Here is a 56,989-nt window from a genome sequence, read left to right on the forward strand (position 1 = left end):
ACTCGGGCCCATCATGGCCAACCTGGTGCTCGCGGACGAGATCAACCGGGCCCCGGCCAAGGTGCAGTCCGCGCTGCTGGAGGCGATGGCCGAACTTCCGCCCGGCGCCCCTGTCGTTGCGGAGGTCAGCTCTGGCTGCGCACGTAGAAGTAGTAGTAGTCCTCGCCGGACGTGATGCCCGACGCGGTCCTGCTCGACACGAACAGGTAGTTGCCGCCGTCGTACTGCGGGGTCAGCGTGATCGTCGCCGTGCCGTCGGCTCCCGCAGCGACCGTCCGCTCCTCCCCGTTGTACCGGTAGACGAACTCGGTGCTGCCCGGCATCTGCGCGGCCAGCGTGAACTGACCTGGCACGTTCGGGGCACCGCCGCCGGTGGGCGGATAGTCCGCGCTGGTGACCGTCGGCGTCAACGGGTTGAGGACGAAGGCGTACTCGACCTGGTCCGAGACCAGCGATCCCGACGTGGCGCGTACGGTCAGCCGCACCCAGCCGGAACGATCGGCGGGGTAGGACTGCGGCGTCCAGTTGACCTTGGCTACTCCGTCGGCGCCCGCCGTGACCGTCCGCTCCTCCTCGCCCTCGAAGGTATAGACGTATCCGGTCACCCCTTCACGGGCCGGGCGGAAGGTGAACTCACCGGTGACCCCCGGCCCGCCGCTTGACTGGTATTCGGGATAGCTCGCCGACTCGAGCGTCGGTGCCCAGGACGTCGCTCGGAAGTACGCCGAGGCGGTCTCGGAGACGGTGCCGTCGGCGGTCCGACTGTAGACCTCCATCCAGTGGAACCCGCCGAAGGTGGAGGTGAAGGTCACGCTCGCCGTGCCGTCCGCCTCGGCCGTGACCGTCCGTTCCGGCCCGCCGGCCACCGACCAGACGTACTCGGTCACACCGGGCATGCCGGGGCGGAAGACGAACGTGCCGGTGGTGCCGACGAGGGCGCCCTCGTCGCCGCCGATCGGGTACTGCTCGGACGAGACGGTGGGCTCGGTCGCCAGACGGAACTGGAAATCTGCCTCGCCGCTGGGCAGCCCACCTGAGGTTCGACTGGTCACGGTGACCCGGTTCATGCCGGACTTGCGAGGGGTGATCGTCACCGTGGCGGTGCCGTTCGCGCCGGCGGGCACGGTGGCCGGCTCGCCGTCGTTGAGCCGGTAGGTGTACTCGACCACGTCATCCATGCCGGGCGTGAACGTCAGCTCACGGGGCTGGCCGATCGCGCCGCCCGGATTTCCGTCGCTGATCCGAGGTGCGGTGTCGCGCACCGTGAACTCGTACAGGGTCTGCGCCGAGCGGTTGCCGGTCTGGTCCGCAGCCTGCACGTACAGCCGGTTGGAGTGGCTGCGCGTCGGCGTGTGGCTGATGGTGGCCGTCCCCGACCCGCCGGCGGCCACGTAGGAGGTCGGGCCGCTCTCGCCGTAGTAGAAGCCGGCGATGTCGTCCGCGCCCGGCGCGGAGAAGTGGAAGGCGCCGGGGATGCCGGGGCCGCCGTGACCTGGCTGGGTCCGGCCGGACGGGTAGTCGGTGGAGGTGACCGTCGGGGCCGGTGGGCGCACCGTGTCGACGGTGAACCGGCACTCCGGTGACCAGTCGGAACTGGCGTGTTGGTCGGTGGCGCGCACCGAGAAGGCGTACGTGCCACCGTGGACCATCCCACCCGCCTGCACCGTGTAGCTGAAACGGTTTGGCGCCGAGGTGCGGTAGGACGTCCACTCAATGCGTTCGGTGGGCTGGTCGACGGGCCACCAGGCGAAGGTCGCGGTCACCTGATCTCCGGCGAACCCGTCGACCGTGTCCGGGTCGGTGACCTGGGCGCCGAGTACCGGCTGGGTGGTGCCGATCCGGCGGCCGTCCGCGCAGGTCAGACCGGCGACGGTCCGCGCGCTGGGCACGTCGGGTGCGGCGTTGGCCTCGATCGAGATGCCCAGCGGCGTGATCCACCGGCTGAGGCGCTTGTTCTTCTCGTGGTTCCCGGCGATCCGGGCCATCAGGGTGAGGCTGTCCTGACCGCGGGTCACCGCTTGGCGCAGCGTCTCGGTGAGATCGAATTCGAGGCGACTGGCCGGGCAGGCGGGGGAGTTGAAGACGTCACCACCCCGCTCGTGCACCTGCGGCGCGGTCTGCCAGGTGGGCGGTTGCGACGGCGTGTCGGTACGCCAGACCTCGATCTTGCGGGGCTGGCCGCAGTCGGTCACCGACGACTCGCCGACGACTCCGTACGCGTTGATGATCTCCTTGCCCTGATAGCGCGTGAGATCGAAGGTGAAATACGCCCGCGAGGTGTGCTTGCCTCCGTCGGACGTCCAGGTGCCGACCGGCACCTTGTCGGTGGTGCCCACCGGAAATGCGACGGACGGCTGCTTGAGGTCGGTGTGACTGATGCTCGTCGGGCGTTCGAACCTGGTCACCCCGGCGGCCGCCGGCGCGCTGGTGACGAGCACGGCGATCGGTGCGGTCAGCAGGGCGGCCGCGCCCGTGATGAGGAACCGGCGCGGTATACGCCGTCGGCGCGCGGTACGCACGCCGGTGTTGCCCCCGTTGTCCTGCAAGGTGTGAACCCTTCGATGAGAGTGGAAGACCTCGAAGATCTTAAAAGAATCGTTGTCTTGGCCGCGCCGCACTTTCGGGTGGAACGGTGCCTCCCGGCCGGTTGTTGTTCGATCTCGGGTCGAGCGGCTGCCGCGATCATCTGCACGCGCCCGCCGACCGGGGCAGGATGGAACGCGTGACGACTCCAGAGACGACGGGCTACCGGATCGAACGCGACTCGATGGGCGAGGTGGAGGTGCCCGCCGAGGCGCTCTGGCGGGCCCAGACGCAGCGGGCGGTGCAGAACTTCCCGATCTCGGGCCGGGGGATCGAGCCGGCGCAGATCCGGGCACTCGCGCAGATCAAGGGCGCGGCGGCCGAGGTCAACGGGGATCTGGGCGTGATCGACGCGAACGTGGCGGCAGCGATCGCCGCCGCCGCCGCGCACGTGGCCGACGGCGGGTACGACGACCAGTTCCCGGTCGACGTGTTCCAGACCGGCTCCGGCACGTCGTCCAACATGAACACCAACGAGGTGATCGCCACGCTCGCCGGGCGGGAGTTGGGCGGCAGCGTCCATCCCAACGACGACGTGAACGCCTCGCAGTCCAGCAACGACGTCTTCCCCTCCTCGATCCACCTGGCGGCCACCGAGGCCGTCGTCCGGGATCTGCTGCCGGCGCTGGACCACCTGGCCACCGCGCTGGAGGCGAAGGCGTCGGAGTTCGAGACCGTGGTGAAGGCCGGGCGTACCCACCTGATGGACGCCACGCCGGTGACCCTCGGGCAGGAGTTCGGCGGGTACGCCGCCCAGATCCGCTACGGCCTGGAACGGGTGGAGGGTGTGCTGCCCCGGCTGGCCGAGCTGCCGTTGGGCGGTACGGCGGTGGGCACCGGCATCAACACGCCGCTCGGATTCGCCGCCCGCGTGATCGAGAAGCTGCGTGACTCGACCGGGCTGCCGGTGAGCGAGGCGCGCAACCACTTCGAGGCGCAGGGCGCCCGCGACGCGCTGGTGGAGACCTCGGGCCAGTTGCGTACCGTCGCGGTGGGGCTTTACAAGATTGCCAACGACATTCGCTGGATGGGTTCCGGCCCGCGCGCCGGCCTGCGCGAACTGCGCATCCCCGACCTCCAGCCGGGCTCGTCGATCATGCCCGGCAAGGTCAACCCGGTGGTCTGCGAGGCGGTCCGGCAGGTCTGCGCGCAGGTGATCGGCAACGACGCCACGGTGGCCTTCGCCGGCTCGCAGGGCGACTTCGAACTGAACGTCATGCTGCCGGTGATGGGCCGCAACATCCTGGAGTCGATCCGGCTGATCGCCGCGTCGAGCCGCCTGCTCGCCGACCGCTGCGTGGTCGGCCTGGTCGCGGACGCCGAGGTCTGTCTGTCGTACGCCGAGGGCTCGCCGTCGATCGTCACCCCGCTCAACCGCCACCTCGGGTACGACGAGGCCGCCTCGATCGCCAAGGAGGCGCTGGAGAAGCAGATCTCCATCCGGGAGGTGGTGGTGTCGCGTGGCCACGTCGAGTCCGGCAAACTCAGCGAGACCCAGTTGGACGAGGCGCTCGACCTGCTCCGGATGACCCACCCCTGAGCGTGGACCCCTGCGGGTGCGCCGGTCACGGGTCGGGGTGTCACGGGTCGGGGTGTGTCACGGGTCAGGCTTGTCACCAGTGGCCGCCGTTGGCCTGCCAGGACTGTGCCGGCGTGAGCCAGCCGGTCCTGCCGACCTGCGGGTTCGCCACGGTGGCCCGGGCCCACGAGGGACGGTTCGGAGGCGACGCGGCGGTCGGCTCGGTCGGCACCGGGGCGTGCCGGTCCGGGCAGGTGCGCCAGCGCAGGCCACAGGAGCAGTAGCGGCGGAAGCCGCGCCAGACCCGACGGTGCCGAGGTGCGAGGGGGATCGGGCGCTGATTGCGGCGGGTGCTGCGGAACCAGGTCGGTCGGGCGGGTCGGGACATGGCACGGGTGTCCTTTCGAGCTGAGTCGGATATGCCATCGCCCCCGGCAGTGGGACCGCCCGGCCGGGGGAGCGAGCGGTCCCACCTCGACGTTTCGTGCTCGGGGGATGAGCGGCGAACGTCGGTCTTCACAGTCTGCTGACGACCCCACTACGGTCGGAAGGGTTCGGCCGTGTTGTCCGAGGCCCGCTGCGGTGGCTGGGCTCGCCGGTGGCGGAGCGCTGGAGTCGATCGACCGGTTCCTGGAGGGTGGCTGGAGATGGCGGGCGGGCAGATGACAGCGGCGACGTTCCTGGTCGCGGAGCTGCGTCGGGCGCGGATGCGACGCGGCTGGAGCCAGGAGGACCTGGCCAAGGCGGTCAACTACTCGGCGTCGATGGTCAGTGCGGTGGAGTTGGGGCAACAGCCGCCCACCCCGAAGTATCTGGAACAGTTCGACAAGGCCCTCGACACCGGCGGCCTCTACGGCCGGATGCTCACCGACCTCGTCGCCCTCGACAAAGCCCAGGTCTGGCTACGCGGCTGGCGTGTGATTCTGAGGCAGTCGTGGGCACTGCGCTGGTTCGATCCACTGCACGTCCCAGGTCTGTTGCAGACCGAGGCATACGCGCGGGCGGTGTTCGAATCCGATCCGCTGCTGGACCCTGAGGAGATCGAGCGTCGGTTGGCCGACCGGATGGACGGTCAGACAGTGCTATACGCCGAACCCTCACCCCGGCTCGTCGGGGTGCTGGACGAGTCGGTGCTCCGACGGCAGGTAGGTGGTCGGAAAGTGATGCGTGACCAGGTGCTGCACCTCGCCCGGCTCGCCGTCGAACACCCGCACGTCCGAGTTCAGGTCGTGCCGCTCTCGGCAGCGGAGTACCCAGGTCTGAATGGTCCGTTCATCCTCGCGAGCATGGCGGGTGGCGTGGAACTCGCATTCCTGGGCGGCCAGATTGGCGGGCAGGAGTTGGACCGGCCAACGGATCTCATGCGATTGCAGCGGACCTGGGAAGCTACCCTCGCCGTGGCACTGCCCCCGCAGGAGTCGATCGAGCGGCTGAGGGAACTGGCGGAATCATGGAGTTGACCGGCGCGCAGTGGCGTAAGTCCCGTCGGAGTGGTTCCAACGACCAATGTGTCGAGGTGGCGTTGAACGTTCGCGGGGTGGTCGGGGTGCGGGACAGCAAGGATCCGGCGGGACCGGTGTTGGCCTTCGACCCGTACTCCTGGCGGGTCTTCGTCGCCGCGCCGCCGCGCTGATGTGATCGCCTGACCCGGAGGTGGGTAGGTTTCTTGTCGCCCCAGCGACAAGAAACCTACCCACCTCCCTGTGCTTCCACCGACGGTGTTCGACCTGGGGGGACGACCGGTCGTCGCGGAGGGCGAGGCATGCTGTCCCGTCGGCTCCGTGTGCCTCGGGACGCCATGAACATGCTCGATCCAGGATCGAGTGGCATCGGCCGTCCGCGATGACCACTCGATCCTGGATCGAGCGTGACCTTGGGCAAGACCTTGACCCTGGGCGGGCCCTGAGCGTGGCATTGGGGCAAGACCTTGACCTCGAGCGTGGCCTTGGGGCAGGACCCTGATCCTGAGTGTGGCAGGGCGGGGCGCTGGGCGGCTCGGGGTCGGGTCGGGTCAGGAGCGGGCGGCGGCTTTGCGGGCACGGTAGGCGCTGACGGCGGCCCGGTTGCCGCAGCCCGCCTCGCAGAACCGGCGGGACCGGTTCTTCGACAGGTCGACAAGTACGTTGTCGCAGTCGGGGTGGTCGCAGGTCCGCAGCCGGCGCAGCTCGCCACCGCGTACCACGTCGGCGATCGCCATCGCCGCCTCGACCGCCATCCGGGTGGCCAGCGGGGCGTCGCGGGGAACGGCGTGCAGGTGGTACGGCTCGTCGTCGTGCGTGATGAGCTGCGGCAGGGCGCGATGCTCGCGGAGCAGCCCGTTGACGATCTCGACGATCTCGTCGACGTCGGCGGACCAGAATCGCCGCAGCCGGGGACGCAGGGCGCGTACCGCGCGGAGTTCGGCCTCGCTGTGCTCGTGCCGGCCGCTGTAGGAGTGGGTGACGTAGAACGCGTCCAGCGCGGCGACGTCGGGCAGCTTGTCGCCGTCCCGGCCATCGGTGTTGACCAGCGCGGCGGCGGCGGTGAGCGAACATTCGGTGTCATGGGCGAAAAGCAACTTGACTCCTGTCGTGGCCCCGCTTTAGCGTCATCGGTGTAAGCCTAGTTTGCCCATGGCGGGCGACCGTGCCAAGGAGAGTCGATGCGTCATTCCCCCGTCGCAGGGGCCGGGCTCGCCCTGGCCCTGCTCTCCGCCGTCACGTTCGCCACCTCGGGCACCTTCGCCCGTTCGTTGATCAACGACGGCTGGTCCGCCGAGGCGGTCGTCGTCGCCCGGGTCGGCATCGCGGCCCTGGTGCTGGCCGGGCCGGCGTTGCTCGTGCTGCGGGGCCGGTGGGCGGTGCTGCGCCGCAACATCACCTCGATCGGTGTCTTCGGGCTGCTCGGGGTGGCACTCGCCCAGGTGTGCTTCTTCAACGCGGTCCGTTACCTGCCGGTCGGCGTCGCGCTGCTGCTGGAGTACCTCGGCATCATTCTCGTCGTCGGGTGGACCTGGTTGATCCAGGGGCAGCGCCCCCGCCGGCTGACCGTGGCCGGCTCGGCGGCGGCCCTCGCGGGCCTCTTCTTCGTGCTCGACCTCACCGGAGCCGGGCGACTCGACCCGATCGGGGTGCTCTGGGGGTTGGGCGCGGCGGTCGGTCTGGCCGGCTACTTCGTGCTGGCCGGCCGGGTCGACGCCGCGTTGCCGTCGGTGGTCATGGCCAGCGGCGGAATGGCCGTCGGTGCCGGTGCGCTGCTGCTGCTCGGCCTGCTCGGCGCGCTACCGCTGCGGGCCAGCTTCGGCACGGTCGAGTTCGCCGGGCAGGAGACGAGCTGGCTGGTGCCGATCGTCGGCCTCGCGCTGGTGGCGGCGGTGGTCGCGTACCTGGCCGGGATCGCCGCGGCCCGCGTCCTGGGTGCCCGGATGGCCTCCTTCGTCGGGCTCACCGAGGTGATGTTCGCGGTGCTGATCGCCTGGCTGGTGCTGGGTGAACTGCCGACGGTCGTGCAACTGATGGGCGGCGCGTTGATCGTCGCCGGGGTGGCCCTGGTCCGCCTCGACGAGCTGCGCGCACCCGTCACCCCCGACCAGGCGAAGGCGGCGGAGCCGGCCCTCACGTGACACCCTGATCGGCATGCTGAGCACGGTGGTGTTCGACGCCGACGAGACTCTGCTGGATCTGCGCCCGGCTGTCACCGGTGGGTTGGTCGCCGTACTCGACGAGATGCGGCGGCTGACCCCGGCGGCGGCCGAGGTGTCACTGGCCGACCTGGAGTCGGACTGGGACGCCGTCTTCGGTGACCTGGCCTCGGCGCCGGTGATGGAGATCCGTCGGGCGGCGCTGGCCCGTTCGCTGGCGCGAGCGGGTCTGGGCGATCACCTGGACGAGCTGGCCGAGGTCTTCTTCGCCCGGAGGTTCGCGCTCACCCGACCCTTCCCCGACGTGCGGCCCGCGCTCACCGCACTGCGGGCGCGGTGGAGAATCGGCTTCGCCACCAACGGCAACAGCCGTGCGGAACGCTGCGGCCTGGCCGGCGAGTTCGCCTTCGAGGTGTACGCACACGAGAACGGCGTGCCCAAGAAGCCCGCGCCCGAGTTCTACGCCGCGGTGTGCGCGGCTGCCGGGGTGCCGTCGTCGCAGGTGGTGCACGTCGGTGACAACCCGGCGTTCGACGTGGTCGGGGCGCAGCGGGCCGGTCTGCGGGCGGTCTGGCTGAACCGGCGGGGTGACTCGCTCCCGGCCGGTGTGCTGCCGGACGCGACAGTGTCCTCGCTTGCCGGGTTGCCTGCCGTCCTGGTCGGCCTTTCCGGCGAAGCGGAACTTCCGCCGCGTTACCGACGCCGGTCTGGCGAAACGTCATGTGTTGATGTCTGATGACGCCACGTCCCTCAAAGAGAGGATTCGATGTGGTGAGCAAGCGCTTCACCGTCGGCGTCGTCGCGACCGCGGCGGCTCTGGCACTCACGGTGACGGGTCTGGGCGTGCCGGCCAGCGCCGAGCCGACGACCGTCCGGACGTTCACCGTGGTCGCGGAGGACGGGTACTCCGCCGACGCGGCCCTCGCCGCGATCCGGTCGGCCGGCGGGACCGTGGTGTCCCGCACCGACGAGGTCGGCGTGTTCCAGGTGACCAGTGACCGGGCCGACTTCGCGACGAAGGCGACTGCTGCCGCCGCGCTGATCGGGGCCGCCGAGCAGAAGGCGATCGGCCGCAAGCCCAAGCTGGACCGGGTCGAGCAGGAGCACCTGCTGGCCGTGGCTGCCGCGAAGGGCGCCGGCAAGCAGCGGGGCAAGAAGCTGGACCCGCTCGACGACAAGCTCTGGGGCCTGGAGATGATCCGGGCCGACAAGGCGCGCAAGATCGAGCCCGGCGACCGTCGGGTGACCGTCGGCGTGCTGGACACCGGCGTGGACGCCGCCCATCCGGACATCGCGCCGAACTTCAACTGGGCCCTGTCGCGCAACTTCGCTCCGGACATCCCCGAGATCGACGGGGAGTGCGAGGTGCCGAGCTGCCTCGACCCGGCCGGCACCGACGACGGCGGGCACGGTACGCACGTCGCCGGCACCATCGGCGCCGCCGCCAACGGCTTCGGCCTCTCCGGCGTCGCTCCGAAGGTCTCCCTGGTCAACCTCAAGGGCGGCCAGGACTCCGGGTACTTCTTCCTGAACCCGGTGGTCAACGCGTTGCTGCACGCCGGCCGCTCGGGCCTGGACGTGGTGAACATGTCGTTCTATGTCGACCCGTGGCTCTATAACTGCACGGCCAACCCGGCCGACTCCCCGGAGGCGCAGGCGGCGCAGCGGGCCACCATCCGCGCCATGAAGCGGGCCCTGACCTTCGCCCACAACCGGGGCGTCACGCTGGTCGGTGCGCTCGGCAACAACCACGAGGACCTGGGCGACCCGCGTACCGACGTGTCCAGCCCGAACTACGGTGACGTGGCGCCGTACCCCCGGGAGATCGACAACGACAGCTGCTGGGACCTGCCCGCCGAGGGGCCGCACGTGATCAGCGTGTCCTCGGTCGGCCCGTCCGGCAAGAAGGCCGACTACTCCAACTACGGCACCGAGCAGACGGCGGTGGCCGCTCCGGGTGGTTGGTTCCGCGACGGCTTCGGGACCGACACGTTCCGCACCGACGCCAACATGATCCTCTCCACCTATCCCAAGAAGGTGCTCCAGGAGGAGGGGACGGTCGACGAGGCCGGCAACATCGTGCCGGGCGCCGAGACCTTCGTGTTCAAGGAGTGCAAGGCCAACGGGCAGTGCGGCTACTACACGTACCTCCAGGGCACCTCGATGGCCGCACCGCACGCCTCCGGCGTGGCCGCGCTCATCGTGAGCAGGTACGGCAAGCCGCAGGGCCGGGGCGACTTCGGCCTGGCTCCGAAGCTGGTCGAGAAGCACCTGCTCCGCACCGCCACCGAGCGGGCCTGCCCCGAGCCCCGGTTGCAGACCTACACCAACGAGGGGCGGCCGGCCGAGTTCGACGCCTACTGCGACGGTTCGGTCGACTTCAACGGCTTCTACGGGCACGGCATCATCGACGCGTACGCGGCGGTGACCGCGCCGCTGCGCCGATGACCGGTTAGGACACCGGCCCTCGACGGGCGAACAGACGGCCCGGCCGGGTTGCCCCCGGCCGGGCCGTCCCCCGTTCTGCCCCCTCACCGAGGGCGTCCGCCGTCCAGAAGTGCGGCGCGGATCTCGCGGGCGATCCCGGGGAGGTCCTGGTGCAGGCGTCGGCCGGTGACGTGCCGTATCAGCCAGCCCGTTCCGGCCAGCGGATAGAGCCGCTGACCGTCGAACTCCACCGCCACGCGCTGCTCCGGCCAGGCCAGGCCGGGTCGCAGCACCACGCCGCCGGGCAGGCTTACCGGATGGTGGGCCACCGGACGCGGTAGCCCGGCCAGCACCAGTCCGACCCGCAGCCGCGACTCGTCCGGGGACTGCGCGGCCGGGTCGGCCAGGTCGAACACCCAGCGCGCCCGGCGCCCGCCGGGGCGGTCGTCGTTCGCCGCCGCCACCTCGGCCAACGCCGCCGGGGTGGTCAGCCCCCGGCCCAGCAGTGCGTCCACGATGCCGACCGAGCGGCTCGGCTCCAGCCACACGGCGCTCTCCCAGGCGGCCCGGGCGGTGTCGGTGTGCGGCGGGGTGCCCTTGATCGTCAACCCGGCCAGCGACTGCGGGGACTCGGTGTGCACCTGGAGCCCGCGCTGGCTGCGCAGCCCGGCCCGGGCCGGCACCAGGACGTGGACGGCCTGGTCGAAGTCGGCGGCGTGCCCGATGCCGTGCAGATAGGCCGCAGACGGGCCGGCGACGGCCGCCCCGGCGGGCAGTTGCAGTGCCGCCGCGCGGCAGGCCAGGGTGTGGTCCCGGTCGAGTCGGGCGTCGGCGTAGACGTCGTGCCGCAGTCGGACCCAGGCGGAGTTGCGGAGTTGGTGGGCGGTGAGCAGACCTCGGCGGACGACGTCCGAGCCGCGGAAGACCTGCCACGCCAGGGCGTCCGGTGGCTGTGTGCGAACTGGCATGAGTGCAGCCTGCGACCCGTGTCACCGGCCCGGCGACCCCTGTGGACAACCGCGACGACGACCGGAAGGGCCGCCTGTGGACAACCCCCGCCGAGGGCGCGCGTTGTGGTATGTCGCCGGGTCAGCTCAGCGCGGTGGCGATCGCGGTGGCGGCGGCGAGCACCTGCGCGCCGACCGCCTCGGCGTCCAGCGGGGCCAGGGCGACGACTCCCACGCTGGCCTCCAGGCCCGGCACCCCGAGCACCGGCGCGGCCACCCCGTACGCGCCGGGTTGCAGCTCACCGGCGGTGCTCACCGGGCCGGCGGCGCCGGTCCGCCCGGCGAGGATGGCCTGCCCGGCGGCACCCCGCTCCAACGGGTGCCGGGCACCGGTCCGGTACGCCACGTGGAAGGACGTCCAACTCGGCTCCACCACCGCCAGCGCCACGCCCTCGCCGCCCTCCACCACGGTCAGGTGGGCGGTGGCCCCGGCCTGCTCGGCCAGCCGACGCAGCGCGGGCAGCGCCCCCTCGGCGAGCAGCGGTTGGGCCCGCCGGGCCAGGTGCAGCACCCCGGCACCGAGGCGGAGTCGACCGGCCGTGTCCCGGCGCAGCATGCCGTGCCCGGCCAGCGGACCGACGAGTCGATAGACGGCCGCCCGCCCGATGCCCAGCCGGGTCGCCGCCTCGGTGACCGTCAGTCCGCCCGATGCCTCCGCGACCAGGTGCAGCAGCCGCAGGCCCCGGTCCAGCGTCTGCGACGTCTCGCCACCGGGCACGGCGGGTGACGGCGGATCGATGTCGGGCGTCGCTGCGGAGTCCACGACCAGCAGCGTACGACCCGGCTCCGGCGGACCCGGAAAACGACGGACGGCTACCCTTGTACGGTGACGCTACGCCTGTATGACACCGCCACCCGATCGGTGCGGGACTTCGTCCCGCGGGAAGCCGGCAAGGTGGGGGTCTACCTGTGTGGTCTCACTCTCCAGGCAGCGCCGCACATCGGCCATCTCCGTTCCGGCGTCAACTACGACGTGTTACGGCGCTGGCTGCTGGCCGCCGGCTTCGAGGTCACCTTCGTCCGCAACCTGACCGACATCGACGACAAGATCCTGGTCAAGGCGCAGGAGCAGGCGCAGCCGTTCTGGTCGATCGCGTACGCCAACGAGTTGAAGCTCGGCGAGGCGTACCGGGCGTTGAACGTGCTTCCGCCGACCTACGAGCCGCGCGCCACCGGGCACATTCCGGAGATGCACCAGCTCATCGCGCAGTTGATCGAGCGGGGGCACGCGTACCCGGCCACCGACGACTCCGGGGACGTCTATTTCGACGTGCGGTCCTGGTCGGCGTACGGCGCGTTGTCCAACCAGTCGCCGGACGACATGCTCTCCGCCTGCGAGGGGCCGGAACGCGGCAAGCGGGACCCGCGTGACTTCGCGCTCTGGAAGGGCGTGAAACCGGACGAGCCGACCGATGCCTACTGGCCCTCGCCGTGGGGGCGGGGTCGGCCCGGCTGGCACATCGAGTGCTCGGCGATGTGCTGGCGTTACCTCGGCGCCGAGTTCGACATCCACGGCGGCGGGCTGGACCTGATCTTCCCCCACCACGAGAACGAGCTGGCCCAGTCGCAGGCCGCCGACCTGCCGTTCGCCCGGTACTGGGTGCACCACGGCCTGCTCGGCATCGGCGGCACCAAGATGGGCAAGTCGCTGGGCAACACCCTCGACCTGGCCTACGTCGCCTCGCTCGGGGTACGCCCGGTCGAGCTGCGCTACTACTACGTGGCCGCGCACTACCGTTCCCGGATCGACTACTCCGAGGACGCGTTGCGGGAGGCGGCCGTCGCGTACCGGCGGATCGAGGGCTTCGTCCAGCGGGCCGTCGAACGGGTCGGGGTCGGCCACGTCGGCGAGGTGCCGGCGGCGTTCGCCGCGGCGATGGACGACGACCTCAACACCTCGGCCGCGCTGGCCGTGCTGCACGACGTGCTGCGCGACGGCAACACCGCGTTGGCCGACGCGGACGATGTGACCGTCCGCACGACGCTCGCCGACGTCCGGGCCATGCTGGATATCCTCGGCGTCGACCCGCTCGACCCGGTGTGGACGGGTGGCGCCCGGGCGAGCGACCTCCGTGGTGTGGTGGACTCCCTGGTCGCCCTGGCCCTCGAACAGCGCGCACAGGCCCGGGTCCGCAAGGACTGGGCCGCCGCCGACGCGCTGCGGGATCAACTCAAGCGAGCCGGTGTGGTGGTCGAGGACACCCCGCAGGGCCCGCGTTGGACAATTGGAGAACATGACTGATGGCCGGCAATTCGCAACGCCGTGGCCGGCGGATGACGTCGAAGGCGGGGGCCCCGAAGGGCTCCGGCGGCAAGAACCGGGACTCCCTCGCCGGGCGTGGCCGGACCCTGCCGGCCGACGAACGTCCCTGGCACAAGGGTTACTCGGGCACCGAGAAGCTGCCCCAGCGCACCGCCTGGAAGCAGGAGAAGGAGCGACGGGCGGCGGCCGAGGAGGGGCGTGCCCCCAAGATCGGCCAGCCCGGCAGCAAGGACACCACCTGGGGTCGGGGCGGCGGTCGGGGCGCCCCGGCGGCCAAACCGGCGCGGGGTAAGCAGCCCGCCGGGCGCGGCGGCCCCCGGGTCGCGCCGGGCCGCAAGTCGAACCCGGCGAAGGACACGCCGGAGCTGCTGGTCGGGCGCAACCCGGTGCTGGAGGCGCTGCGCGCCCAGGTGCCGGCCACCGCGCTCTACACCGCGCAGGGCATCGACGTCGACGACCGGATGAAGGAGATCGTCCGGACGGCGGCCGATCGGGGCATCGCGATCCTGGAGGTCAGCCGGGCCGAGTTGGACCGGATGACCGGGGGAGTGCTGCACCAGGGCGTCGGCCTCCAGGTGCCGCCGTTCGCGTACCAGCCGTTCGAGGACCTGGTCGCGGCGTCGGTCGAGCAGGCGGCACCGCTGCTGGTGGCGCTGGACGGCGTCACCGATCCGCGTAATCTCGGCGCGGTGATCCGCTCGGCCGCCGCGTTCGGCGCGCAGGGTGTCTTCGTACCCGAGCGGCGGGCCGCCGGGATCACCGCGACGGCCTGGCGGACCAGTGCCGGTGCGGCGGCCCGGGTGCCGGTGGCGCAGGTCACCAACCTGACCCGCTCGTTGAAGGCGTGCCAGGACGCCGGTTTCCTGGTGGTCGGCCTGGACGCCGACGGTGAGACGGACCTCTACGACCTGGAAGCCGCCGTCGGCCCGCTGGTCGTGGTGGTCGGTTCGGAGGGGCGCGGGCTGTCCCGGCTGGTCGGACAGACCTGCGACCTGACCGTGAGCATCCCGATGATCTCCGAGGTGGAGTCGCTCAACGCGAGCGTCGCCGCCGCGGTGACGCTCGCCGAGGTGGCGCGCCGCCGCGCCGTCGAGCTCTGACCCCCCGCCACGAGCCACCGGGAGTACGCGGAAGGGGCGGCCCGCCATCGGCGGACCGCCCCTTCGCGGTTGCTACGTCAGATCCGCTTGCCGTTGGTGGCGTGGAAGACGTGGCTGCGGCCGGTACGCGGCTTCACGAAGATCGTGTCGCCCATGTTCGGGCTGTGCTGCCGGTCGGTCCGCACCACGAAGCGCTCGGAGGAGCCGTCCAGGGCGGCGTGCCCGTAGACGTTGGCGTCCGAACCGAGGTCCTCGACCAGCTCAACGACGACCGGCATGCCGCCCTCGGTCGGGCTGACGATGTCGCAGTCCTCGGGGCGGAAGCCCACGGTGACCTTGCCGTCGCCACCCTCGGCGCGGGCCGCCTCGGTCTGCTCGCGGGTCAGCGGGACGAACAGCTCGGCGAACGCCGCGCCCTGCTCGGTGAGCGGCACGGTCTTGATGTTCATCGCGGGCGAGCCCATGAAGCCGGCGACGAAGACGTTGGCCGGGGTGTCGTAGAGCGCACGCGGGGTGTCCACCTGCTGGAGCACACCGTCGAGCATGACCGCCACCCGGTGACCCATGGTCATGGCCTCGACCTGGTCGTGGGTCACGTAGACGGTGGTGACGCCGAGCTTGGCCTGCAGCGAGGCGATCTGGGTACGGGTCTGCACCCGGAGCTTGGCGTCGAGGTTGGACAGCGGCTCGTCCATGAGGAAGACCTGGGGCTCCCGGACGATGGCGCGGCCCATCGCGACACGCTGACGCTGACCACCGGAGAGCGCCTTGGGCTTGCGGCTGAGGTACTCCTCCAGCTGGAGCAGCGCCGCCGCCTCCTTGACCCGACGGTCGATCTCGGCCTTGGAGGTCTTGCGCAGCTTGAGCGCGAACGCCATGTTCTCGTACACCGTCATGTGCGGGTACAGAGCGTAGTTCTGGAAGACCATCGCGATGTCGCGGGCCTTCGGCGGGAGGTGCGTGACGTCCCGGTCGTCGATGTAGATCGCGCCGTCGTCGACGTCCTCCAGGCCGGCGAGCATGCGCAGGCTGGTGGACTTACCGCAACCGGAGGGGCCGACCAGGACGAGGAACTCTCCGTCGCCGATCTGGAGGTCGAGCTGGTTGACCGCGGGGCGTTCGGTGCCCGGGTAGATCCGGGACGCCTTCGCGTACGTGACCGTAGCCATGAGGGGGGACGCTTCCTTTCACCGGCAGGAACGTGCCGGACGATCCGAGTGAAGGAGCAACCGGCACGGGAGCCCCGTACCGGCGCCACGGACGACGTGAGGAAAACCCCGGTGTCGTCCGTGTCACTGCACGGTAAACGGCTTTCGCCGCAATGCCAAGGTTCGGGACGGTGGATGGGACTGAGAGCATTCGCATTCCGGTCACTCGGGCACGGTCGGACACGAATCGACGCCCGCGGGTCGGGATGTTGACGTTTCCCGTGCTCGGGACCCCTGCCGAGCGGGAAAAGCAGACGTCGGTCGCTATGCTGACCGGGAAACAACGCCCCTGTAGCTCAGCTGGCCAGAGCACCCGCCTTGTAAGCGGGATGTCGCCGGTTCGATCCCGGCCGGGGGCTCCATCCGTATCGCGCACGGAACACTGGGCGACACCTCGTCGTGGCCGGGCGTTCAGGCGGGCTGTCTACCGTCCGCCTGAACGCTGCCGCCACCCCCAGGGACACCCACACCGTGCACCACGCCAACCACTACTACGGGCACTCCCACCTGCTGGCCCGCTACTGCGGACTCGATGACGGGCAGCCGCCCCGGGTGCCCGGCTACCTGCAACACGGCTGGAACATCGGCGACGGGATGGCCCCCGACCACGAGTTCGTACCCGGGGTCCCGCTGTTCCTCTGGTCCGAGCGGACGCGCCGCCGCGCCTGGTCCCTCGGGCACCGGCGGACGTACGTCCTCGGCGCGCCCTTCGCGTACCTGACCGCCACGACGCCCGACGGGCCGTCCCGGCGGGAGGGCACCCTCTGGTACCCCTTCCACGGCTGGGAGGGGCAACGGATCCTGGGCGACCACGGTCGGCTGGTCGACGAGATCCGGGCCGTGGAGCCGGGCCCGGTGACGGTCTGCCTCTATTGGCAGGAGTACCGGTCGACGCGGGTCCGCCGGTACTACGAGCGGGCCGGCTTCCGGGTCGTCTGCCACGGCTATCGGGGTGGCCGGTGGACCGACCTCGACCCGCAGTTCCTCGTCCGGCAGCTCGCCGAACTGCGCCGGCACCGGCGGGTCGCCTCCAACCGGCTGTGCAGCGCGATCTTCTACGGCGTCCTGGCCGGTTGTGAGCCCGCCGTGTACGGCGACCCGATGCACCTGGCCGGTGAGACCCCCGTCTGGGGCGGCCAGCCACGCATCCGCCGTCAGTGGGCCGACCTGCACGGCCCCCGGGTCGACGTGACCGTGGCCCGGGCCCTGGCCGACGCCGAGCTGGGCGCCGACCGCCTGCTCACGCCCGCCGAGCTGCGCCACCTGTTCCGCTGGCCGACCCCGGCCGCCGTACCGGCCCCACCGGGTGCCCCTGCGGTCGTACCGGCACCGCTGCCTGCCCCGGGCTCGCGGCGGGGTGCGCGGGCGGCGTCCGCCGATCGGACGCCGGCATGACCTCGGGAAGCCCCCGTCTGCTCGGCGGCGAGATGCTCGCCTGGTCCGACCTCGACGGGTCCCGTGGCCCCGGCCCGGTGGGCGGGCCGACGCTGGCCGCGCTGCTGACCGCCGTCGGTGGACGCACCCTGGTCGTCGGCCCGCACCACCCCGACCTGCTCGACGTGCTGCCCTCGCCCGACCTGACGATCCTGGTACGCGGACTGGCGGACGCCGAGACACTGGCCGCCCGGTACGCCGACCGGCCGGAAGTCCAGGTGTACTGCGGCAGCCCCGAGAGACTGCCCGCCTCGCCGCAGTACGACAGCCTGGTCGCACTGGACGGGCTGGGGCGGCTCGCCTCGGTGGAGGGGCCGGAGCTGAGGTGGACGGACCGGTTCGACCTGCTGACGTCGATGCTGCGCCCCACCGGCCGACTGCTGCTCGGCGCGGAGAACCCCCTCGGGCTGCACCGGTTGCCGTTCCCACCGCCGCCACGCACCGATTCCGACTGGACCGCACCGGACGAGTACGACCACACCCGCCCCGCCGGCCTGCCCCGACTGCGGGACCGGCTGGCCGCGTCCGGCCTGTGGACCGTCGGCACCTGGGCCACCTTCCCATCGCCGCGGACGCCGACCGCTCTGCTCGGTACCGAGCTGCTGGCCGACTCCGACCTGACCGGCTTCCTCCAGGCCACCCTGAGCACCACCCAGCCGACCAGAGCCGCCGATCCGGACCGGCCGGTCCCGGTGCCGCCGTTCGCGGTGCCGCCGTTCGCCGATCCGGCTCGGCTGACGATGCTGGCGCTCCGGCACGGCGGTGTCCCGGAGTCGGCTCCCGGTTGGGTGCTGCTGGCCGAGCGCCTGGCCGCCGCCGGCTCCACTCCGGACGTGTCCGGCGAGGCCACCGATCAGGTCGCGGGTCGGCCTCCGGCGGGGGTGCTGATGCGGGACGGTCGGCGTCGGGAGGTCCGCCGTGGTCCGGCCGGTGGATGGCGGTTCGCCGACGGGACGGTGGTGCCGTCGGGGCGTACCGTCGAGGACCTGGCCCTGGCCGCGACGGCGCGGCGGGAGCTGCCCGGGTTGCGTGCGCTGCTCACCGCCTGGCAGGCCGGTCCGCTGGCGGACGTGCCGGCGGACCAGGTGGTGGTCACACCTGACGGCGCCTGGCACGCCGTCGCGGCGACCGAGCCGGCGCAGGTCGAGCCGGCGGAGGTTGAGCCGGTGCAGGCCGGGTCGGTGCAGGTGCTGCGCCGGTTGGCGGCCCGGACGGCCGATGCCGGGCTGGCGCACCTCCTGCCGCCCGGCGAACTGGCAGCGACCCTGGCCGCCCTGTCCGGGCGGGAACCGGAGTCGTTCGCCGACGACCGGACGCAGACCACCGCACGAGGGTGGCGGGAGCTGCTGATCGACCGGGACGAACTGGCGCGGGAGCTGGCTGAGGCCCGTGCCCTGGCGCAGTGGTACGAACGGACGCTGGCCGAGCGCGACCGCGAGCTGACGCGGCTACGGAGGATCGTCTCGCTGCTCAGCGGCACCCCGACCGCCCGCGCCGCCCGAGCCCTGCTGGCCGGTGCCAGGTCCGCCCGCCGCTCCGCCCGCACCGCCCTCCACCACCTACGCCGCCCCACCTGACCCCCTCGCGGCCCCCTCACCCACCCTCACCCCTCCATCCCGGCCGTCCCGTCCCGTCCCGCCCTCTCGGCGCGTCGATCATGGAGTTGTGGTGGGTGCGAAACGGGCTCAAAGGTGCGTACCACTCGCCACAACTCCATGATCGCCGGGGCCGGGGCCGGGGCCGGGGCCGGGGCCGGGGCCGGGGCCGGGGGTGGGGCCGGGGGTGGGGGTGGGGCCGGGGGTGGGGGTGGGGCCGGGGGTGGGGGTGGGGGTGGTCAGGGTGGCGTAGAGGTGTTCCAGGGTGTGGGTTTGGCGGTGGAGGTCGAAGTGGGTGGCGGCGTGGCGGTGGGCCTCGGCGCCGAGGCGGTGGCGTAGCGGGGTGTCGGTGAGGAGTCGGCGGAGGTTGGCGGCCAGGGCCGGCGGGTCGGCCTCGGGGCCGAGCAGGCCGGTCACCTCGTGCGTGACCGCTTCCGGGATGCCGCTGTGGTACGTCGACACCACCGGTACGCCTAGGCTCGCCGCCTCCAGGATCGTGGTCGGCAGGCCCTCTGTGTCGCCGTCGGCGGCGGTACGCGACGGGGCGGCGAGCACCCGGGACTCGGCGACGTGCCGCAGCACCTCGTCCGGTGGCAGCGCCCCGGCGAATGTCGCGTCGACACCCCTGCGTTCGGCCTGGGCGCGTACCGGGGCGAGCAGCGGGCCGGTGCCGATGAGCAGCGTGCGGGGGCGCAGGTCGGCGAGCAGGCTCAGCGCCTTGACGAGGTGGTCCACGCCCTTCTTGTCGACGAAGCGACCGACGAAGACCACGTCCCAGTTCTTCGGGCCGGTCGGCGGCTCGGCGGGTACCGGCACGCCGGTGTGGTGCACGCGTACCTTGGCCGGGTCCGCGCCCAGCTCCAGCGCCCGGTCGCGGATCGGGCCGGAGACGGCCAGGATCAACGCGGCCCGGTCGAAGGCGGTCCGGAGATGGCGTCGGTGCCGGGCACCCCGCCAGCCCGGGGCGGTCGGCTGACGGGTGACGTCCAGCCCGTGCAGGGTGATCACCAGCGGGATGCCGAGCCGGGTCGCGGCACGGCTGACCAGCCAGCCGTCCCCGCCGAAGTGGGCGTGGACCACGTCGGGCCGCAGTCGGGCCAGCAGCCGGTGCAGTCGGGGCAGATCGCCGGTCAGTCGCAGCCGGAGCCAGTCCCGGCGACCACGGGGGGTGTCCGGGCAGAGCAGCACGTCGGTGTCCCGGCTCAACGGCGAGTCGACCCGGATCGCGCCGAGGTGGACCGCACGCCAGGTGGGCAACGCGTCGCCCTGGTGGCGGACGAACGTCTCCGAGCCGGGCAGCAGGCAACTCCGCCAGATCACGGCGACCCTAGCGTCCGACATCGGCTCCGAGTTCCGTGGCCACCGGCATCGCGGCGGACGGCGGGGCTGCGGCGGAAGGCGGGGCTGCGGCGGACGGCGGGGACGGGGCAGGGGGTACGGCCCGGCGGCCGAGGATGCCGTCGCGTACCCGGTGGCGCAGCGTCGGCGGGATCAGCCAGATCTGCGCGAACGTGAGGTAGTCGACCAGGCTCGGGCTGCCGTGCCGGCGCGCCTCGGCCAGCAGCAGGCGGAAGACCCGGAGGCTGCGGGTGGGCGCGGCCATTGAGCTGATGATGCTCATCGTGATCGCCGCGTACGCCCGTGGGGTGATCAGCGGTCGGATGCCGCGTAGCCAGGCGAGTTGGGCCTCCCACGGCGAGCTGAGGCTGATCCGGGGACGGTCCTCGTCCTGGTGCCAGAGCACCAGTGGTTCGGCGGCGAAGACCAGCTCGACGTCGGAGTGGCCGGTGGCGCGGACGGTCCAGTCGAGTTCCTGCTGCCGGCGCAGGCCGACGGTGAACGGGACCCGACGTAGCAGCTCGGTCGGCGCCATGATCGTCGAGGTCTGGATGAAGCCGTCACCGTGGAACAGGCCCCGGCGCACGGTCAGGTACTCGCTGATCGGCTCGCCCGGCTCGGGTAGCCGGCGGGGCAGCACGAACTCCGCCCGGGGCGTCTTGTTGATCAGACGGCTGGCCACCACCGGGCTCGGTACGCGGCTGCGTCGGGCGACGTCGAGCTGGACCGCCAGCTTGGTGGGCAGCCATTCGTCGTCATCGTCGAGCAGGGCCGTCCACGGCGCGCGGGCCTCGCGTACGCCGGTGTTGCGGGCGTTCGGCGCGCCGCCCCGGCCGGGCAGCTCCTCCACCCGTACCCGGGGGTCACCGATCTCGGCGAGGGCCGCGCCGGTCGCGGCGTCCGGTCCGTCGACGACCACGATGACCTCGATGTCGGTCACGGTCTGGGCGAGGACGCTGCGGACCGCGCGGGTCACCAACGCGGGTCGGGCGAAGGTCGGCACGACCACGCTGACCTGTGGTGTGGAAGCCATGATCACCTGCTCGCTCGGGGTGCGGAAAGTAGGTGCGCACGGTGACGCTGTCAGGTGTGGGCGGCTCGTCGGTGAATGCCGGGCAGCTACCAGGCGTACACCTCGGGTCACCGGACGGGCGCGGCGCCGGTGCGGGTTACCCTCAGGCCGTCGAAGGGGGTGGGTGGTGGCGGACGCGGAACTCGTGGTCGAGGTGACCGGCGCGGTGGCCACGGTGGTGATCCGCAACCCGGGCCGCCGCAACGCGATGACGACGGCGATGTGGCGGCAGCTCCCGGTGCTGCTCGACGGCCTGGCGGCCGATCCGGCGGTACGCGTCCTGGTGCTCACCGGCGCGGACGGCACCTTCTGCGCCGGTGCCGATCTCGGTGACCTCGACGAGGTGCTGAACCCGGGCGACGGCAACGTGGTGGACGTGGCGGAGCGGCGGCTGGCCGACTTCGCCAAGCCGACCGTCGCCGCCGTGCGGGGCGCCTGCGTCGGCGGTGGCTGCCTACTGGCCGTCGCCTGTGACCTGCGGCTGGCCGCCGACGACGCGCGGTTCGGCGTACCACCTGCGCGGCTCGGTCTGGTCTATCCGGCACCGGCCACCCGGCGGCTGACCCGGCTGGTCGGCCCGTCGACGGCCAAGCACCTGCTCTTCACCGGTGAGCTGGTCGACGCCGACCGGGCGCTGCGCACCGGCCTGGTGGACGAGGTGCTGTCCGGCGCCGGTCTGGCCGCCCGGGTCGACGCGCTCACCGCGACGATCGCGGAACGCTCGCAGCTCAGCGTCGCCGCCGCCAAGGAGATCGTGGACGGTCGGGCCGACGCCGACCGCATCGCCTGGTGGCACGGACAGGCGCGGGACAGCGGCGAGGCCCGGGAGGGCGTCGCGGCCTTCCACGAACGCCGTCCGGCCCGCTTCGGCTGGACCCCGCCGACGGCCGGCTGACCGGCCCGCCCTGGCCGCCTGCCCTGACCGGCCCGCCCTGGCCCGGCCGATCAGGGCGGACGCGACCTGGCGGCTCAGGGACGGGCGAGCAGGCCCCGGGGGCGTACCGAGTGGATCGGCTCGGCCGCGCCGCCCTCGGCCCGCAGGATGTGGTTCGCGGCCAGGATGCCGGTGGCCGCGGACCGCTCCATGAGCGCGCTGGGGAAGTCGGTGCGGATGCCGTCGCCGGCCAGGTAGAGCCCGGCGGCCTCGGTGCGTACCCCGGGCCGTCCGGGATGGCTGCCGGGGGTGAAGGCGGGGGCCTTGGCCTCCACCCGGGCGCGCCGCTCGCGGATTCGCAACCGGTGCGTCTCCGGCCAGAGCGCGCCCAGGTCGGCCCACATCCGGTCGGCCAGATCGTCGGCGGACACGTCCGGATCGCAGGCGTACGCGTGCAGCTCGATCACCGAGCCGCCGGTCTGCGCGGCCCAGCGTCGCGGCTCCTCCTCCAGCCGGTGGTACAGCGTCACCGAGTCCAGGGTGGACTGGCGGGACACCCCGTTGAAGGTCGCCCGACCCGGGTCCACGTCCCCGTCGCACCAGTGCCTCGCCACCGCGTACGGCGGACCGGGCCGACCGTACGCGGGCATCGCCGCCGCCAGCGCCGGTGCCGCCTCGGCCAGTGTCGGGGAGGCGGCGACCAGGTCGGCCAGCGCCGGCGGGTCCAGGGCCAACACCACGTGCCGGGCCGGGTACGAGCCGTCGCTGGTGCGTACCCGCCAGGCGGTGCCCTCGCGGTCCAGCGCGGTCGCCGCGACACCGGTGTGCACGCGACCGCCGTGGCGTTCCAGGTGCCGGGTCAGCGGCTGCCAGATCGCGGTGGCGTAGTCCTCGTCCGGGCAGTCGAAGGCCAGCCCCTCGGGGTTGCCGAGCAGATAGAAGTGGAACTGCGCGATCATCTCGGCGGCCGACATCTGCACCTCGTGGTTGAAGAACGAGTGCGAGAAGACCTCGAAGAGCATGGCCCGCGCCCGGTCCGGCAGCCGCAGCGAGGTGAGCAGCTCGTCGGCGGTGCGGTGGTCGAATTCGGCGTAGGTGCGCTCCGGATGGTAGGTCAGCAGCGGCAGGGCGGCGTCGCGGTCCATCGTGCGCAGGTCACGCAGTCGCAGGCTGGGACTGCGGGCCAACAGGGTGAGCAGGTTGGCCGGCGGTGCGGGCGGCAACCGTCCGAACTCCTCGGTCGGCCACTGCGCGCTGAGCACTGGATAGCCGGGCACCGGGCGTAGGAAGCGGAGCGTCGGATCGACGCGACGCAGGATGTTGCGCCAGTTGTAGTACTGCCGGAAGAAGGCGTGGAAGCCGTGTTCGTCGACCTGCCCGGTGCCGTCGGCGAGGGTGTCGGGCCAGGCGCCGAGCCGGCCGCCGAGCGTCGGGGCGGCCTCCAGCACCGTCACCTCGACACCGCGTTCGGCGAGCACCACCGCCGCCGACATCCCGGCGATGCCGCCACCGACCACGACCGCCTGCACCGGATGCGGCACCCGGGTCGCGCCACCGCCGCCCGGGTCCACCTGGTGCGGCCGTACGCCGATGAGCCGACCGAACACCTGTGACAGCTTCACACCGCACCTCCCGATGGCCCCTCAGTCTGCCCGACGGGGGTCGGCACCGCCGTACGTGCCGGTGCGCTCTCGTGTTAGCAGGGGGCCCTTGTAATACACGAGGCGTTAGCAGGGGACCCTCCCTTACCCGCGGCCCTCACCCGGGGCGGTCGGACGTCGGCCAGACGTACTCGACGTCGGTGGGGGTGTCGTCGCCGAAGATCGGGCGGTAGTGCGCGGGATCCTTGCGCAGCAGCGACGAGCGGTGACTCAGGTGCAGGTCGGCGCGGCCCAGCCAGGGCGGCAGTTCGCCGGCCTCGGCCAACTCCTGCTGGGTACGGACCCGCTCGATGCCCCGGGCGGCGGCGAGATCGGCGGTCAACGTGGTGGCGCAGGTGTCGGCCCGTCCGGTCGCGCACCAGACGGCGCAGACGTCCAGCCCGTAGCGGGTGAGGGCCTCCTCGTAACCGGTCCACATCTTGACAGCGGGATGGTGACGCCAGCCGTACCCGGGGCGGGTCAGCCCACGCAGCACCTGGATCGCCTCCACCCGCTGCTTGCCGAGCCGCCGTTGGTCCAGCGTGCCGGCGCTGGCCAGGAAGTCCGGGTACGGCAGGAAGGTCTGCATGGGGGCTGCCGTACCCGTCCACGACCCGGACATGCCGGGCCGGGACTTTCATGATCGTCGCGGGGCTGCGCGGAGTGCGACCGGCTGTTTACCATGCGAAGCATGGCGGAGCCGCTGCTCGATCGCGCCCGGCGGGCAGGCCGCCGGTTGCGGGTCAACGGGGAGCCACGGGCGCACTACGTGGTCTGCGGCCAGGATCCCCTGGCGTACTGGGTGGTGCGGGCGATGCTGGCCGCCGAGACGCAGGCCGGGCGGCTGCGGATCACCCTGGTCGTGCCCGAGCGACAGCGGTCACCCGGCCCGGACGGGCGTGACCTGCCCGGCATCGAGGTGATCCCGGCCGACCGGCTGGACGAGGCGACGTTCCGCCGGGCCGGGCTGGCCGGTGCGGCCGGGCTGGCCCTGCTGCACCAGGACGACGTGGGCAACATGCAGGCCGCCCTCTGCGCACAGGAGGTCGAGCCCCGGCTGCGGCTGGTCGTGCGGATGTTCAACACCGGCCTGGCCAACGGCGTACGGCAGATCTTCCCCGACTCGTCGGTGCTCTCCGACGCCTCGATGGCCGCCCCGGCCTTCGTGGCCGCCGCGCTGGGCGAGGTCGCGCCGACGCACTTCCGACACGGCGGGCGCACGCTGTACGTGGCCCGCCGCGACGACGTACGCCCGAGCGAGATCGTCTGCGGGGTGGCCGACACCCGCGACTCCCAGCAGGACCTGGTGCTTCCCGCCGACGACGAGGACGCCGACGTGGTGCTCGCGGAGGCCGTCGGCCGCCCGGCCGGCACCGAGTTGGCCGCCCGCCGGCTGGTCCGCGCCCGACGTCGGCGACGCCCGGTCGCGATGTTCCTCGGGGCCGTGCGGGGCTTCGCCACCCGCAAGATCGGCATCGCGGTGTTCGTGCTGCTCGCCGTGATCGCCGCGTTTGGTGCCCTCTATGGGCGCGCCGCTAACGTCTCCTGGGCCAATGCGCTCTACCTGACCATGGTCACCACGCTCACCGGGCAGGACCCGGACATCGAGAAGAAGAGCGCCGAGAAGGTCATGCAGGTGGTGCTCAACCTCGCTGGGGTGGCCCTGATCCCGCTGATCACGGCGGTGGTCGTCGACGGCGTGGTCCGGGCGCGGCTGGCCCTGCACGCCGGGCGGAACTTCATCGAGCGTTCCGGGCACGTCGTGGTGGTCGGGCTGGGCAACATCGGCACCCGGGTGATGGCCCAGCTCAACGACTTCGGCGTCGAGGTGGTCGCGATCGACAGCAACGCCGACGCCCGGGGTGCCGGGCTGGCCCGGCGGCTGGGCGTACCGCTGGTGGTGGGCGACGCGGCGCAGGAGGAGACGCTGCGCGCCGCCTCGATCGCCACCTGCCAGGCGCTGGTGGTGGTCTCCACCGACGACGGCGCCAACCTGCGGGCGGCGCTGAACGGCCGGACCGTGAACGACCAGCTCCGGGTGGTGCTGCGGCTCTTCGACGGCGACTTCGCCGAGCGGGTGCAGCGGGCCTTCGGCATCGGCACCTCCCGCAGCGTCTCCTACCTGGCGGCACCGTCGTTCGCGGCGGCCCTGCTGGACCGCGCGGTGATCGCCACCATCCCGGTCGGTCGGCACGCGTTGCTGGTCACCGAGGTCGCGGTGGCGGCCGGTTCGAGGCTGGACGGCCGGACACTCGCCAGCGTCGGCCGACCGGGCAGCGTCCGGTTGCTCGCGCACGCCCGGGTCGGGCAGCGTCTCGACTGGTCGCCGGACCGACGGATGATGGTCTCGGCAGGGGACCGGCTGACCGTGATGGCCCGCCGGGCCGGGCTGAACTCCCTGCTCCGCGAGGTCGCGCCGCCCGAGCCGGAGCCACCGGCGCAGACCGGCCCGCCGGTCCCGCGCGAGGCCGATGAGTGACGGTCCGCAGACTTCCACGATAGTGTGGAAGTCGTGTCGGCGGTCTACGAAGAGCTTCCGTTCAGCGAGTTCCTGCATCGTCCCGCAGCCGCGGCCGCGCGACTCGGTCAGGTGCGTGCCCTCCGGCTGCGTCGTCGCGGCGCCGACGACCTGGCCCTGACGTCGGCCGACCAGATGGAGCGGGACGCGGTGGTGATCGACTTCACCGCGCGGCTGTTGGCGGGTCTCGTCCGTTCGGAGTCGACCGATGTCGTTCGCCGCGTGCTCGGCGAGGCACTGCCGTGGGTCGCCTTCCTCCCGCCGGATGACGTGACGGAGCTGCTGAACGAGCTGGTCACGGTCGCCCAGGGAGCTGCCTCGTTGGAGAACCTCTCGCCGATCGCCGTGCTGTTGACGCAGTGGCGGCACACCGCCGAGATCCATGCGGACCCGGTCCTGTTGGAGCGGGTGACCAGGGAACCGGCCGGCGACCTGGGGCCGGTGACAGCACCTGGCGCGGACCGGTGAGCCCCAAACGAGGCGACCGTGCCGCACCTCCGGCCCTGGCGGGCGAGTACGACCTGCGCTTCGCCGACTCGGCGGCAGCCGACGGTTGGGAACATCCCGCTCGTCACGCACCGGGCAACCTGCGGCGGGCCTTCGACATCCTGCGAAGCTCTCCCCGTTCGCGCCTCTCACCCGAGCGTCAACACCGTCTCAAGGGTTCCCTCGCTTCGGCCGCCTGGAAGGGCCAGGAACTGGAGCGTTGGCAGTACGAGGTGACCGGCGGAGGCCGGATCTGGTATCTCGTCGACGACGAGCGGCGTACGATCTGGCTCACGTACGTCGGCACCGGCCATCCCCGGGAGACCGAGTGAACCGGGCAGAGGTCACGCGCGGGCGGGGCGCAGGGCGTACCAGGCGGCACCGAGGGCTAGCACGCCGAGGCCGGCGAGCACGCTGGTCAGAGGCAGGTTGACCACGAGCAGGACGCAGCCGACCAGCCCCACCACGGCGAGTGCCCGCACCGGCAGCCTCCGTCCCGGGTCCCGTCCGAGGGTCAGCGCCGCCGCGTTGGTGATCGCGTAGTAGACCAGCACGGTGACGCTGGAGAAGCCGATCGCGGCCCGGACGTCGCCGAGCGCCACCACCAGGATCACCACGGCCGCGACGGCCAGTTCGGCCCGGTGCGGCACCCGGTGTACGGGGTGCACGGCCGCCAGGGCTGCGGGCAGGTCGCGGCGGCGGGCCATCGCCAGCGTGGTGCGGCCCACCCCGGCCAGCAGCGACAGCAGCACCCCGGTCACCGCGACGGTCGCCCCTGCGCGGACCACCCACGCCAGGCCGGGCAGCCCGGCGGCGCTCACCACGTCGGCCAGCGGAGCGGTCGATCCGGCGAGCCGGTCCGGCCCGAGCACCCCGAGTGCGATCACGGCCAGCACCAGATAGATCACCAGCACCAGCCCGAGCGCCAGCGGCACCGCCCGAGGGATGGTCCGCTCCGGCTCGCGCACCTCCTCACCGAGGGTGGCGATCCGGGCGTACCCGGCGAAGGCGAAGAAGAGCAGCCCGGCGGCGGTGAGCACGCCCCGCGCGGAGCCGCCGGGCTGGTCGATCCGGTCGATCTGGACGCCGGTCGCGCCGGCCACCGCGACCAGGGCCAGCACCGCCAGCACGACCAGCACCAGGACCCGGGTGGCGGTGGCGGTCTTGGCGACGCCACGCAGGTTCACGCCGGTCACCGCGACGACGACGGCGACGGCCACGAGCCGGGCCTGCCCGGGCCAGAGGTACGCCCCGACGGTCAGCGCCATCGCCGCGCAACTGGCCGTCTTGCCGACCACGAATCCCCAGCCGGCGACGAATCCGGCGAACGGGCTGAGCCGTTCCCGGCCGTAGACGTAGGTGCCGCCGGACTCCGGGTAGCGGGCCGCCAGCCGGGCCGAGCTGGTCGCGTTGCAGAACGCCACCGCACCGGCCAGCGCCAGCGCGACCAGCAGCCCGATGCCGCCGGCTGCCGCAGCGGCGGGGGCGAAGACCACGAAGACGCCCGCGCCGAGCATCGACCCCAGACCGATGACGACCGCATCCGGTACGCCCAACCGCCGTGCCAACCGTTCCACGGCGGCAGCCTAGGGGCGTTCGATGAACGGAGCGCTCCAATCGCGTAGCCGACCGGGGAGCGGCAGCGCGTCCCAGGGCACCCGGTGCAGCAGCCGGTCCAGCAGCAGGCCCAGCAGCAGGGCTGCCAGCCCGTCGGTGAGCCAGTGGAAGTTCAGATACGTGGTGGTGACCAGCAGGATCGCCGGGGGCGCGTACCGGACCAGCCGGTAGAGCCCGGTCGGGAGCCGGCCGGCGGTCAGCGAGAGCAGCAGCACGGCGATCACGCCGTACCAGACGATCGCGTTGGCGACGTGGCCTGACGGGTACGACATCGAGTAGGCGTCCGCCGGCAGATCGTGGAAGATCTGCACCGCCTCCTCCGGTGCGAGGAACGGCTCCTTGACCGAGGCGGTCGGGGCGGCCCGGTCGGTCCAGAGCTTGAGCGGGCCGATCGTCAGCATGGTAATCACGAAGGCGGCCCCCACCAGCAGGAACGGCCGGATCGTACGGCGCCGCCAGGCCACCGCCACGGCCAGTCCGCCGGAGAGCGGCAGCAACAGCCCGCCGCCCTGACCGAGCAGGTTGAACGCTCGGGCGATCCAGTACAACGGGGTCGGTGCGTGGGCGAAGGCCCACTCGCTCACCGCGAGGTCGAGACCGTAGTACCGGCCGGTGGCGAGCACTGCGGTCAGCGCCGCGAACCCGGCGATCAGCAGGGCGTCGCACCACCAGCCGGCCGGGCGTACCGGCGCCGGGCGCAGCCTCCGGGGTGTCGTTTCCCGCACCCCGCCACGCTACCGGCCCGCCCGGACGGACGGACCGCGCCTCCGCCTCGGCACTGTGGGGCCGACCACGCGGGGAAGCGTTCCGGGCGGCGAGCCGTCAGACTTGACGCCGTGCGGATCACTTCGGCCCTCGTAGACCCGGCGTTGCTCGACCTGCCCTGGTCGACACCGCTGGAGGAGTGGCCGGCCGAACACCTGGTCGCGCTGCCGCAGGGCATCTCCCGGCACGTGGTGCGCTTCGTACGCCTCGGCGGCTTCGTCTACGCGGTCAAGGAGACCGGCGAGCGGGTGGCCGAGCGGGAGTACGACCTGCTGCGCGCGCTGGAACGGATCGACTTCCCGTCGGTGGAGGCGGTGGCGATCGTCGCCGACCGGCAGTCCGACGCCGGTAAGCCACTCGACCCGGTGCTGATCACCCGGCACCTCCAGTTCTCCCTGCCGTACCGGGCGTTGTTCTCGCACACGCTGCGGCCGGAGACGATGGGCCGTCTGCTGGACGCGCTCGCCGCGCTGCTGGTCCGGATGCACCTGACCGGCTTCTTCTGGGGCGACTGCTCGCTGTCGAACACGCTGTTCCGGCGGGACGCGGGCGCGTTCGCCGCGTACCTGGTCGACGCCGAGACCGGGGCGCTGCGCAGCGCGCTCTCCAACGGCCAGCGTGGTGAGGACCTGGAGATCGCCCGGGTCAACATCTTCGGCGAGGCGCTCGACCTCGCCGCCGCCGGCCTGCTGCACGACTCGATCGACCCGGAGGTGGTCTGCGAGGAGGTCGTGCAGCGGTACGAGCGGCTCTGGCACGAGATCACCTACGAGCAGCAGGTGGAGCGGGACGCCCGACACGACGTCGAGGGGCGCATCCGGCGGCTGAACGAGCTGGGCTTCGACGTGGCCGAGGTGGCCATGTCGACGATCGACAACGGGCGGTACCTGATCCGGCCGAAGGTGGTCGACGCCGGCTACCACCACCGGCGACTGCTCCGGCTCACCGGTCTGGACGCCGAGGAGAACCAGGCCCGCAGGCTGCTGAACGACCTCGACGCGTACCGGGCGGAGAGCGACCTGATCGACGAGCAGCAGGCCGCGCACCGCTGGTTGACCGAGGTGTTCGAGCCGGTGGTCCGCGCCGTGCCCGCGCACCTGCGGCGCAAGTTGGAGCCGCAGGAGCTGTTCGCGCAGATCATCGAGCACAAGTGGCTGCTCTCCGAGGAGGCCGGCCGGGACGTCGGCATGCGGCACGCGGTGCACTCGTTCCTCGGCGACGTGCTGGTGCACCGCCCCGACGAGCAGGCGGTGCTCGGCGTGGAGATCCCGGCGCCCCGCTGACCGGCCGGGTCACTCGACCCAGTCGCCGCCGCGCATCACCCGGACGACCCGCAGGTCGTCGTCGAGCACCACCAGATCGGCGCGCAGGCCGGGCTGGAGGCTGCCGACCTGGTCGGCGAGGCCGATCGCGAGCGCCGGCGTGGTGGACACCATGCGGACCGCGTCGGGCACCGGAACCCCGGCGGCCACCGCGTTGCGCAGCGCCGCGTCCATGGTCAGGGTGCTGCCGGCGATCGCACCGTCCCGGGCCAGCCGGGCCTGTCCGTCGGTCACGGTCACCGCCTGCCCGCCCAACTCGTACTCGCCGTCGGGCATCCCGGCGGCGGCCATCGCGTCGGTGATCAGCGCACAGCGCTCCGGACCGGCGGTGCCGATGGCGAAGGTCAACGTGCCCTGGTGCAGGTGTACCCCGTCGGCGACCAGCTCGCACACCACGTTGGGCGCGGTCAGCAACGCCACCACCGGCCCCGGCTCGCGGTGGTGCACCGGACGCATCCCGTTGAACAGGTGGGTGCCGACGTTCGCCCCGGCCGCCACCGCGGCCACGGTCTGCTCGTACGTCGCGTCGGTGTGTCCGACCGCGGCGACCACGCCGTGCCGGGTGAGCAGCTCGATGGCCTCCAGCGCGCCGGGGCGCTCCGGGGCGAGGGTCACCATCCGGACCGCTCCGTCACCGAGCTTGATCAACTCGTCCAGCTCGTCGGTGGACGGGTCGCGGAGGAACTCCGGGTTCTGCGCACCGCACCGGGCGGCGGACAGGTACGGCCCCTCGAAGTGGATACCGGCCAGCACGCCGTCGCCCACCAGCGGCGCGAACGCGGTGGTGGCCGAGCGCATCAGGTCGAACGGCGCGCTGACCAGGCTGGCGAGCAGACTGGTGGTGCCGTGCCGCAGGTGGAACGCGGCGGCGGCGCGGGCCTGGTCGGCGTCGCCGGTGGTGAACGTGTGCCCACCGCCGCCGTGGGTGTGCATGTCGACGAAACCGGGCACCACCCAGTGGCCGTCCCGGACCGACGGGTACTCGGCGACAGCGCTGATCCGGTCACCCCTGACCTCGACGCAACCCTGCCGGACCACCCCGCTCGGGGTGACCACCTTGCCGTTAACCCGTTCGGTCATCACGTCTCCAACTGGTCGAGGGCGAGCAGGGCGGCACCGAGGCAGCCCGCCTCGTCGCCGAGGGCGGCCGGGACCAGTCGCGGCTCCCGGTGGAACGTCAGCCGGTCCCGCAGCGCCGTACGCAGCGGGTCGAACAGCCCGGCACCGGCCTGGGCGAGCCCACCGCCCAGGACGATCGCCTCCACGTCGAAGAGGGCCTGGCCGGTGGCCAACCCGTCGGCCAGCGCCGCGACCGCCTCCCGCCAGACCCGACTGGCGATCTCCTCACCGGCCGCCGCACGGGCGGCCACCTCGGCGGCGCTCACCATCGTCGGCCGCGTACCCGAGCCGGTGGCGGACCCGCCGTCCGACCCGGCGCGGTCGGTGGTGGCGGCGCTCGATCCAGCTCGGTCGGTGGCGGACCCGCCGGTGGCCGGCGAGCTGGCGGACCCGGCGGCGGTGTTCGGTGCGGTGGTGAGTGCGGCGTAGCGGCGGGCGACGGCGGAGGCGGAGGCGATCGACTCCAGGCAGCCGGCCCGGCCGCAGCCACAGGGCGGGCCGTCCGGGCGGACCAGGATGTGGCCGAGTTCGCCGGCCGCGCCGTGCGCGCCGGTGGCGGCCGATCCGGCGACCACGTGTGCGGCGGCGATGCCGGTGCCGATGGCCACGAACAGCACGTGCCCGGCGTCGCGACCGGCCCCGAGGCGCGCCTCGGCGAGTCCGCCGGCCCGCACGTCGTGCCCGAGCGCCGTGGGCAGGCCGAGCCGTGCCGTGGCCAGCGCCCGCAGGGGTACGTCCCGGAAGCCCACGTTCGCCGACCAGACCGCGACGCCGCGTGCCTCGTCGACGACGCCCGGCACCACGATGCCGAGTGCGGCCGGGGCGAGGCCGTCGGCGCGGGCCTTGTCGGCCAGCCCCTCGGCCACGGCGAGGATCGTGTCGACGACCGCCTCGGCTCCCCGAGCCGCCTCGGTGGGGTGTCGTTCGGCGTGCACCACGGCACCGTCGGGTCGGATCAGCGCGCACTTCATCCCGGTGCCGCCGACGTCGAGTGCGACGACGACCCGCTCGTGTGCTGGGGTCACGTGAGTACCACGGACCTGCTCAGGTGCCGGGGTGCGTCGGGGTCGAGCCCGCGACTGGTGGCCAGGGCGACGGCGAAGCGTTGCGCCAGGATCAGGTCGGCCATCGGGTCCACCGGCGTACGACCGGCGGCCCAGCGGCCCAGCACGGTCCGGACACCGTGGGTGCGGCTGTGCGCGAACGCGGCACCGGTGGCGGCGACGTCCTCGGGCAGCCCGTCGGGCAGCTCGCCGAAGGCCCAGACCAGCCGGCCGGGCGCGGCCACCGAGATCGGGCCGTGCCGGTAGTCCATCGCCGGGTACGCCTCGGCCCAGAAGGTGGCCGCCTCGCGGCACTTGAGCGCCGCTTCCTGGGCCAGCCCGATCGTCCAGCCCCGGCCGAGGAAGGTGACCTGCTCGATCAGGGTCGGGTCGATCGGCAGCGGGGCGCGGACCGCGACCTCCGCGTCGGCGACCAGCGCGGCGATGTTGTCGCCCAGGTGGGCGCGGAGCAGCGCCAGCGCGGTGGTGGGGAAGCGGGTCTGGATCACCGAGCGCTCGTCGGCGAAGGGCATGGTGACGGTGGCGTCGGCGATGTCGACCGCCGGTGACGCGGGGTCGCCCACCAGCACGGTGGTCGGGATCTGCCCGCGTACCGCGGCGAGCAGGTCGAGCACCTCGGTCGTGGTGCCGGAGCGGGTGATCGCCAGCAGCCGGTCGTACCGTCGGCCGGCGGGGAACTCGCTGGCCTGGAAGGCATCGGTCTCGCCGTGCCCGGCGGCCTCCCGGCGGGCCGCGTACGCGGAGGCCATGAACCACGAGGTGCCGCAGCCGACGACGGCGACCCGTTCACCGGTGCGGGGAAGTCGGTCGACCACCGAGGGGGCCAGGTCGGCCGCCCGGCGCCAGCAGTCCGGCTGACTCGTGATCTCTGCGGAAACGTACGCCATGAGAACTCCTCGCTGGCCGGCTCGCTGCGCAGGGGCAGCGTGTCGCGTCGTGCAGCTTCCACCGCGGCGGTGCAGCTTGTCGCGCGGTGCAACTCAGGTGCGCAGTGCGGCTAGCTGCGCGATTAAGCTCGTTAACCGCATCTTTCGAGCGCCATTCTGCTCGAAACGCGGTGGTAATGGCAACCGCAGGGGTGAACGCGCAGCCGGAGGTTTTGCCACATCCTAGTTTCGCGCACTACTGTGCACGCAACCAATCACGGATCGTGCAGTGACGGAGGCTCCGGGGTGGACCGCTACGCGAGATGGAACGCCCTGCTCGAAATGCTGACCGACTCCGGCCGGGTCACCGTCGAGGAGGCCGCCGAGCGCCTGGACGTCTCGCAGGCCACCATCCGCCGCGACTTCGACCAGCTCGCCCAGCAGCAGATGATCACGCGTACCCGGGGTGGTGCGGTCGCCAACGGCGTCTCGTACGACCTGCCGCTGCGCTATAAGACCGCCAAGCACTCCGCCGAGAAGCAGCGCATCGGCACCGCCGCCGCGGCACTGGTGTCGCCGGGCACGGTGGTCGGCCTCAACGGCGGCACCACCAGCACCGAGGTCGCCCGGGCGCTGGCCGTCCGCCCGGATCTCAACACCAACGCCGAGGGCGCGCAGCTGACCGTGGTCACCAACGCCCTGAACATCGCCAACGAGCTGCTGGTCCGGTCCCGGATGAAGGTCGTGGTGGCCGGCGGGGTGGTGCGTCCCAAGTCGTTCGAGCTGGTCGGCCCGCTGGGCGGGGCGCTGCTGCGCGAGGTCACCCTGGACGTGGCGCTGCTCGGCGTGGACGCGATCGATCCGCAGCTCGGTGCCGCCGCCCACCACGAGGGCGAGGCGGCGATGAACAACCTGATGGTGGCCCGGGCCAAGCGGGTGGTGATCATCGCGGACTCGTCCAAGTTGGGCGGTCACGCCTTCGCCCGCATCTGCTCGGTGGACCGGGTCGAGACGCTGGTCACCGACTCGGGTGCGGCACCCGAGGTGGTCGATGCCTTCCGCGTCGCCGGCGTCCACGTCATCTGCGCCTGACCTGCAAGGAAGGGCCCCTTCCTAACGTCTCCGGTATAGCAGGGGACCCCTGCTAACACATCTCCCGGCGTGGCGATGCATACCGGGTATTGCCTTCCGCTGCATACCGCGTATGGTGTCGTCGTCGCCCACACACCAACGGGGGAGGTGCAGCTTGCCAGCTGTCCTGGAAATCGAAGGTCTACGAAAGACGTACCGGAGCCGACGACGTGGCACCCGCAACGCCTTGGACGGCTTCGACATGCGCGTCGAGGCGGGGCAGGTGCACGGCTTCCTCGGCCCCAACGGGTCGGGCAAGACCACCACACTGCGTACGCTGCTCGGCCTGATCCGGCCCGACGGCGGCCGAATGGCGATCCTCGGGCACGAGGTGCCCGCAGCGCTGCCGCAGGTCGCCGGTCAGGTCGGCGCGATCGTGGAGAGCCCGCAGTTCTTCCCGCACTTCAGCGCCAAGGACACCCTGTCGCTGCTGGCCGGCGCCGGTGACGTGCCCGCGCAGCGGGTCGACGAGGTGCTGGAACTCGTCGGCCTGCGCGACCGGGCCGGCGAGCGGGTCAAGACGTACTCGCTCGGCATGAAGCAGCGACTGGCGGTCGCGTCGGCGCTGCTCAAGAACCCACGGCTGCTGATCCTGGACGAGCCGGCCAACGGCCTCGACCCGGGCGGCATCCGGGAGATGCGCACCCTGATGCGCAACCTCTCCGAGTCCGGGATGACGGTGGTGCTGTCCAGCCACATCCTCGGCGAGATCCAGCTCATCTGCGACTCGGTCACCATCATCTCGCTGGGCCGGCGGGTCGCCTTCGGCCCGGTCGACGAGGTGTTGGCGCAGCACTCGTCCGGCGGGGTGCGGGTCCGGCTGGAGGCCGTGACCGACCTGCCGGTCGCCGCCGCCGCGCTGACCCAAGCCGGCGTACGGGTCACCACGAACGAGGATCACCTGATGCTCGCCGGGGTGGACAAGCCGGCCACCGTCACCCGGCTCCTCGCCGAGCAGGGCCTCTACGTCAGCGAACTCGCACCGATCGCGGTGGACCTGGAGAGCGTCTTCCTCGAACTGACCGCCACCGCACCGGTTCCCGGTCAGCACCGGCAGGTCGACCAGTCCGTACGAATGGATGGGGCGGCACCGTCCGCGCCCACCGCAGGAGGTTGGGGCGCGTGAGTCTCTTCCGTACCGAGCTGCGCCGGTTGGCCAAGCGGCGCTTCACCCGCTTCATGACGGCCGGTGGCCTGCTGGTGCTGGCCCTCGTCGTGGTCGGCATGTTCCTCAGCAACCAGAAGATCGACGCCGGCCAGTGGGCCGAGGCCGAACGCGCCGCCGACCGGCAGCACCAGGAGCAGGTCCGCGGGGCCGAGCAGGAACGCGCCGCCTGCGAGCGGGCGAAGACGGCGGGCGAGGAGTTCTGGACGGACGACTGCGCCGACATCAGCGCGCCGGCGCGTGAGGACATCCAGGCGGAGTGGTTCCTGCCCTCGACGTTCGACTTCCGGGACAGCTTCGGCGACATGCTGATCCCGCTCGCCGCGATCCTGGCCCTGATCGGGTTCGTGGTCGGTGCCTCCTTCGTCGGCGCCGAGTGGAGCACCGGCGGGATGATGAACCTGCTGCTCTGGCGACCGAAACGGCTGACCGTGCTGCTGACCAAGCTGGGCGCGCTGCTCACCGGGCTGCTCGCCCTGGCGCTGCCCGCCACGGTGGTCTGGTTCGGCAGCCTGTGGCTGGTCGCCAACCTGCGCGGCAGCACCGCGGAGATGACCTCCGGTGTCTGGCAGTCGTTCCTGCTCACCGGGCTTCGTGGCATCGTGCTGGCGCTGGTGGCGGCGACGGTGGGCTTCGCCCTGGCGTCGCTGGGTCGGCACACGGCGATGGCGCTCGGCGGGGCGATCGGGGTGCTGGTGGTCGGTCAGGTGGCGATCGCCATGCTGCTGAGCATGATCCAGGTGCGCTACCTCGACGCGTGGCTGCTGCCCACCTACGCGTACGCCTGGATGACCAAGAAGGTCGAGCTCCAGGACTGGCGCTCCTGCAACGACTCGTACACCGGCATGTGTGAGCCGGCCACGCTGGACATCACCTGGCAGCACTCGTCGGCGCTGTTCACCGTCGGCATCGTGCTGGTCCTCGGCGGGGCACTCTGGGCGATGCGTCGCCGCGACATCAACTGACCCGACCGACTGCGGACACCACCGCCACCACCGACCCCGGGTCGGTGGTGGCGGTGGTGCGTTCGCGGCGCAGTGCGTCGGATGATGCCCCTGGTTAGGCTGGTGGCCCGGTTGGCGCTGCTCGTGCCGGCCGCCCCTCGCAGAGGAGCCCCATGCAGCCCGCCGACGCCGCTGAGACAGCGGAGACCGGTCCGGACGCCGTCACGGTGCCGCCGCCACGGTCCGCCCCCGAGGTGGAGTCGACCCCAACGCCGCCGGACGTGGATGCCGCCGGCCCGGGTGGACCCGACCCGGACGGCGACGCCGCGCCGGAGGCGGCTGCTCCGCCCCCCGCCGGGCTCGGCGAGCGCGACCGCGAGATCCTCGCCTTCGAACGTCAGTGGTGGCGGCACGCCGGTGCCAAGGAACAGGCCATCCGGGACCGTTTCGGGCTCTCCGCGACCCGCTACTACCAGTTGCTGAACGGATTGCTGGACAATCCGGCCGCGCTGGCCGCCGACCCGGTGCTGGTGGGTCGGCTGGTCCGGTTGCGCGCCTCCCGCGCGCGGAACAGGCGCCGCTGACCGGGGAGAATGTCGGACCGTGCGGCGGGTAGCCGGGGCACGGAGGTGGCGACGATGACCGGAGCCGGCCCGGCGCGACCGAGGCGTACCGCACAGGCGACCTATCCGAGGACGGACGCGGGGCTGCCCGAGGCCGTCTCCGGGGAACGTCGGCGGGGCCCGGCGGTCGGCACCGCGCCGACCATGCGGGTACGCTCCGCGTCCGCTCCGCCACCGGGCCGGACGGTCAACGAGGACCTGGTGTTCCGCTTCGGCCCGCTGGTCGGGGTACTCGACGGGGCGACCGTGCCGGAGGGCTTCGACACCGGCTGCGTACACGGGCCGCAGTGGTACGTCCGGCACCTGGCCGCCCGGCTGGGGCTGGCCGAGGCGACCCGCCCGGCGGCGACGTTGGTGAGCAACCTGGCGGCGGCGATCCTAGCGGTCCGCGCCGACCACGGCGGGCAGTGTGATCTCGACCACCCCGGGACGCCGTCGAGCACGGTGTGTCTGCTGCGCGACGGTGGTGACCAGGTCGACTACCTGGTGCTCTGCGACAGTCCGCTGGTGCTCGACATCGGCGGACGGGTCGGGGTGGTCACCGACGACCGGCTGGCCACCTCGGTGGCCCGCCTGCGTGCCGTCGCCACCGCGCTGCCCGATTCGGCCGACCGGGCGACCCGGTTCCGGCACGCCGTCACCGCACAGCGCGAGCAGATGAACCGTACGCACGGTTACTGGGTCGCCGCCGCCGACCCGGACGCGGCGTACCAGGCGGTGGTCGGCACCCTGCCGTTGCGGGGCCCGGAGGCGCTGCGGCGCGCGGTGCTGCTCAGCGACGGAGCCTCCGCCGCCGTCGAAGAGTTCGGCCTCTTCGACTGGGCCGGCCTGCTGGACGTGGTGTCCACCGGCGGACCGGGCGGGCTCGTCGATCTGGTCCGGGCGGCCGAGCGGGACCACCCCGACCGGCTGCGCCGGCACAAACCGGCCGACGACGCGTCCGCCGTCTACTGCGAGTTCACTCGGTCGGACGACAGCGGAGCGTGAGGTAGGACGAAATCCGGTCCGACCGGTCGAACCCGTCCGCCGGAGGGGTCGGTCGGCGCGGACCGGGTGGACTTGCGGCGCCGGGCGCGGGAGACTGCGGCACGTGACGGGTGCGGTCCGGTTGGAGCCGGTAGACGAGAAGAACCTCGAACCGTTGCTCTCCGTAGCGGCGGCCGAGGCGGAACCGGCCGAGGTGATGCCGCCGGTGGAGGCACCGGCCGGTTGGTCGCACGCGCGGCGGGAGGCGTTCCGGGACTACCACCGGGCCAGCTTCGGCGGGCTCGACGGCCCGACCCGCACCGCCATGTACGCCATCCTCGCCGGCGGTGAGGTGGTCGGCATGATCCGGATGACCCGGCGCGACACGCCGGACACCGTCGAGGTGGGCATGTGGCTGGGCCAGTCCGCCCGAGGTCAGGGCATCGGGCGGGCGGCGCTGTGCGAACTGCTCAACCTCGCGCCGGACGCCGGGGTGCGGACCGTGGTCGCGGACACCACGGCGGACAACCACGGCGCCCTGTACGTGCTGGAGAGGTGCGGCGCGAAACTGCGCGAGGACGGCGACCGGGTGTCCGCCGAGATCTCCCTCGACCCCACCCGCTGACCCCCGTCCCCACCGCCTCGTCGCCCACCCGTCCCCGCCGCTTCGTCGCCCCCGGGGTGGGAGGGGTGGGTCAGCTGCGCTTGTCGGCGTATGCGGCCAGCCAGGCGACCTGGGCGGGGTCGAGGGACGGGCGTACCCGCGAACGGGCGGTGGCGACGTGGTCGGCGGTGACCGTGGCGGCGGTCAGCGACTCGCGCATCGCGGCCAGCGCCGCCTCCCGGACCAGCGCCGCGCAGTCGGCGGCGGAGAAGCCGTCCAGCTCCGCGCCGAGCGAGGGGAGGTCGACGTCCTCGGCGAGCGGCACGTTGCGGGCGGCGGCCCGCAGGATCTCCGCCCGCGCCTCGGCGTCCGGCGGCGGTACGTAGACCAGCCGTTCCAGCCGCCCGGGACGCAGCAGCGCCGGGTCGACCAGGTCCGGCCGGTTCGTCGCGCCGATCACCACCACGTTGCGCAGCGACTCGACGCCGTCCATCTCGGTGAGCAGCGCGGCCACCACCCGGTCGGTGGTGCCGCCGTCGCTGGCCTGGCCGCGTACCGGCGCCAGGGCGTCCACCTCGTCCAGGAACACCAGCGTGGGCGCGGCCTCCCGGGCCCGCCGGAACAGTTCACGGACCGCGCGTTCGCTCTCGCCGACCCACTTGGACAGCAGTTCGGCGCCCTTGACCGAGAGCACGTTCGCCCGACCGGACCCGGCCAGCGCGGTCACCAGGAACGTCTTGCCGCAGCCGGGCGGACCGTAGAGCAGCACGCCACGCGGTGGCTGCACGCCGAGGCGGGCGAACGTGTCCGGGTAGGTCAGCGGCCACAGCACCGACTCGGTCAACGTCTGCTTGACCTCGACCAGGTCACCGACGTCGTCGAGGGTCACCCGGGCCAGTTCGAGGGTGGAGGCGGCCATGGTGGTCGGCCGGACCACCTCCAACGCGGCGGTGAAGTCGGCCATCGCGACGGTCGGGTTCTCCACCGACTTCTGCCGCAGGGCCGCGCGCACGCCGGCCTCCCGCACCAGCGCGGCCAGGTCGGCGGCGACGAACCCGGGGGTACGCCCGGCGACCTCGTCGAGCCGTACGTCCTCGGCGAGCGGGACCGGACGGGTCAGCACGGTGAGCTGTTCCCGACGCAGGGCGGCGTCGGGCAGCGGGACGTCGATCCGTAGCGAGAGCAGGTCCGGGGCGCGCAGCGCCGGATCGACGGCCTCGGAACGGCCGGTGGTGCAGACCACCGCCGATCCGGCCCGGACGATCTCGGCCAGGCACTGCCGGAACACGGTCGCGACCGGGCCGGGACTGTCCGCCGGGGCCAGCGCCTCCACGTCCGAGACCAGCAGCACGGCCGGGCCACCGGCGACCACCTCGGCGGTCACCGACCGGAGCCGGGCCGCGGCCGAGGAGTTGGTCAGCGCCGCGACCTCGGGCGCCCAGAGCTGGTGCACCCGGGCACCGACCTGCGCGGCCACCGCCCGGACCAGCGCGGACTTCCCCGAACCGGCCGGGCCGGCGACGAGTACGCCGAGCGCGACGGTGGTGCCCAGCCGGCCGAGCACCTCGCCGTGGTGGAAGCCCAGGTCCAGCAGTTCGGTCAGCTCCTCGGCCTGCGACCGCAGGCCGGGCAGCTCGTCCACCGAGGGGACGTGTTCCTGGTGCACCTCGGTGTCGGCCCAGACCTCGGCACCGGTCTCCGCGTCGGCGTCGGTGCGCCGGTCACCGCCCACCGTCGTACGCCCACCGGCCGGTCGCCCCAGCCCGGCGGAGACGGCGGTCGCCGACCGGCGGACGTCGGTCTCGCCCCGGGTCTCCGGGCCGTGCTCCCACCCGACCAGGGTGTCCATGGTGACCAGGGCCCCCGGGGTGGGGTCGGCGTCGACGACGCGGAGCAGTGTGCTGGTCCAGGCGTAGCCGACCCGGGTGGAGAGGCTGCGTCGGGCGGCCTCCACCAGCGTGCGCGTCGAGGCGTCCGGCAGGACGTCCTGGGGCAGCAGGGAGACGTCGTCCCCGGCGGTGACCACCTTGCCGAGCAGCGCCAGTCGCAGCATCTCCGGGGAGACCACCGCGACGATCTGGGCCGGGCCGGAGAGCAGCACCCGCCGGGCGGCGGTGACCGGGGCCGCGCTGGCCGTGACCTCCCCGCCGTCGCGGGCACCGAGGTTGCCCAGCGTCAGGTCGTCGGCGTGCAGCAGGCCGGCACCGGATCCCGGCTCGGCCTCGGCGGCGATGCCGGCGGTCACCCGCCGACCGGTCAACCGGACCGGATCACCGGCCCGTAACCCGAGCGCGGTCAGCGCCTCGGGGTGCAGCCGGACGATGCCACGCCGGGCGTCCAGCGCGGCCGGACGCAGACTCGCGATCAGGGTCAACTCGGGTTCGCCCACCCGAGCGACCCTAACCGGCCCGGTCACCCCATGTGCGATCAGCCCGGCGGATGCTCGCCGGTGAGCAGGGACGGGTCACGACGGATCAGCTCGGCCAGCCGGGCCGCCGGGTCCGGCTCCGACACGTCCGGAGTGTCGGACCAACCGGGCGCGGTGCCGGTCGCCAACGGCCAGGCCGGCGGTGGCGTGGCGGGCTGCCCGCTGACCACGACCTCCTGGCCGATCCAGGCCACCCGCAGGTCGTACGCGGTGCCGTCGTGGTCGACCCGGGCGGTGACGCTGGTGCCCGGCCGGGCCGCGACCACGGCGCGCAACGCCTCGGCCACCTCCTCCGCGACCTGCCGCGGGGGCGTTCCGGGTACGCGCTCCGACGCCCCGGCCCAGCCGGGACCCGCGTTACGGCTGTCCGTCCGGCTCACCGCCGCACCGGACGGCACGTCCGGTTCCGGATCGGGCTGGTCGTCGGCCGACGGATCCGTGGACCGGCGGCGCAGCGCCTCCTCGCGCCGACGCATCCGGGCCAGTGTCTCGTCCAGTCCGCCCCTCATCCGCCTCACCCCTTCCCACGAGCGGCCGTGAGCCGGTCGGCTCAGGCCCGCTTGTCCCGGATCGCCCGGTCCAGCGCCCGATCGAGGACGACCAGCAGGGCGTCCCGCACCGAGAGCCGGTCCCGGGCGTCGAACTGCACCAGAGGTACGTGCTCACCGATGGCCAGGGCCCACCGGATCGCGTTGAGGTCGTGCGCCAGATGCCCGTCGAAGGCGTTCACCCCGACCACGAAGGGCAGGCCGGCCCGTTCGAAGAAGTCGATCGCCGGGTAGCAGTCGTCCAGCCGGGCGCTGTCCACCACCACCAGCGCGCCGAGCGCGCCCCGGGCCAGGTCGTCCCACATGAAGCCGAAGCGGGCCTGGCCGGGCGTGCCGAACAGATAGAGCTTCAGGCTGCGGTCGATGGTGACGCAGCCGAAGTCCATCGCCACCGTGGTCGTGGTCTTGTCCGAGCGCTGGCCGGGGTCGTCGACCCCGATGCCGGCGATCGTCATCTCCGCCTCGGTGGTCAGCGGCACGATCTCCGATATGGCGCCCACCGTGGTGGTCTTACCCACTCCGAAGCCCCCGGCTACCAGGATCTTGACCGGGATCGGCGGGGTCCGGCGGTGTGCACCCGTACCACCGGACCCCGCCGGGGGCCGGTACGGCGGTGGCGGGGCCACCGGGGCGGGGGGCGGCGGCGGGGTGGCCCGTCCCACCGACGGGGGGACCGGCGCGGAGCCGCCGTAGCGGGCCGCGGCGCTGTTGGCGGAGAGTGCGCCCTGCGGGGCGACCGGCCAGTCAGGAGATTGCACGAAGTCCATCAATCACTCGCAGGATGACGTCGGGGTCGAGGGCGTCGTCGGCATCGTTGACGTGTACGTCCAGATGGCCGGCGGCCCGCAGGTCGCCCACCAGGACCCGGGTCACACCGAAGTGCAACCGGGTCTTGGCGGAGATCTCGGCGACCGAGATCGGGTCGCCGCAGAGTGCCACGATCGCCTGGAGTTCCGGGGTCAGCCGGGCGGTCACACTGGTCCACGGTTCGGGGCCGGACCGGGCGGTCACCTGGGTCTCCAGGCCGATCGACGGGTCCGCGCCGGCCACCCGCCCGGCCGTGAGCACGAACGGGCGGAGTCCGGTCGGACCGGCCGCCTCGGGTTCCGATCCGACCGCCGCCGGTGCGTCCGCCGGTCCGGCGTCACCGGCCGGGGCGGGCTCGCGCAGGTAGGGCCGGATCCGGAACACCGGCTCCGGTTCCGCACCGGCGGCGTCGGGATTCATTGCTGAACGGAGTTCTTGAGTTCGGCGATCAGGCGCGGGGTGAGCGCGCTTCCGGCCCGACCGGCGAAGAGGGTCATCTCGTACGCGACGGTGCCGAGGTTGGCCGACCGGTCGGCGACCACACCGAGCACCGAGCCGCTGCTGATCGCGCTGATCAGCAGGTAACCCTCGGCCATGTCCACCACGACCCGGTTCAGCCCGCCCAGCGCATACCAGCTCGCGGCGCCGCCGGCCAGGCTGGTCATGCCGGAGACCACTGCGGCGAGCCGCTCCGCGTTGGACCGGTCCTTGATCGCGGACATGGCCATCAGCAACCCGTCGGACGAGACGGCGATCGCCTCCAGCACCCCTGCCGTGCTCGAGGTGAAGGTGTCCAGAAGCCAGTTGAACGTGCGGGCCTCGGGGCTGAGGTCGCCGGCCGGGTGACTCTGGTGGTCGAGGTTCTCGTGTACGTGCGGGCTGGTCAAAGTGGCGTTCCTTCGTCGTCGCTGCGGTCGGGACGGACATCGCGCAGAGCCCGGGCGACGCCGGTCTCGAACGCGTTGATGAGATCGCGGACCTCGGCCGGGTCACCGGGGTTCTGCGCCATCGTCTGGCGGGGCGTGGTGGCGATCAGGTTTGCGCCCGGCACCCGGCGGCTCAGTTGGGTGGGTGCACCGGAGGGCGCGGGCTCGACTGGCTGCGGGAGCGCCGCCGCCCGGCTCTGCTCGGCCCGGCGTACGCCCGACTCGAACTGCTCGACGAGGGCGCGGGCGGCGACCGGATCGGCGCCGGTGGCGTCCACCGGACCCACCCGGGGTGCACTTCTGGACAGGCTGGCACCGGGCACCCGCTGCCGGATGCCGGGCAACGGGCCGCTCGGTGCAGGCGGTGCAGGCGGGGTGGGCGGGGTGGGTGGCGGCCCCTGTGCCGGCGCGGTCCCGGCGGGTGCTGCGGGGGCGCCGACGGCCGGACGGTCCGGCGTGACGGTGTGGTCCGGCGTGAGCGCGTGGTCGGGCGTGACGGTGTGGTCCGGCGTCACGGTGCCCGGAGCGGTGGCGAAGGCGTCCCAGGACGCACCCAGCTCCATGCTCTCGGTGGCCCGGCTGAGCAGCTTCTGGTCGAAGCCGGGCAGCGCGGCGGCCTCGACCGGTGGCCGGACCGGACCGCCGACCCCGACCGGCACCGGTTCGGCCTGGGCCGGGCCCTCCAGCGCCGGCACGGGCGGCGGGGTGCCCGGGTCCGGCTGGTGCCGGGCCGGCAGCGCGACGGGCACGCTGGCCCGGGCGGTGGGGATCACGCCGCCGGTGCCGAAGACCAGCGACGCCCGGGGGATCAGCACGGTGGCGGTGACGCCGCCGCCCGGCGTCGCGGACAGGCCGACGCCCCAGCCGTGCCGGCGGGCCAGCCGACCCACCACGAAGAGTCCCAGCACCTCGGTCGGCGCGAGGTCGAGCCGTTCCCGGCGGGTGAGCCGGACGTTCTCGTCGGCCAGCCGTGCCTCGGTCATGCCGATCCCGTGGTCGACCACGGTCAGCCGGGCGCCGTCCTCGGTGATCTCGCCGCCGACCACCACGCGGGTGTGCGGCGGGGAGAAGACCGTGGCGTTCTCCATCAACTCGGCCAACGCCAGCACCAGGTCACCGATGATCGCCGGAGCCGCCGACACCTCGGCCGGGACCGCGACGTCGACCCGGGTGTAGTCCTCGATCTCACCGAGGGCGAGGCGGACCGCGTCGGCCAGCGGGACCGGCGCGACGTGGGTGACGTCGCCCGTGGCGCCGGAGAGCACCACCAGGTTGCCGGCGTTGCGCCGTAGCCGGCTGGAGATGTGGTCGAGGCGGTACAGGCTCTCCAGCCGTCCCGGGTCGGCCTCCTGCTGTTCCAGCCGGTCGATCAGCGCGATCTGCCGGCCGACCAGGTTCTGCGTACGCCGGCCGACGTGCCCGAACATCTGGGCCACGTTGCGCCGGCTGGCGACCTGCCGCTCCACCAACTGGGCGGCGGTGCTCTGCACCCGCTCGAAGGCGCGGGCCAGGTCACCGATCTCGTCCCGGGCGCGTACGTCGACCCGGTCGAGCCGGATCGGCTGGGCGTTGTCGGTCTCGTCGTCGGCGACCCGCACCAGTTCGGACTCGGCGACCCGGGCGACCCGGTCGGCGGAGCGGGTGAGTCGGGTCAGCGGCCGGGCGACGGTCCGGCCGATGGCCAGGGCGAGCAACACCACCACGACCAGGATCAGCAGCACCAGGGCGGTCACCCAGTACGCCTCGGCGAGGGCGGTCTGCCGGTCCGCCCGGACCTCGGCGGTCACGTCGGCGACCAGCTTCTTCTCCACGAACTGACCGAGGGTGATCAGTGAGGAGATGGTCGGGTAGAGGACCTCGACGGGCGTCTGCGACACCGCGCCCACCGGGTCCAGCGAGCTCTGGTCCAGGAAGCCGGGCCCGGTCCGGGCGTCCAGGGCGGCCTGCTCGATGTCCATCAGGGCCAGTTGCTCGGGCGTGATCAGGCCCAGCAACTGGGTGGTCTGCGACTGGAGGGTGGCCATGTTGGCCACGAAGACGGTGGCGAGCTGCGGGCTGGGCCTGGCCGCGACGAGTACCAGCAGGGCGGCGCCGCTGCCGAGCCCCTCGCTCTTGCGCAGGATCCCGTCCAGCGCCAGCACCTGCCGCCCGGCCGAGGTCCGGGTGTCCACGTCGTACGGCAGGCGCAACGAGTCGATCAGTCTGATGTGCACCGGCCCGTACGCGCCGATGACCTGGTCCGGGCTGGCCTGTCCGGCCAGCGTCGCGGTGCGTACCTGGGCGAGTTGCCGGACCCCGTCGAGCGCGGTCGTCACCTCCGGGGACAGTTCGTCGCCCAACTCGGTGCGCAGGTCGACGATCAGGTCGTCGACCTCCGCGATCTCCTGCACCAGGTCGGTGCGCTCGACCTGCCGCAGCAGCAGGCCGATGGCGAGCATCCGCTCCCGCTGGAGGTGTTGCAGCAGGGTGCCGACCCGGCTGGCGACCCTGACGGTGCTTTCGATGTCGCCGGCCCGCTGGGCGACCCCGGCGCGTTCCCACACCACCGGCAGCGTCAGCCCGAGCATGCAGAGCAGGGGGATGAGCACCAACAGGGCGAGTTTGCCCCGGATCCGGAGCCTATCGAGCAGCATCGAAGGGCCTCCACCGATCCGGGTCGTGGCCGTGCCCGACCGGCTGGAGCGCCCGGTCGCCCGGCGTACGGGTGGGCTCCCACGGGCTGTCGGCGGGCTGCTCCGGGTCGCCGGCTTCGGCGTCGGTGCCCTGCGGCCGGCCGGTGTTGTCTCTCGGGCGAGACAACCACCCGCTCACCGCCAGGGCGATCAGCAGCAGTCCGGCGACGCCGCCCGCGACCATGGTCAGCAGGTCGTCCCGGTCGAGCTGGTCGATCCGCTCCACCAGCAGCCGGTCGATCTCGTCGAGCAGGATCGGCTGGAGCTGCGTGGCGGCCCGCTGGGCGTCGTCCCGCGCGCTGGTCAGCCGGACCAGGTTGACGGTGCCGGTCCGGTTGTCCGGCTGGGAGTGGACCGCCATCGCCTCGGCCGCCCGCTGGTAGGCGTCGAACGGCGTCAGCACGCTCGCGCCCAGGTCGGCGCTGGCCGAGCTGTCCACCACCGCGCGCAGGTTGTTGACCAGGTCGTTGGCGGGTTGCAGCGCGGCGAGCCGCAGGGTGGCCAGCTCGCTGAGGGTGCGCACCCGGTCGCTGGCGGGCCGCTGCTGGGCCAGGACCGCGATGTCGACGAGCCGCCCGGCGGCCACCGTCGCCTCCGGCATCTCCTCGCCGACGCCGTCCTGGAGGAAGTACGAGGCGGCACCGGAGTCCCGGATCAGACCGGAGGTCTCGCGTACCTTGCCGTGCAGGGCCAGCAGCAGGTCGGTGACCTCCCGGTAGGCGCTGTACGCCGCCTCCGGGTCGAGCGAACGCTCGGGCAGCGCCTCCAGCTTGGCCCGGATCCCGGCCCACCGTTCGCTGGTGCTCAGCTCGCCACCGATGCGGGCGTCGACGGCGGCGGCCCGCTCGACGGCCTGCTGGAGGCTCTCCCGAGGCGGTTGGCGGTCGGCCACGGCGGCGCTCTGCGCGTCCACCAGCGCCTCGGTCACCGGTCCGAGGGCGCGCAGGTACTCCACGCCCAGTCGCTCCTGCTTCAGGGCCTCGCGGTCGGCGTCGATGTACTGGTGGGCCCGTACGACGAGGAACGCCACCGGCAGCAGCAGCGCGGTGGCGAGTAGCAGCGGCAACATGCGGCCCGGTGTCCGGGGCCGGCGACGGACCCGCGAAGCGGGAACGGTCATGGTTTCTCCTCCGGGTGGCGCAGTGGTCGGGGGATGGCGTCAAGGAGCCGGTCCCGTGCGCCGGACCGGAAAACTAATCGAACGGGGACTGTCTGTATGGGTCTCTCCGGGTCAGGTTTGCGTCACTTCGAGCGATGTGACGGAGGATTAACTGATTGACTACGGTGGGTGGCTCTTTCCGTGGAGATACGTCGTAGTTACGCGTAGTTTCCAGTGAAAGGCATTAATTTCCATGATGCGAAGTCATCCCAAAGGTTCGCTGCGGAGGATGTGCGGTCGACCCCTTGCGGATGACGATCGGCCGAGTAGGACGGACGTACGGCGGATCTCAGCTACCACTCAGGTTGCGGGCCGTACCGTGTGCCGCATGAGATCGCCGTTCTCGGCCGCACGGATTCGTCGTGCCCTACCCACCGGCCGCCGGTCCGTCGCCGCGTCAGTGGCCGTCGCCCTGCTGGCGGCGGTCGTCGTCTGGGCGGTGTGGCCGGACCGGCCGAGCTTCCGGACCGAGTCCGCGATGCTCACCGTGCGATCCGGGCCGAACGGCGACGAGCCCGTCGACCTGGACACCACGCTGTATCTGCCGCGCGAGGCCGCCGCCGACCGGAAGGTGCCGGCGGTGCTGCTCGCGCATGGGTTCGGCGGCACCAAGAACTCGGTCCGCACCGACGCCGAGGACCTGGCCGACCGGGGCTACGCGGTGTTGACCTGGACCGCCCGGGGCTTCGGCCGCAGCGGTGGCCAGATCCACCTGGACAGCCCCGACCACGAGGTCCGCGACGCGCAACGACTGCTGGACTGGCTGGCCGAGCGTCCGGAGATCCGGACCGACGCGACCGGCGACCCCCGCGTCGGCGTGGTCGGCGGCTCCTACGGCGGCGCTCTGGCGCTGCTGCTCGCCGCCCAGGACCAGCGGGTGGACGCGATCGTCCCGATGATCACCTGGAACGACCTGTCCCGCTCCTTCCTGCCGGAGAGCACCGGTGGGGAACCGACCGGCGGGGTGTTCAAGTCCGGCTGGGCCGGCATCTTCTTCGGTGGCGGCGGCGCCACCGGCTCCGGGCCGGCCGGGATCTCCGGCACCGGCGAAGAGTCGCCGGAGGGCGCGCCGGACGCCGGGCCACCCAGTCCCGCGCCGGGCCAGGGGCCGGGCACCGCACCGGGCGAACCGGCCGCCGGTGGCCTGCCCGATCCCTCCTGCGGCCGGTTCGCCGCCGACGTCTGCGCCGCGTACCTGCGCATCGCCGCCACCGGTCAGGCCGACCAGGCCGCCGTCGACCTGCTGCGCCGCTCCAGCCCGGCCGGCGTGCTGGACCGGATCGAGGCACCCACCCTGCTGGTCCAGGGCGCGGCGGACACCCTCTTCCCGCTCGGTGAGGCCGACGCCAACGCCCGGGGCATCGCCGCCAACGGCACCCCGGTGCGGGTCGCCTGGTTCACCGGCGGCCACGACGGCGGCTCCGGACCGCAGACCGACTCCGACCGGGTGAAGTTCCTGACCGCGCAGTGGCTCGACCACTACGTCGCGGGAACCGGGGACGCGCCCGGCGACACCTTCACCTTCTCCCGGATCGCCGGCTTCGACGCGATGGACCGGGGGCTGGTCGCCACCGGCTACCGCACCGAGGACTACCCCGGTCTCGGCGGCGACTCCCGCCGCGAGGTGACCGTGGCCGGGCCGCCCCAACCGGTGGCCAACCCGCCCGGCGGCAACCCCGCCGCGATCTCCTCGGTGCCCTTCGCCGGCTCGTTGAGCTCCCTGCTCAGCGGGGTGGCTGGCGACATACCCGGGCAGCACGCCCGGTTCGAGTCCGAGCCGCTGACCGAGGCGGTCGACATCGTCGGCTCGCCCACCGTGTCGCTGCGGGCCGCGTCGAGCAGCGGCGAGGCGGTCCTCTTCGCCAAGCTCTACGTCGTCGACCCGGAGGGGGGCGCCACCCTGCCCAGCGGGCTGATCGCGCCGATCCGGCTCACCGGCCTGCCGGCCACCGTCGACGCCGCCGAGCCGGTCACCGTGACCCTGCCGGCGATCGTGCACCGGGTGGAGGCCGGGCACCGGCTCCGGCTGGTGGTGGCCACCTCGGACCAGGCGTACACCACCCCGATCGAGCCGGCCGTGTACACGGTCGCGGTCGGTGAGACGCCGGTCAGCCTGCCGACGGTCGACAGCGACCCGATCCCCACCGAGGCGGCGCTCTGGCGCTGGGTGCTGGTCGGGCTGATCGCCGCGATCGTGATCGGGCTCGTCGTGCTGGTGGCCGTGCTGCGCCTGCGGCACCGCCGCCAGGACACCTCGATCCATCCCGAGTACGCGGACACCCCGTTGGCCGTGCGCCATCTGCGCAAGGAGTACGCCGACGGTTTCGTGGCCGTCTCCGAGGTGGACTTCGAGGTGCACCCCGGTCAGGTGGTCGGCCTGCTCGGGCCCAACGGCGCCGGCAAGACCACCACCCTGCGGGTGCTGATGGGGCTGACCCAGCCGACGGCCGGGGAGATCTATGTCTTCGGGCACCGGCTGGTGCCGGGCTCGCCGGTGCTCTCCCGGATCGGCGCGCTCGTCGAGGGGCCCGGGTTCCTGCCGCACCTGTCCGGCCTGGAGAATCTCAAGGCGTACTGGCGGGCGACCGGACGGCCGGAGGCCGACGCGCACTTCGAGCAGGCGCTGGAGATCGCCGGGCTGGGCTCGTCGGTGCACCGGCGGGTCCGCAAGTACAGCCACGGCATGCGGCAACGGCTGGCCATCGCCCAGGCCATGCTCGGCCTGCCCGAGCTGCTGGTGCTCGACGAGCCGACCGACGGGTTGGACCCGCCGCAGATCGCCGAGATGCGTCGGGTGCTCCAGCGGTACGCCACCGACGGTCGCGCGGTGCTGGTCTCCAGTCACCTGCTCGCCGAGGTCGAGCAGACCTGCACGCACGCCGTGGTGGTCAACAAGGGCCGGATCGTGGCCTCCGGGCCGGTGGAGGACATCGTCGGCGACTCGCCGAGCGTGCTGTTCGAGGTGAGCGACCCGACCGCGGCCCGGGACGTGCTCAACGACCTCGGCGGCGTACGGGTGCTGGACGACGCCGACGGGCACCTGGTGGTGGACACCAACGGCACCGCCCGTAGCGAGGTGGTCGCCGAGCTGGTGCGGGCCGGTATCGGGGTGGACCGGGTGGTGCCCCGGCGCCGCCTGGAGGACGCGTTCCTCGCCCTGGTGGGCGAGAACTCTCGGGGAAGCGGGGACCGGTGATGGCGGGATCGACCGTGCAGCCGACGCGGGAGGAGTCCGGGGTGGCTCCGTCGGGAGCCGCCGCCGGCTACCGGCCGTCGAGGACGCTGCCGTTCGGGGCCGAGTTCCGCCGACAGGCGGCGCGGCGGCGTACCCAGTTGGCGCTCGGCTTCATGGTGCTGCTGCCGTTGATCATCCTGATCGCGTTCCAGTTCGACTCGGGTGACGACGACAGCGGCCGGGGCGAGTTCGGCAGCCTGGTCTCGTTCGCCACCTCCGGCGGGCTGAACTTCACCCTGTTCACCATCTTCGTCTCCGCCTCGTTCCTGCTGGTCGTGGTGGTGGCGCTGTTCTGTGGTGACACGGTGGCCAGCGAGGCGAGCTGGGGCAGCCTGCGCTACCTGTTGGCGGTGCCGGTGCCCCGGGCCCGGCTGCTGACCGTGAAGCTGCTGGTGGCGCTCGCGTACTCGGCGTTCGCGCTGGTGCTGCTCGCCGGCACGGCCCTGCTGATCGGCACCCTCCGGTACGGCTGGTCACCGCTGCGCAGCACGGTCGCCGCGCAGCTCGAACCCGGCGAGGGGCTGCTCCGCCTGCTCGCGGTGCTCGGCTATCTGGCGGTGGTGCTGCTGGTCGTCGCCGGTCTGGCGTTCCTGCTCTCGGTGGTCACCGACGCCGCACTGGGCGCGGTGGGCGGTGCGGTGCTGCTGTGGATCCTCTCCAGCATCCTGGACCAGATCACCGCGCTCGGCGCGATCCGGTCGTTCCTGCCGACCCACTACAGCACCGCATGGCTGGGGTTGCTCTCCACGCCGGTGCAGACGGACGACATCGTCCGGGGCGCCATCTCGGCGATCTGCTACGCCACCCTCTTCTGGGGACTCGCCTTCTGGCGCTTCACCCGCAAGGACATCACCAGCTGAGTGCGGCGTCGACGCCGCCGTCCGTCCGGTCGGCGGGCGTCGGCGTCGAGGCGGTTCGTTCCTTCCAGGCGCTGACTCCGATCCGGCCGGTGTTGCCGAGGTCGATCGGCCCCTCCATGTCGAGGTCCTGCCCCGGCTGGCCCTCGCCCGCCGCGATCTCCACCCGCGCCGCGTCGGTGGCGACCACGGTCGGGTCGTCGACCAGGTTGCGCCAGATCACGGCCGCTCCGGCCGCGTCGCCCGGTGCCAGCACCAGTGGCCGGGGTGGGTCGTCGAAGCCCGAGGCGATCCCTGCCGCGCCGGGGACCACCCGGACGGTGATCGGTACCCCCTCGCCGTCGTAGAGCCGCAGCGCCGGGTAGCCGTGCAGCCGGTACGGCTGGTCGCCGCAGTTGACCAGCTCCACGCCCATCGCCCGGAGCCCCATGGCCGCGTTGACACCGAGGTAGCGGATCAGTACGCCTGATTCGGGACAGACCTCCGGTCCGTCCGGGCCGGCCGTGGTCGGGCTCGTGGCCGGGTCGGCCTGCTCCGTCGGTCCGTCACCCGGGACGTTGCCGGACGCGTCGGTCGGTGCGCAGCCGGCGAGCAGCGCGAAGGCGGTCAGCAGCGCGACGAGCCGAGGACGCCGGTAGGCCCGGCCTCCGTCGCCGCGTCTCGTGGTCGTATCCGGCATCGATCCCCCGTGGATTTCTCGCATCCGCTCATCGTCGCATCACGGTCCTCGATCGTTCGGCGGGCAGGCGGGCAGGCGGGCAGGCGGGCAGGCGGGGTGGCGAGGCGGGCGCTTCGGGACGGCTTCCCGGCCGGTCGGGGACCGCCCCGCGTACCGGCTGGTGGGACGACGGTGGCCGCTTCCGGACCCGGGTGGGTGCGCGGCCCCGGATCGGATGACCGCGACTTGTTGCCGTCAGATGTCCACGGTGTACAGGGAGACTTACGGAGGGTGACCAAAAGGATCATCGTCGCGGGGGTTTCTTTGGGAGTCCCAGTCGCTACCATCGATGTGGGAGCGTTCCCAAAGGAAGAGATTGCATCGACAAACATTTATCAGTCCCGCATTCTGGTTGCCCTCGTCCATCCACAATGGAGGTTCCGGAATGCGTACTGACCGGTTCGGCGGGCCGGCCCTGTCCCTGTTCCGCATGGTCATCGGCCTGCTGTTTCTCTGCCACGGGTTGTCGTCCCTGTTCGGCGTCTTCGGCGGCGCCCGGGGGAGCGGCGAACCCGTCCCGCTCGGCACCTGGCCGGGCTGGTGGGCCGCGCTGATCCAGGCCGTCTGCGGTGCCCTGGTGCTCGTCGGCCTCTTCACCCGACCGGCGGCACTGGTGGCGTCGGGCTCGATGGCCTACGCCTACTTCGTCGTCCACCAGCCCGAGGCGCTGCTGCCGCTGCGCAACCACGGCGAGTTGTCCGTGCTGTTCTGCTGGTCGTTCCTGCTGATCGCGGTGCTCGGTCCGGGTAGCTGGGCGGTGGACAACCTGCTGCGCCAGCGCAACGGGGCCGCCCTGGACGTGAAGGCGGCCGAACGCAGGTCCGTACCGGCCTGATCCGGCTGGTGCGGCGACCAGGCCGACGCTCGTGCGCGACCCTGGACCGGGTTTCCTCCGGCACCGCCGGAGCCCCTCCGGTCCAGGGTCGTCGCGGTCTGGCAGGCGATGGCGGCGGTGAGGAATCGCTCACAGGCTGAGATCGAACGCTGACGAGCGCGCCGTGATTGCCTAGACTCGGCGGCACAACTGAATACCTCATCCAGAGGGGCTGAGGGATACGGCCCGACGACGCCCCGGCAACCACCCCGCGCGCTCATCGCTGAGCGTCCCGTGGGGCAGGTGCCAATTCCGTCCCCGCCGCAGGGTGCGATGTGGGGGAAGATGAGAGGACTCGGACATGACGTCGGCGCTCGCCCCTACCGGGATCGACACCACCACCAGCCCCGCCCGCGCCCTGGTCTGCCGCGCCTGTTCCGCCCGCTATCCGCTGGCCGCGCAGCATGCCTGTTACGAGTGTTTCGGCCCGCTGGAGGTCGACTACGACCCGGCGGCCCTCGCCAGCGTGACCCGCGAGCAGATCGAGGCGGGCCCGCAGAACATCTGGCGCTACGCGGCGCTGCTCCCCGCCGGCCAGGACCCGGCCACCCGGGTCACCCTGGACCCCGGTTTCACGCCGTTGGTCGCCGCCGATCAGCTCGCGGCCGAGCTGGGCATCACCGGTCCGCTCTGGATCAAGGACGACAGCGCCAACCCCACCCACTCGTTCAAGGACCGGGTCGTCTCGGTCGCGCTGACCGCCGCCCGGGCACTCGGCTTCTCCCGGTTCGCCTGCGCCTCCACCGGCAACCTGGCCAACTCCGTCGCCGCCCACGCGGCCCGGGCCGGCACCCCGTCGGTGGTCTTCATCCCCAGCGACCTGGAGCAGGGCAAGGTCGTGACCACCGCCGTCTACGGTGGTGAACTGGTCGCCATCGACGGCTCGTACGACGACGTGAACCGGCTCTGCGGCGAGCTGGTGGAGACCGACGAATTCGAGGACACCGCCTTCGTCAACGTCAACGTCCGGCCGTACTACGCCGAGGGCTCCAAGACGCTCGGCTACGAGGTCGCCGAGCAGCTCGGCTGGCGGATCCCGGCCCAGGTGGTCATCCCGATGGCCTCCGGCGAACTGCTCACCAAGGTCGACAAGGCGTTCAGCGAGCTGGTCGAGATCGGCCTGGTCGAGGCACCGGCCGGCGGGTGGAAGGTCTTCGGCGCCCAGTCGGCCGGCTGCAACCCGATCGCCACCGCCCTGCACGGCGGCGGCGACACCATCACCCCGGTCAAGCCGACCGGGATCGCCAAGTCGCTCAACATCGGTGACCCGGCCGCCGGCCTCTACGCCCTGGAGGCGGTGCGCCGTACCGGTGGCTGGATGGACTACGCCGACGACGACGAGATCCGGGCCGCCGTGCGGCTGCTGGCGCGTACCACCGGGGTCTTCGCCGAGACGGCCGGCGGGGTGACCGTCGCGGTGCTGCGCAAGCTGGTCGAGTCCGGAAAGCTGGACCCGACCGCCGAGACGGTGGTCTACAACACCGGCGAGGGGCTCAAGACGCTCGACGCCGTCGCGGGCGAGGTCGGGCCGACCCACCGGATCAAGCCGTCGCTGCGGGCCGCCCGCGACGCCGGACTGCTCGGCTGAGGCACACCGCGAGCCCGTCGACCGGGCGGCATGTTGCACGCCGACCGATCCGCCGGGTAACGGGCTTTTAGCGGTGAGTGCCGAAAACACGCCGTCGAGTACTTGACGGCAGGAACCGGGCGGCGCAAGATGCTTCGTGCGGGAGGGCGTTTCGCCGTAGACTTTCAGTCTTTACGACCCAGCGCCGGAGGCGTTGTGCGATCGTCCCTCCCGACCAAGCTCTCCGAAGGGGCCGGCGAATAATCGCTGGCCCCTTCGTTCGTCGTCGCGCAGGCTGCGGACATGGCCATCACCATCACCTCCTTCGGTGCCGACGACGAGTCGGCCATCGAGCAGGCGTTCCAGGTCGGCGCCGACTACAGCGCCACCGACCTGCCGGACTATCCCCCGTTCAGCCGGCAGCGGTTCGCCTCGCTGTTCCACCAGCCGATGCCGGGCACCGAGACCCTCGCCCTGCTGGCCCACGTCGACGGTGTGCCCGCCGGCTACCTGCTGCTCGACCTGCCGCAGCTCGACAACACCGAGAACGCCTCCGCCGAACTCGTCGTACATCCGGACCATCGCCGCCGGGGAGTCGGCCGGGCGCTGTTCGAGCGCGGCCTGCACCTGCTGCGTGAGCGCGGACGCAAACGGGTCAGCGCGATGAGCCGGGCGCACCTGCGCGACGAGCCCGACCGGCCTGGCCCGGCCACCCGGTTCGCCGCCACCGTCGGCGCGGTCGACGCCCTGGCCGACGTACGGCGGCGACTGCACGTCGCCGAGCTGGACCAGACCGCCCTGGACACGTTGCTCGCCGACGCCCGGTCCCGGGCCACCGACTACGAGGTGCTGTTCTGGCGCGGGAACACGCCAGACGATCTGATCGCCGACGTGGCGTACCTGGACGGGCGGCTGCTGGCCGACGCGCCAATGGGTGACCTGGCGTGGGAGCCCGAGCAGGTCGACGCGGAGCGGGTACGCGGCACCGAGCGGGCGCTCGAAGCGCGCGGCAAGCGGCGCTACCACGCGGGCGTACGGCACCGGGAGTCCGGTCGACTGGTCGCCTGGACTCTGCTCGACATGTCACCGACCGCCGACTGGCACGCCTTCCAACAGATCACCATCGTCGACCCGGAGCACCGAGGTCGCCGCCTCGGCCTGCTCACGAAGATCGAGAACCTTCGTCACCTGCTCGCCCACGAGCCCGCCGTCCAGGTGATCGACACCTTCAACGCGGACAGCAACGACCACATGATCACGATCAACGAGCAGCTCGGTTTCCGGGTGATGGACCGGTGGAGCAACTGGCAGCTCGACGTCTGAGGTGTGACACGCCCCTACTGATCCCGGGGCTTCCTGTTGCATGATGGCGGGCATGACGGAGACCCCGCACCCCCTCTACGACAGGCACGCCGACACCCTCGACCGCGCGCTGACCGCGATCACGGAGCGCGGGTACTGGTCCGCCTATCCGGAATCACCCAGCCCCCGGGTGTACGGCGAGACCGCGGCTGCCGACGGCAAGGCCGCCTTCGAGGCGTACCTGGGTGGAGACTTCCCGCTCGACCAGCCGGGCGACGGCGACCGGGTCGCGACCGAGACCAGCCCGTTCGGCGTCCCGCTTGACGTCCGCTACCCGCACGCCACCGCCGACCAGCTCGTCACCGCCGCGTCCGCGGCGCTGCCCGCGTGGCGGGACGCCGGTCCGCAGGTGCGGGTCGGTGTCTGCCTGGAGATCCTCGCCCGGCTGCACGAGCACGTCTTCGAACTGGCCAACGCCGTGCAGTTCACCAGCGGACAGGCGTTCGTGATGGCCTTCCAGGCCGGCGGCGCGCACGCGCTCGACCGGGCGCTGGAGGCCGTCGCCTACGCGTACGCGGAGATGACCCGGCACCCCGGGACCGCCGCCTGGGAGAAGGCCGCCGGCAAGGGCGACCCGCTGCGGATGACCAAGACGTTCCACGTGGTGCCGCGCGGCGTCGCCCTGGTCGTCGGCTGCAACACGTTCCCGACCTGGAACTCGTACCCCGGACTGTTCGCGTCCCTGGTCACCGGCAATCCGGTGGTGGTCAAGCCGCACCCGCGCGCGGTACTCCCGCTGGCCGTGACGGTCCGCTACGCCCGGGAGGTGCTCGCCGAGGCCGGTTTCGACCCGAACCTGGTCCTGCTCGCCCCCGAGGCGCCCGGCGAGAAGCTGGCCTCCACCCTGGCCCTGCACCCGGCCGTCAAGATCGTCGACTTCACCGGTTCCACCGAGTACGGCGACTGGCTGGAGGCCAACGCCCGCCAGGCGGCGGTCTACACCGAGAAGGCCGGGCTCAACACCGTC

General features: G+C 72.5%; 50 protein-coding genes, 1 tRNA gene, 1 pseudogene and 1 riboswitch (1 of these 53 cut by a window edge). Of the genes and pseudogenes, 29 read left to right on the plus strand and 23 right to left on the minus strand.

Features of this window, described 5'->3' with window-relative positions:
* Positions 1-94 (plus strand): annotated as a pseudogene (locus ACWDVW_RS25905) (AAA family ATPase); the annotation flags it as partial.
* 31 nt (positions 95-125) lie between these two features.
* On the opposite strand, the gene ACWDVW_RS25910 reads toward ACWDVW_RS25905, so the two are convergent.
* Entirely contained in the window at positions 126-2,546 is a 2,421-nt protein-coding gene (locus ACWDVW_RS25910) for a hypothetical protein (protein ID WP_449953658.1), read from the minus strand.
* 176 nt (positions 2,547-2,722) lie between these two features.
* On the opposite strand from ACWDVW_RS25910, the gene ACWDVW_RS25915 reads away from it, so the two are divergent.
* Positions 2,723-4,123 carry a class II fumarate hydratase gene (locus ACWDVW_RS25915; protein WP_449953660.1) on the plus strand — a complete coding sequence of 467 codons (1,401 nt, stop codon included), beginning with the start codon at positions 2,723-2,725 and terminating at the stop codon, positions 4,121-4,123.
* A gap of 73 nt (positions 4,124-4,196) precedes the next feature.
* On the opposite strand, the gene ACWDVW_RS25920 is transcribed toward ACWDVW_RS25915, so the two are convergent.
* The gene (locus ACWDVW_RS25920) at positions 4,197-4,490 is read right to left on the minus strand and encodes a hypothetical protein (protein WP_449953663.1); all 294 of its coding nucleotides are present in this window, start codon (positions 4,488-4,490) and stop codon (positions 4,197-4,199) included.
* A 259-nt stretch (positions 4,491-4,749) separates the two neighbouring features.
* Here ACWDVW_RS25920 and ACWDVW_RS25925 point away from each other — a divergent pair, with 259 nt between their 5' ends.
* Both ACWDVW_RS25925 and ACWDVW_RS25930 read left to right on the plus strand, forming a co-directional pair.
* Complete coding sequence (locus tag ACWDVW_RS25925) at positions 4,750-5,562, plus strand: helix-turn-helix domain-containing protein (protein ID WP_449953666.1); 813 nt, start codon at positions 4,750-4,752, stop codon at positions 5,560-5,562.
* On the plus strand, positions 5,553-5,735 hold the full coding sequence (locus ACWDVW_RS25930; protein ID WP_449953669.1) for a DUF397 domain-containing protein: 183 nt from the start codon (positions 5,553-5,555) through the stop codon (positions 5,733-5,735). The genes ACWDVW_RS25925 and ACWDVW_RS25930 overlap by 10 nt, the downstream gene beginning before the upstream one ends.
* A 378-nt stretch (positions 5,736-6,113) precedes the next feature.
* On the opposite strand, the gene ACWDVW_RS25935 is transcribed toward ACWDVW_RS25930, so the two are convergent.
* On the minus strand, positions 6,114-6,659 hold the full coding sequence (locus ACWDVW_RS25935; RefSeq protein ID WP_396742074.1) for a CGNR zinc finger domain-containing protein: 546 nt from the start codon (positions 6,657-6,659) through the stop codon (positions 6,114-6,116).
* Positions 6,660-6,743: 84 nt separating this feature from the next.
* On the opposite strand from ACWDVW_RS25935, the gene ACWDVW_RS25940 reads away from it, so the two are divergent.
* Genes ACWDVW_RS25940 through ACWDVW_RS25950 form a run of 3 tightly spaced genes read left to right on the plus strand, consistent with a single transcriptional unit; the run spans position 6,744 to position 10,169 of the window.
* Complete coding sequence (locus tag ACWDVW_RS25940; protein ID WP_449953673.1) at positions 6,744-7,703, plus strand: EamA family transporter; 960 nt, start codon at positions 6,744-6,746, stop codon at positions 7,701-7,703.
* A gap of 13 nt (positions 7,704-7,716) precedes the next feature.
* Positions 7,717-8,457: an HAD family hydrolase gene (locus tag ACWDVW_RS25945; protein ID WP_449953676.1), complete on the plus strand. Its 741-nt coding sequence runs from the start codon at positions 7,717-7,719 to the stop codon at positions 8,455-8,457.
* Positions 8,458-8,492: 35 nt separating this feature from the next.
* Entirely contained in the window at positions 8,493-10,169 is a 1,677-nt protein-coding gene (locus ACWDVW_RS25950) for a S8 family serine peptidase (RefSeq protein WP_449953679.1), read from the plus strand.
* Between the two features lie 83 nt (positions 10,170-10,252).
* Here ACWDVW_RS25950 and ACWDVW_RS25955 read toward each other — a convergent pair whose 3' ends face one another.
* Positions 10,253-11,116: a hypothetical protein gene (locus tag ACWDVW_RS25955; protein WP_449953682.1), complete on the minus strand. Its 864-nt coding sequence runs from the start codon at positions 11,114-11,116 to the stop codon at positions 10,253-10,255.
* Between the two features lie 121 nt (positions 11,117-11,237).
* Entirely contained in the window at positions 11,238-11,918 is a 681-nt protein-coding gene (locus tag ACWDVW_RS25960; RefSeq protein ID WP_449953685.1) for an IclR family transcriptional regulator, read from the minus strand.
* 63 nt (positions 11,919-11,981) lie between these two features.
* On the opposite strand from ACWDVW_RS25960, the gene cysS reads away from it, so the two are divergent.
* Together cysS and rlmB are read left to right on the plus strand one after the other, a co-directional pair.
* A complete protein-coding gene (cysS, locus tag ACWDVW_RS25965) occupies positions 11,982-13,397 on the plus strand; it encodes a cysteine--tRNA ligase (protein WP_396742062.1) in 1,416 nt (471 codons plus the stop codon).
* Entirely contained in the window at positions 13,397-14,518 is a 1,122-nt protein-coding gene (rlmB, locus tag ACWDVW_RS25970) for a 23S rRNA (guanosine(2251)-2'-O)-methyltransferase RlmB (protein ID WP_449953688.1), read from the plus strand. Before cysS ends, rlmB begins: the two co-directional genes overlap by 1 nt.
* A 77-nt stretch (positions 14,519-14,595) precedes the next feature.
* Here the strand turns inward: rlmB and ACWDVW_RS25975 are convergent, their stop codons facing one another.
* Positions 14,596-15,687, minus strand: coding sequence for an ABC transporter ATP-binding protein (locus tag ACWDVW_RS25975; protein WP_449953691.1), 1,092 nt, complete (start codon positions 15,685-15,687; stop codon positions 14,596-14,598).
* A gap of 324 nt (positions 15,688-16,011) precedes the next feature.
* Between ACWDVW_RS25975 and ACWDVW_RS25980 the strand changes: the two genes are divergently transcribed.
* The 3 genes from ACWDVW_RS25980 to ACWDVW_RS25990 all read left to right on the plus strand — a co-directional run bounded on the left by ACWDVW_RS25980 (position 16,012) and on the right by ACWDVW_RS25990 (position 18,737).
* Positions 16,012-16,088, plus strand: a tRNA-Thr gene (locus tag ACWDVW_RS25980).
* A gap of 109 nt (positions 16,089-16,197) precedes the next feature.
* Entirely contained in the window at positions 16,198-17,121 is a 924-nt protein-coding gene (locus ACWDVW_RS25985; protein WP_449953694.1) for a hypothetical protein, read from the plus strand.
* Entirely contained in the window at positions 17,118-18,737 is a 1,620-nt protein-coding gene (locus ACWDVW_RS25990; RefSeq protein ID WP_449953697.1) for a hypothetical protein, read from the plus strand. Before ACWDVW_RS25985 ends, ACWDVW_RS25990 begins: the two co-directional genes overlap by 4 nt.
* A 108-nt stretch (positions 18,738-18,845) precedes the next feature.
* On the opposite strand, the gene ACWDVW_RS25995 is transcribed toward ACWDVW_RS25990, so the two are convergent.
* Positions 18,846-20,075, minus strand: a complete 1,230-nt coding sequence (locus ACWDVW_RS25995; protein ID WP_449953699.1) for a glycosyltransferase — start codon at positions 20,073-20,075, stop codon at positions 18,846-18,848.
* A gap of 7 nt (positions 20,076-20,082) precedes the next feature.
* Positions 20,083-21,126, minus strand: coding sequence for a glycosyltransferase family 2 protein (locus tag ACWDVW_RS26000; protein ID WP_449953702.1), 1,044 nt, complete (start codon positions 21,124-21,126; stop codon positions 20,083-20,085).
* 166 nt (positions 21,127-21,292) lie between these two features.
* Here ACWDVW_RS26000 and ACWDVW_RS26005 point away from each other — a divergent pair, with 166 nt between their 5' ends.
* Entirely contained in the window at positions 21,293-22,060 is a 768-nt protein-coding gene (locus tag ACWDVW_RS26005; protein ID WP_449953704.1) for an enoyl-CoA hydratase/isomerase family protein, read from the plus strand.
* Between the two features lie 74 nt (positions 22,061-22,134).
* Here the strand turns inward: ACWDVW_RS26005 and ACWDVW_RS26010 are convergent, their stop codons facing one another.
* Both ACWDVW_RS26010 and ACWDVW_RS26015 read right to left on the minus strand, forming a co-directional pair.
* Positions 22,135-23,661 (minus strand): hydroxysqualene dehydroxylase, encoded by a 1,527-nt coding sequence (locus tag ACWDVW_RS26010; protein ID WP_449953706.1) that lies wholly within the window; start codon positions 23,659-23,661, stop codon positions 22,135-22,137.
* A gap of 136 nt (positions 23,662-23,797) precedes the next feature.
* Complete coding sequence (locus tag ACWDVW_RS26015; RefSeq protein WP_449953709.1) at positions 23,798-24,268, minus strand: MSMEG_6728 family protein; 471 nt, start codon at positions 24,266-24,268, stop codon at positions 23,798-23,800.
* Between the two features lie 93 nt (positions 24,269-24,361).
* On the opposite strand from ACWDVW_RS26015, the gene ACWDVW_RS26020 reads away from it, so the two are divergent.
* Genes ACWDVW_RS26020 through ACWDVW_RS26030 form a run of 3 tightly spaced genes read left to right on the plus strand, consistent with a single transcriptional unit; the run spans position 24,362 to position 27,015 of the window.
* The gene (locus ACWDVW_RS26020) at positions 24,362-26,158 is read left to right on the plus strand and encodes a potassium channel family protein (RefSeq protein ID WP_449953712.1); all 1,797 of its coding nucleotides are present in this window, start codon (positions 24,362-24,364) and stop codon (positions 26,156-26,158) included.
* A 33-nt stretch (positions 26,159-26,191) separates the two neighbouring features.
* A complete protein-coding gene (locus ACWDVW_RS26025; protein WP_449953715.1) occupies positions 26,192-26,665 on the plus strand; it encodes a hypothetical protein in 474 nt (157 codons plus the stop codon).
* Positions 26,662-27,015, plus strand: coding sequence for a hypothetical protein (locus tag ACWDVW_RS26030; RefSeq protein ID WP_449953718.1), 354 nt, complete (start codon positions 26,662-26,664; stop codon positions 27,013-27,015). The genes ACWDVW_RS26025 and ACWDVW_RS26030 overlap by 4 nt, the downstream gene beginning before the upstream one ends.
* Positions 27,016-27,027: 12 nt before the next feature.
* On the opposite strand, the gene ACWDVW_RS26035 is transcribed toward ACWDVW_RS26030, so the two are convergent.
* Complete coding sequence (locus tag ACWDVW_RS26035; protein WP_449953720.1) at positions 27,028-28,260, minus strand: APC family permease; 1,233 nt, start codon at positions 28,258-28,260, stop codon at positions 27,028-27,030.
* A 9-nt stretch (positions 28,261-28,269) separates the two neighbouring features.
* Entirely contained in the window at positions 28,270-29,001 is a 732-nt protein-coding gene (locus tag ACWDVW_RS26040; RefSeq protein WP_449953776.1) for a phosphatase PAP2 family protein, read from the minus strand.
* 135 nt (positions 29,002-29,136) lie between these two features.
* On the opposite strand from ACWDVW_RS26040, the gene ACWDVW_RS26045 reads away from it, so the two are divergent.
* Positions 29,137-30,348, plus strand: coding sequence for a DUF4032 domain-containing protein (locus ACWDVW_RS26045; RefSeq protein ID WP_449953723.1), 1,212 nt, complete (start codon positions 29,137-29,139; stop codon positions 30,346-30,348).
* A 9-nt stretch (positions 30,349-30,357) separates the two neighbouring features.
* Here the strand turns inward: ACWDVW_RS26045 and nagA are convergent, their stop codons facing one another.
* The 3 genes from nagA to ACWDVW_RS26060 are packed head-to-tail and all read right to left on the minus strand — an operon-like array spanning position 30,358 to position 33,457.
* Complete coding sequence (gene nagA, locus ACWDVW_RS26050) at positions 30,358-31,467, minus strand: N-acetylglucosamine-6-phosphate deacetylase (protein ID WP_449953726.1); 1,110 nt, start codon at positions 31,465-31,467, stop codon at positions 30,358-30,360.
* The gene (locus ACWDVW_RS26055; RefSeq protein WP_449953729.1) at positions 31,467-32,531 is read right to left on the minus strand and encodes an ROK family protein; all 1,065 of its coding nucleotides are present in this window, start codon (positions 32,529-32,531) and stop codon (positions 31,467-31,469) included. Before ACWDVW_RS26055 ends, nagA begins: the two co-directional genes overlap by 1 nt.
* Positions 32,528-33,457 (minus strand): SIS domain-containing protein, encoded by a 930-nt coding sequence (locus ACWDVW_RS26060; protein WP_396742032.1) that lies wholly within the window; start codon positions 33,455-33,457, stop codon positions 32,528-32,530. Before ACWDVW_RS26060 ends, ACWDVW_RS26055 begins: the two co-directional genes overlap by 4 nt.
* Before the next feature lie 285 nt (positions 33,458-33,742).
* On the opposite strand from ACWDVW_RS26060, the gene ACWDVW_RS26065 reads away from it, so the two are divergent.
* From ACWDVW_RS26065 to ACWDVW_RS26090, 6 genes are all read left to right on the plus strand, one after another.
* Positions 33,743-34,528 carry a DeoR/GlpR family DNA-binding transcription regulator gene (locus ACWDVW_RS26065; RefSeq protein WP_350699255.1) on the plus strand — a complete coding sequence of 262 codons (786 nt, stop codon included), beginning with the start codon at positions 33,743-33,745 and terminating at the stop codon, positions 34,526-34,528.
* A gap of 154 nt (positions 34,529-34,682) precedes the next feature.
* Positions 34,683-35,693 carry an ABC transporter ATP-binding protein gene (locus tag ACWDVW_RS26070; protein WP_449953733.1) on the plus strand — a complete coding sequence of 337 codons (1,011 nt, stop codon included), beginning with the start codon at positions 34,683-34,685 and terminating at the stop codon, positions 35,691-35,693.
* The gene (locus ACWDVW_RS26075) at positions 35,690-36,697 is read left to right on the plus strand and encodes an ABC transporter permease subunit (protein WP_449953736.1); all 1,008 of its coding nucleotides are present in this window, start codon (positions 35,690-35,692) and stop codon (positions 36,695-36,697) included. Before ACWDVW_RS26070 ends, ACWDVW_RS26075 begins: the two co-directional genes overlap by 4 nt.
* Before the next feature lie 152 nt (positions 36,698-36,849).
* Entirely contained in the window at positions 36,850-37,260 is a 411-nt protein-coding gene (locus ACWDVW_RS26080) for a DUF3263 domain-containing protein (RefSeq protein ID WP_449953739.1), read from the plus strand.
* Positions 37,261-37,314: 54 nt separating this feature from the next.
* Positions 37,315-38,286, plus strand: coding sequence for a hypothetical protein (locus tag ACWDVW_RS26085; RefSeq protein WP_449953742.1), 972 nt, complete (start codon positions 37,315-37,317; stop codon positions 38,284-38,286).
* A 103-nt stretch (positions 38,287-38,389) separates the two neighbouring features.
* Positions 38,390-38,890 carry a GNAT family N-acetyltransferase gene (locus tag ACWDVW_RS26090; RefSeq protein WP_350699264.1) on the plus strand — a complete coding sequence of 167 codons (501 nt, stop codon included), beginning with the start codon at positions 38,390-38,392 and terminating at the stop codon, positions 38,888-38,890.
* Between the two features lie 70 nt (positions 38,891-38,960).
* On the opposite strand, the gene ACWDVW_RS26095 is transcribed toward ACWDVW_RS26090, so the two are convergent.
* The 7 genes from ACWDVW_RS26095 to ACWDVW_RS26125 are packed head-to-tail and all read right to left on the minus strand — an operon-like array spanning position 38,961 to position 47,370.
* Positions 38,961-41,258: an AAA family ATPase gene (locus tag ACWDVW_RS26095; protein WP_449953745.1), complete on the minus strand. Its 2,298-nt coding sequence runs from the start codon at positions 41,256-41,258 to the stop codon at positions 38,961-38,963.
* A 38-nt stretch (positions 41,259-41,296) separates the two neighbouring features.
* Positions 41,297-41,806, minus strand: coding sequence for a hypothetical protein (locus ACWDVW_RS26100; RefSeq protein WP_449953747.1), 510 nt, complete (start codon positions 41,804-41,806; stop codon positions 41,297-41,299).
* A gap of 41 nt (positions 41,807-41,847) precedes the next feature.
* Entirely contained in the window at positions 41,848-42,612 is a 765-nt protein-coding gene (locus ACWDVW_RS26105; RefSeq protein WP_350699269.1) for a GTP-binding protein, read from the minus strand.
* Complete coding sequence (locus tag ACWDVW_RS26110; protein WP_449953750.1) at positions 42,590-43,072, minus strand: DUF742 domain-containing protein; 483 nt, start codon at positions 43,070-43,072, stop codon at positions 42,590-42,592. The genes ACWDVW_RS26105 and ACWDVW_RS26110 overlap by 23 nt, the downstream gene beginning before the upstream one ends.
* A complete protein-coding gene (locus ACWDVW_RS26115) occupies positions 43,069-43,539 on the minus strand; it encodes a roadblock/LC7 domain-containing protein (RefSeq protein ID WP_131055729.1) in 471 nt (156 codons plus the stop codon). Before ACWDVW_RS26115 ends, ACWDVW_RS26110 begins: the two co-directional genes overlap by 4 nt.
* Positions 43,536-46,211 (minus strand): sensor histidine kinase, encoded by a 2,676-nt coding sequence (locus ACWDVW_RS26120; RefSeq protein ID WP_449953753.1) that lies wholly within the window; start codon positions 46,209-46,211, stop codon positions 43,536-43,538. Before ACWDVW_RS26120 ends, ACWDVW_RS26115 begins: the two co-directional genes overlap by 4 nt.
* Positions 46,198-47,370, minus strand: coding sequence for a hypothetical protein (locus ACWDVW_RS26125; protein WP_449953756.1), 1,173 nt, complete (start codon positions 47,368-47,370; stop codon positions 46,198-46,200). The genes ACWDVW_RS26120 and ACWDVW_RS26125 overlap by 14 nt, the downstream gene beginning before the upstream one ends.
* A gap of 367 nt (positions 47,371-47,737) precedes the next feature.
* Here ACWDVW_RS26125 and ACWDVW_RS26130 point away from each other — a divergent pair, with 367 nt between their 5' ends.
* Entirely contained in the window at positions 47,738-50,605 is a 2,868-nt protein-coding gene (locus ACWDVW_RS26130; protein ID WP_449953759.1) for an alpha/beta fold hydrolase, read from the plus strand.
* Positions 50,605-51,504 carry an ABC transporter permease gene (locus tag ACWDVW_RS26135; protein ID WP_350699279.1) on the plus strand — a complete coding sequence of 300 codons (900 nt, stop codon included), beginning with the start codon at positions 50,605-50,607 and terminating at the stop codon, positions 51,502-51,504. The genes ACWDVW_RS26130 and ACWDVW_RS26135 overlap by 1 nt, the downstream gene beginning before the upstream one ends.
* Here the strand turns inward: ACWDVW_RS26135 and ACWDVW_RS26140 are convergent.
* Positions 51,494-52,180 (minus strand): DUF4232 domain-containing protein, encoded by a 687-nt coding sequence (locus tag ACWDVW_RS26140; protein ID WP_449953763.1) that lies wholly within the window; start codon positions 52,178-52,180, stop codon positions 51,494-51,496. The genes ACWDVW_RS26135 and ACWDVW_RS26140 overlap by 11 nt on opposite strands.
* 424 nt (positions 52,181-52,604) lie before the next feature.
* Between ACWDVW_RS26140 and ACWDVW_RS26145 the strand changes: the two genes are divergently transcribed.
* The 4 genes from ACWDVW_RS26145 to paaN form a co-directional block, all read left to right on the plus strand.
* A complete protein-coding gene (locus ACWDVW_RS26145) occupies positions 52,605-53,054 on the plus strand; it encodes a DoxX family protein (RefSeq protein WP_449953766.1) in 450 nt (149 codons plus the stop codon).
* A 195-nt stretch (positions 53,055-53,249) separates the two neighbouring features.
* Positions 53,250-53,385, plus strand: a riboswitch (SAM riboswitch).
* A gap of 9 nt (positions 53,386-53,394) precedes the next feature.
* Entirely contained in the window at positions 53,395-54,681 is a 1,287-nt protein-coding gene (gene thrC / locus ACWDVW_RS26150; RefSeq protein ID WP_449953769.1) for a threonine synthase, read from the plus strand.
* Between the two features lie 282 nt (positions 54,682-54,963).
* A complete protein-coding gene (locus ACWDVW_RS26155; RefSeq protein ID WP_449953772.1) occupies positions 54,964-55,983 on the plus strand; it encodes a GNAT family N-acetyltransferase in 1,020 nt (339 codons plus the stop codon).
* A gap of 52 nt (positions 55,984-56,035) precedes the next feature.
* A protein-coding gene (paaN, locus tag ACWDVW_RS26160; protein ID WP_449953774.1) for a phenylacetic acid degradation protein PaaN crosses the window boundary here: on the plus strand, positions 56,036-56,989 show its 5' portion. Its footprint extends 720 nt past the window's final position; 954 of the gene's 1,674 nt are visible here — the first part of the coding sequence; the start codon lies at positions 56,036-56,038; its stop codon lies beyond the right edge, outside the window.

It is taken from the genome of Micromonospora sp. NPDC003241 (genome assembly GCF_053589795.1).

Excerpts from the sequence above, each read along its gene's own strand:
- ACWDVW_RS25920 (WP_449953663.1), bottom strand. The coding sequence starts at position 4,490 with ATGTCCCGACCCGCCCGACCGACCTGGTTCCGCAGCACCCGCCGCAAT.
- ACWDVW_RS25925 (WP_449953666.1), top strand. The coding sequence starts at position 4,750 with ATGGCGGGCGGGCAGATGACAGCGGCGACGTTCCTGGTCGCGGAGCTG.
- ACWDVW_RS25930 (WP_449953669.1), top strand. The coding sequence starts at position 5,553 with ATGGAGTTGACCGGCGCGCAGTGGCGTAAGTCCCGTCGGAGTGGTTCC.
- ACWDVW_RS25940 (WP_449953673.1), top strand. The coding sequence starts at position 6,744 with ATGCGTCATTCCCCCGTCGCAGGGGCCGGGCTCGCCCTGGCCCTGCTC.
- ACWDVW_RS25945 (WP_449953676.1), top strand. The coding sequence starts at position 7,717 with ATGCTGAGCACGGTGGTGTTCGACGCCGACGAGACTCTGCTGGATCTG.
- ACWDVW_RS25955 (WP_449953682.1), bottom strand. The coding sequence starts at position 11,116 with ATGCCAGTTCGCACACAGCCACCGGACGCCCTGGCGTGGCAGGTCTTC.
- rlmB (WP_449953688.1), top strand. The coding sequence starts at position 13,397 with ATGGCCGGCAATTCGCAACGCCGTGGCCGGCGGATGACGTCGAAGGCG.
- ACWDVW_RS25975 (WP_449953691.1), bottom strand. The coding sequence starts at position 15,687 with ATGGCTACGGTCACGTACGCGAAGGCGTCCCGGATCTACCCGGGCACC.
- ACWDVW_RS25990 (WP_449953697.1), top strand. The coding sequence starts at position 17,118 with ATGACCTCGGGAAGCCCCCGTCTGCTCGGCGGCGAGATGCTCGCCTGG.
- ACWDVW_RS26000 (WP_449953702.1), bottom strand. The coding sequence starts at position 21,126 with ATGGCTTCCACACCACAGGTCAGCGTGGTCGTGCCGACCTTCGCCCGA.
- ACWDVW_RS26015 (WP_449953709.1), bottom strand. The coding sequence starts at position 24,268 with ATGCAGACCTTCCTGCCGTACCCGGACTTCCTGGCCAGCGCCGGCACG.
- ACWDVW_RS26020 (WP_449953712.1), top strand. The coding sequence starts at position 24,362 with ATGCGAAGCATGGCGGAGCCGCTGCTCGATCGCGCCCGGCGGGCAGGC.
- nagA (WP_449953726.1), bottom strand. The coding sequence starts at position 31,467 with ATGACCGAACGGGTTAACGGCAAGGTGGTCACCCCGAGCGGGGTGGTC.
- ACWDVW_RS26060 (WP_396742032.1), bottom strand. The coding sequence starts at position 33,457 with ATGGCGTACGTTTCCGCAGAGATCACGAGTCAGCCGGACTGCTGGCGC.
- ACWDVW_RS26080 (WP_449953739.1), top strand. The coding sequence starts at position 36,850 with ATGCAGCCCGCCGACGCCGCTGAGACAGCGGAGACCGGTCCGGACGCC.
- ACWDVW_RS26085 (WP_449953742.1), top strand. The coding sequence starts at position 37,315 with ATGACCGGAGCCGGCCCGGCGCGACCGAGGCGTACCGCACAGGCGACC.
- ACWDVW_RS26100 (WP_449953747.1), bottom strand. The coding sequence starts at position 41,806 with ATGAGGGGCGGACTGGACGAGACACTGGCCCGGATGCGTCGGCGCGAG.
- ACWDVW_RS26105 (WP_350699269.1), bottom strand. The coding sequence starts at position 42,612 with ATGGACTTCGTGCAATCTCCTGACTGGCCGGTCGCCCCGCAGGGCGCA.
- ACWDVW_RS26110 (WP_449953750.1), bottom strand. The coding sequence starts at position 43,072 with ATGAATCCCGACGCCGCCGGTGCGGAACCGGAGCCGGTGTTCCGGATC.
- ACWDVW_RS26120 (WP_449953753.1), bottom strand. The coding sequence starts at position 46,211 with ATGCTGCTCGATAGGCTCCGGATCCGGGGCAAACTCGCCCTGTTGGTG.
- ACWDVW_RS26125 (WP_449953756.1), bottom strand. The coding sequence starts at position 47,370 with ATGACCGTTCCCGCTTCGCGGGTCCGTCGCCGGCCCCGGACACCGGGC.
- ACWDVW_RS26130 (WP_449953759.1), top strand. The coding sequence starts at position 47,738 with ATGAGATCGCCGTTCTCGGCCGCACGGATTCGTCGTGCCCTACCCACC.
- ACWDVW_RS26135 (WP_350699279.1), top strand. The coding sequence starts at position 50,605 with ATGGCGGGATCGACCGTGCAGCCGACGCGGGAGGAGTCCGGGGTGGCT.
- ACWDVW_RS26140 (WP_449953763.1), bottom strand. The coding sequence starts at position 52,180 with ATGCCGGATACGACCACGAGACGCGGCGACGGAGGCCGGGCCTACCGG.
- ACWDVW_RS26145 (WP_449953766.1), top strand. The coding sequence starts at position 52,605 with ATGCGTACTGACCGGTTCGGCGGGCCGGCCCTGTCCCTGTTCCGCATG.
- thrC (WP_449953769.1), top strand. The coding sequence starts at position 53,395 with ATGACGTCGGCGCTCGCCCCTACCGGGATCGACACCACCACCAGCCCC.
- ACWDVW_RS26155 (WP_449953772.1), top strand. The coding sequence starts at position 54,964 with ATGGCCATCACCATCACCTCCTTCGGTGCCGACGACGAGTCGGCCATC.